Source organism: Chryseobacterium sp. CS3K3.1, assembly GCF_059515165.1.
Genome location: NZ_JCAKRV010000005.1, coordinates 1 through 57671 on the forward strand (window position 1 = coordinate 1; position 57671 = coordinate 57671).

Genomic DNA, 57671 nt, shown 5'->3' on the forward strand with positions numbered 1-57671 from the left:
CGCCTTTGCGCTTTCAAAAATTCTCAAGGAAAAATTTTTAAAAATAAAACGTACAGACCGGTCTGTTTTATTTGTTTTTTTTCATACATTGTTCCAGAAAAGAAAAACATATGAAATCTCCGAGAGAAAGAATCATAGAAACTACATTTCAATTGTTTGCCAGACAGGGTTATAACTCAACTGGAATCAATCAGATTATTTCCGAAGCTGAAGTTGCCAAGGCAAGCTTTTATCAGCATTTTAAATCCAAAGAAGATCTGTGTGTAGAATTTCTGAAGGTGAGACATGAATATTGGTTTGGTGAGCTCAATCACTTTATAGCAAAAGAAAAAAGCTTAAAATCCAAGATCATCAATGCTTTCGATTTCCTCGTGTATATGAATGAAAAGGAAAATTTCAGAGGATGTAGCTTCCTGAATATTCTATCGGAAATTCCAATGGATAATACTAAAATTCTGAGTGTTATTCAGTCTCATAAAGCCGATCTCAGAAACTTCTTTTCTGAATTGCTGAATAATGATGAGCTTTCCGATCATGTCTACATGCTTTTTGAAAGTAGCATCATAGAAAGCCAGCTTTTCAAATCCAATGAACTCATTGAAAAATCAAAAAAGATAGTCACCAATTTAATACAATAAGTTATGGAACAAAAACATCCGCTTCCGCCTTTCACTCTTGAAACGGCCCTGGAAAAAATTCAACTCGCAGAAGATGCCTGGAACAGTCAGGATCCCGAAAAGGTTTCAAAAGCATATACCATCAACAGTGAGTGGAGAAACAGAGATATCTTCGTGAATGGAAGAGAAGAAATTGTAGCTTTTCTGCAGAAAAAATGGGAAAAAGAGCTTCATTATAAGCTTAAAAAGGAATATTGGGCCCACACCGATAATCGTATTGCCGTTCGTTTTGAATATGAGTATCAGACCAAAGAGGGAAACTGGTTCAGGGCATACGGAAACGAAAACTGGGAGTTTGATGAGAACGGACTGATGGCGAAAAGATATGCAAGTATCAATGATCTGGCTATCCGGGAAGAAGACCGAAAGTTTAAATAAAATGTAAAGACTGTTATGACAACAGTCTTTTATTTTCAGTTGGATCAATCTTTTTCACATCACATGCAAAAATTCATCATTTAAAACTCATAATTCATCATTAATCTAGCTGTTTTTCCCATGCAGCAGTTTGTTAATCTTCCTTCTGGTCTGCACAGAAATTTTATAGGTTTCATCACGCAGCTTCTGTATTTTTCCTACAGGCTGAAAAAATATTTTGCTCTCAAAAGGATTGAATGATAACAGCTCATTTGTACAGTCCCGCTCATCCAGCAAAGAGCCTTTATTTATTGCAACCTCACCGATTTTGATAAAAGAAGAGTTTTTCCACTCCACATTCAGTTTGTTGACAGGCTGGTCTTTCAGGTCATAACATATCTGTATCAGGACATCTGCAGTAAAGTCATGGGTTTGCAGATAATTTTTTAAAGAATCCTTAACCTTTTGTTTTTTTCCAATGTTCTTATCCACAGATTGAGGAGACAGTTTTATTTTGATGATATGATCTCCAAGCCGGTAAGCTCCTATAGAATGATAGTCGAATGAAAGAATAAAATCATTTCTTTTACGAAGGAGTTTAATCATATTACGAACCATATCAGCTGTTAGCAGGGAAGGAGTTATTTTAATCATCTGAAGCAGCAGTGTAAACAAACTGCTCCATTTTTTGGTGTAAAATCTGTTGACCGCAGTAAACAGTTTCAAAAAAATTGAAACAGAATTCATAGGAAACAGGGGAAAATTCACCAATGGATAATTGGCAAGAAGCCCACCATTTTCATCCTTGATCTGCACTGCAAAGCCGTAGGCAGGAATATCCTTTCTTGTATTCTTAATTTTCAGCTGAGCATTGGAAAACCGTATAGTAAGATCAAATTTTTCCTTATCAAAAAAAGGCTGCAGTGATTCCGGAATATCAGATTCTATGTTGAATGTACCTTTTGCTGCCGCATACGTTTTGGCATGGGCATTTCTGGTAGCATAGTTGACATCGCTGATGGAAGAGGATTGTTCAACAAAATCTGCTATTGTTTTTTTATTGATTTCCAGAAGCTTTTTTTCCTCTTCATTCAGTTCATCAAACTTCTTATTATATTTTAGTGGATTTGGCATTTAGTTTTTAAAATCCAATTATAACGCCAAGTTTCGAAATCTGTGTTAAATAAGTATTACAATTATTTGAATTTTGTGGAAAAGCTCTTTGAAAATCAAAAATGTATGACTATATGATTAATGAATATTGAAAAATAATCTTTTTAACTTGTTGATTATTAGTGTTTATTTATTTTTAACGAGAATGAATTAAAGTCATTTTCTTTGAGAGGATTTTACTTCCGGCTTTTAAACTTCCCTCATCGTGCTCCCATTTTCCAAACCCAAAAAGCCTTATCTTTGTAAAAAATTATAATATGGGAGTAGCAGATATGTTATTTAAACGTAAAAAGGAATTAGCAGAAAAGAACCTGAAAGATGGTAAAGAATATATGGAAGAGTATGGTAAAAGAGAAAGCGTTGTGCAGTTACCAAGCGGCTTGCAGTATGAAATCATTACAGAAGGCGACGGCCCGAAACCAGGACCCAAATCTACTGTAAAATGCCACTACCACGGAACTACTATTTCCGGGAAAGTATTCGACAGTTCTGTAAAAAGAGGTACACCTGCATCATTCCCTTTGAACAGAGTGATTTCAGGATGGACGGAAGCACTTCAGTTAATGTCTGTTGGCAGCAAATGGAGATTAATCATTCCTCCACACTTAGCGTATGGCGATCAGGAGATCAGCAAAGAAATCGGGCCTAACAGTACGCTTGTTTTTGAAGTTGAACTGCTGGATATTAAATAATCCTTCTTAAAAATAGATTAAAAATTTACCTGATTTCGGGTAAATTTTTTTATTTGTATTATATTCGTATAGGAGAATTGGGAAAATGGAGAAATTTATTTTGCAATATACCTGATAACACAAAAAATCACTGAATGAAAAAACTTTTTTACCTATTGATTGTTTTCGGGCTTCTTACTTCCTGTGTTTCCAGGAAGAATCAGGCTATTCAGCAGAATATTCTCACCCTGAAAGACAGCTACTGTAAAGCGCCGTTCAAATATAACTACAGCAACAAACTTCCGTCTTATAATTCAGATTCTATACTGGCAGCCAATAAAGAATTAAAAGAGGTCTTTTCTGACCAGAGTATTCTTATCTTAAACGCACTGGATAATCTGGATGAAGTTCATCAGATTATTGATCTTAAAAAAGATTCATCCCTTGCTTCCCAGGTTAAGGTTTTACAGTTGAAGACAAAAATAAACAGCAAAATAACGATTGCTCTTACGGAACTGGATGCAGTAGCCGCAGAGTTCGACTGTGAAGGAGAAAGAGTAGCCCAGATTGGAAATTATGTGGATAACTTAAATTCATCAAGAAATAATAAGCTTATTTTATATTCAATTGTTGCAGGAGCGGCAGCTTCAATAGCAGGAGGAATTGTGCATGATCAAGGCTGGAGTAATGCCATCGATATAGGCGGAGGGGTTCTGGGAGCAGGTTTTGGTTTAGCTACCCTTAATCCTAAAGGTAAAAAAGTAGAATTTATCCACCAGAGAAATCTTTTGAGAGATATCTGGAGAGAAAAACTGGAGTCGCCCAATTTTCCCCCTTTTATCTGGTATATGTATACAGAGAAAAAGTTTTCCAATAAAGAAGAGCATTCCATTATCGGGAATATGAAACAGAGATGGCTGCATTATCAGTTTGATGATAGTAGGGAAGCAGCGGATAAATCTGTGATTTTCAGTGATGGCGGGTTTTACAGGGCTGATGATCTTCATAACCGTGCAGCCATGCTGAATCAGATGCAGTCGGCAACCCGTACCATTAATCAGAATATCAATTATCTGTTACTGGATCTGGATAAACTGATCCTTTAAGAAAAATTTAACTGTAATAAATTTTGTTACATTTAAAAAATGTGTATCTTTGCCCTGTAATTACAATGAACAATACAAGATTTGCTACGGCAGTACATATTATGACATTATTGGCGAAATGTCCTCAGGAGTGGCTTACTTCTGACTGGATGGCCGGTAGTATCAATGTGAATCCGGTGATTATCCGAAAGGAGATCAGCGTATTGAGAGAAGCAGGCCTGATTATCAGCAGACAGGGAAAAGAGGGAGGAAGCCAGCTTGCAAAGAATGCTGAAACGATCACTATTTCCGAGATCTATAAAGCAGTAAAAAATACGGAAGTATTAGGTAAAAAAAATCAGAATCCCAATCCGGCATGCAGTGTTGGAAAGGAGATCAACAATCATTTAAATACATTATTTGAAGAAACAGATCAATTGGTGGTAAACTTTTTAGGAGACAAGTCATTACAGGAATTCACTGACCAGTTTGAATAAAAATTTTTTAGCCTTAAATGTAACAAAATTTATTACAATTTAATTAAAAATAAAACATTATGAAAAAAGTAGCAGTAATCGGTGCAACAGGATTTGTAGGAGCACACGTAGTATCAGAATTAGCAGACAGAGGATATGCGGTGGAAGCATTGGTAAGAGATGCATCAAAAGTGAAAACACAGGAAAATGTAACTGCAAAAAGTGTGGATGTAAACAATGTAAACGAACTGGCTGAGGCATTGAAAGGAAGCGATGCCGTAATCAGTACATTCAATGCAGGATGGACCAACCCTAACCTTTACAACGATTTTTTAAATGGTTCCGAGAACATTGAAAAAGCTGTAGAACAGTCGGGAGTAAAAAGACTGATTGTAGTAGGTGGAGCAGGAAGCCTTTACACACCGGATAACGTACAGATTGTAGATACTCCTGATTTCCCTGAAGCTTATAAACCAGGGGCAACAGCGGCAAGAGATTATTTAAACAAGATCAAAGAGAATAATACGCTGGATTGGACATTCTTCAGTCCTGCTATCGAAATGAATCAGGCTAATGTAGGAGAAAGAACAGGAAAATACAGAACTTCACTGGAAACTCCGGTATTTGATGAAAACGGAAGAAGCCGTCTTTCTGTAGAAGATGTAGCGGTAGTGCTGGTAGATGAATTGGAACAGAATAACCACATCCGTGAACGTTTCACAGCAGCTTACTAATTGATAAAAGAACAGAAATGATACAAAAAAAATTATGGTCGGTATTGGCATTGTTGGGATTCATCAGCATATTTGCAGGGAATCTCAAAGTGAAAGTTTATAATCCGGGAACCAAAGCTATTTTTCCCATTACGTCTACCATTATTTATGGAGATAAAGATGCGATACTTGTAGATGCTCAGTTTCAGAAACAATATGCAGAACAGCTCGTTAAAGAAATTAAAGCAACGGGAAAAAATCTGAAAACCGTTTTTATTTCTCACAGTGATCCGGATTTTTATTTTGGATTGGATGTGATTAAAAAAGCTTTTCCCAATGCTAAAATTATCTCAACGGCACAGACTGCTTATCTTATATCAGCTTCAAAAGATGATAAAATGGGAGTCTGGAAACCACAATTGAAGGCAGATGCACCATCGGAAATTATAATTCCAGAAGCAGTTACTTCAATTCCTGATCTTGAAGGAAACAAAATTGAAATCAGACAAAATCCTGAAGATCCTGCACATAGCTTTCTTTGGATTCCGTCCATCAAAACCATTGTAGGCGGGATTTCAGTTTCTGTTGGCTCACATCTCTGGATGGCAGACACTCAGAATGTAAAAGCCATTGATCAATGGATAGGGCAGATTGATGCTATGAAAGGTTTGAAACCTGAAAAAGTTATCCCTTCTCATTTTGCAGAGCTTTCCACATCACCACAATCTCTTGATTTTGTGAAAAACTATCTGGAAAATTATAAACAGGCAGTTACTGAAAACAAAACTACATCTGCAATTGTAGATTTCATGGTAAAAAAATACCCTGATCTGCCAGGAAAAGAAGAATTGGAAATGGGGGTAAAGGTTTATCTTAAAGAAATGGACTGGGATCTGAAATCACCTTATCCGGCAATCGGACATAAAGTGGAAGTGGACTTTGGAGAAGTTAAATTCGTTCTTGATTTTAAAGATAATAAAACCATGACATTCACAGGAACAGCCGGAAGTTCAAAAAACAGTACAGATACTGTAGAATATACTGCCGTAGAAGTAGCAAAAAATGTTTTTATGGTCTACTGGCATGAGCCGCACCTTGGTTTCAATGTAACCCATATTCAGGATTATAATAAAAATATCGTGTATTCAAATATTGCAGGTCCGGACGGTACATTCACCCATCCGAAAGGAACGCTTAAAATCTTAAAGTAAAAAAACAGCTGCCAGTGCAGCTGTTTTTTATATCATAAGAATTAACAATGAATATCCTCAACGCTTCGTTAAATCAGCTTGCTGATTCCAACTTTGCCTCCTTAGACTCAAAAGAAAGCAAATTAAAAACTTTTCGTTAAAATAACCTCTCACAGATTTTCAGATTATGCAGATCGATGATCATGAGAATTATAATCGTGAAACTATTCGTGTTCTTCGTGTTTAAAAAAGACCTCTAAATGAATACTTTAATTTTTAAAACCAAAAAACTGCCTCACATGAGACAGTTTTCTTTTTATAGATTCATAAACAATTTCGGGTTAATCGGAGTATTGTTTTTGTGTACTTCATAATGAAGATGAGGTCCTGTAGAACGCCCTGAGTTTCCGGATTTGGCAATGACCTGGCCTACTTTTACTTTATCGTTCACCTTAGCAACAAGTTCAGATAAATGTCCGTATAGTGTGGCCAGTCCGTTTCCATGAGAAACAATCACACAGTTTCCATAGCCTCCTTTCTGTCCGGAGAAAATGACTGTTCCGGCAGCGGCAGCTCTTACATCAGAACCATAGGCAACAGCAATATCCAGTCCTTTATGGAACTGCATCTGATCAGCCTCAGCTGGTGGGTTGTTTTTTTCAACAACAGCAGTTCTTGTAGCAGTACCCGCAACAGTTTTCGTGGTTGAAGGAGCTGGAGCAGCAACCACAGGAGTTGCTTTCGGGGTCACCATTACTTTTACTTCTCTTTTATTTCCATAGCTGTCAGTAAGCTCTACAATTTTCTCAACGGGTTCGGCTTTTAGTTCTGGTTTTGCAGCTGCAACGGCAGCTGGCTTTGTCTCAGTCGCTGCACCAGATTTTACCGAAGCAAAAACAGTTTTGAACGGGATAGGATTTTTTCTTATCCCGAAATTGGACGAAATATAGCCGTCAGTAGGCATTCCTAGAGGAACCTGCATCAGTTTTTTCTGAAGATCCATCAGATACTGGCTGTATCGGTTAGCCTGCTTGGAAAGATAAATAGAATTGGAAATACTGTCCTGACTGAGCATCATCAGCTTTTCGTTGGTAATGTCTTTGGACTTCAGGAAGGAGTTGAGCTGGGCAACAGTCTGATCTACAAGAGTAAGATCAGTTTTCATTTTTAGATAATCTACACTGTCTTTTTCAGTGTTTATTTTTACAAGGTTCACTTCGTAGGTTTTGTCATCTCTTTCAGAAAAGAGCTTGGCAATGAAGACACCCTGTGCAAAAACTACTAGTAAAAGTCCTCCCAGGAGAATGTTTACGTTCTTCTTGCTGCTTAGAAATTTTTTCATATTTCTTCTCTTAGTCAATTTAAAACGGTTTTGAAGCTGCAAATTTAAATAAAAATAAGTTTTGTGAGTTATTTTTATTTAAAATTCAGTTTTTTCTGTATTTAACGGCTAATTAACTATTTAATTGTGTTGAAGTGTTAATTTTTTCAGAAAATGGCTTTTATCATAGTTTCAAAGCCCGCGTTACGTCTTTGTTTTAATATCTTTGCAGTTCACATTCCAATTATGGCTAAAAAGAAAATTATTTCAGAATCTTCGAATCCAAAAAAGAATAAAAAGGATATTTCTGTAGGAGTTGTAGGAAGCGGAAGTTTTGCAACCGCTATCGTAAAAATGCTTGTTGAAAACTGCAAAGTTGTACACTGGTGCGTAAGAAATGAATTTGTAAAAGGAGCTATCGAGCTGCGCGGGCATAACCCAACCTATCTTACGGCGGCACATTTTAATCTTAAAAGTTTAAAACTGACAACAGATATTAACGAGCTGGTATCTGCCTGTGATGTTATTGTGCTGGCAACGCCGTCTATTTACCTGTCCGATACTCTGGATAAGATGACATGTGATTATTCAGATAAAATCTTTATCTCTGCAATTAAAGGAATTATCCCAAAAGTAAATGATGTGGTGGCGCATTATCTGCGTGATGAATTTAAAATTGGTTTCAGAAACCAGGCTGTTATTGCAGGACCTTGTCATGCCGAAGAGGTAGCCATGGAAAGACTTTCTTATCTTACGATTGCAGCAGTAGAAGATGAAACTGCTGAAAAACTTGAAGGAATATTCAGTTCAGATTTTATCAAAGTGCATACAAGCAAAGATATTTTAGGAAATGAGTACAGTGCGATCCTTAAAAACATTTTTGCCATCGGAGCAGGAATTGCCAGTGGATTAGGATATGGAGACAACTTTACAGCCGTATTTGTTTCCAACGCAATCCGTGAAATGGAAACTTTCCTGGAAGCGATTTATGAAGCACCAAGAGATGTGAACGAAAGTGCCTATCTGGGTGACCTTTTGGTAACGGCGTATTCACTTTTCTCAAGAAACAGAAACCTTGGAAACCTGATCGGAAAAGGATATACCGTGAAGTCTGCCATTCAGTCCATGAACATGGTAGCAGAAGGATATTACGCAGCAGATTCCATTTATAAAACAGCGAAACAGAAAAACCTTAAACTCCCGATTATTGATACGGTATATGCTATTTTGTATGAAGGTAAAAATGCTGAAAAGCAGTTTAAAAAACTGACCGCAAAATTGAATTAAAATGGAGCTGGAATAAAAAGCCCGTTAAACATACATAGAAAAACTTAGGCAGTAAATGCTTAAGTTTTTTTATTGACTAATCCTGGCAGAGAACCGTACTGCTATTTTATATTATCAATCATTTCAATGGTACTTTATTGAAATTTTCCATGGTTTTTTGTTGTGTACTCAAGAAGTCCTCTGAGCAAAAAAATAACGGATTAAATCGTGCTGATTTTTAAAACTTTTCCCGAAATTTGAAGTAAAATTTTAAAATTATGTCACAATCGCTTACAAGCAGAACACCGAAACCTAAATACGACGTTGTACTGATAGGCGGCGGAATCATGAGCGCCACTTTAGCAACGCTGCTTCATGAATTTGATCCAAATCTTGAAATCGCTATCTTCGAAAGACTCGGAAGGTTTGCCAAAGAAAGTACAGCTGCATGGAACAACGCCGGAACAGGCCACTCCGCTTTTTGTGAGCTCAACTATACCCCTGAAAAACCGGACGGATCTATTGATATTACCAAAGCCGAAAGCATTGCAGAGCAGTTTGAAATTTCAAAACAATTCTGGTCTTATCTGATTACCAAAGGATATATCCGTGAACCTAAAGAATTTATCAATTCCTGTGCTCATATGAGTCTGGTATTCGGAGAAAAAGATGCTGAATACCTTAAAAAACGCCACGATAAAATGGCAGAGTCTGTTCTTTTTTCAGGAATGGAATTTTCTACAGATCACGAAAAACTGAAAGAATGGATTCCTCTGGTAATGAGTAAAAGAAACCAGTCTGAAGTAATGGCTGCAACGAAGATGGATATGGGAACAGATGTAAACTTCGGAACATTGACGAGAAAAATGGGAAGACATCTTCTGGAAGATTCTAATGTTGAGGTTTTCTTATACCACGAGGTGAAAGATATCAGCCCCAGAGAAAACGGTACTTGGGAAATGAAAGTGAAAGACAGAATCCATAGCCATAAACAGGAAGTAGTGGCAGATTTTGTATTTATCGGTGCAGGAGGATACGCGCTTCCGTTACTGGACAGCTCAGATATTAAAGAAAGTGAAGGATACGGAGGCTTCCCGGTTTCAGGGCAGTGGCTGGTAAGTCATAATCAGGAACTGGTAGAAAAGCACCATGCTAAAGTATATACTCAGGCTACGGTAGATGCTCCGCCAATGTCTGTTCCACACCTTGATCTTAGGATTATAGATGGGAAAAAAGCGCTTCTTTTCGGACCTTTTGCAGGATTCTCAACCAAATTTTTAAGAGAAGGAAGTTATCTTGACCTTCCTGAAAGTGTAAATACGAAGAATTTAAGATCACTTTTTGGAGCATGGTGGCATAATATTCCGCTTACAAAATATCTGATTCAGCAGGTTGCCATGACAAAGTCTCAGAGAATGCAGCATTTGAGAGAATTTATCAAAGATGCTAAAGAAGAAGACTGGGAACTGAAAGTAGCAGGACAGAGAGTTCAGATCATCAAAAAAGATGAAAAAGAAGGTGGTAAACTGGAATTCGGAACTGAGGTGGTCGTAAACAAGAGCGGAACGATTGCTTCTCTGCTGGGCGCTTCACCGGGTGCATCCACAGCCGTATATGCCATGCTGAATGTGCTGGAAAAATGCTTCCCTGAAAAACTGCATGGAGAATGGAAAGGAAAGCTGCTTGAAATGGTTCCTTCCTATGGTCAAAAACTGGCTGATAACCCTGAACTGACCCAGGAAGTAAGAAATTACACCAAAGAAAAATTAGAATTAGAATATTAACATCCATAATGAGCAATAAGTAATCCTATTATTTATTGCTCATTACTTATTACTTATAAAAAGGTGGAAGAAGTAATTGTAAAACCAGTCATTGCCAAGGAACTCCTTGAATCTCTTCAGGCGAAAACAGAAGAGGAGAGGCAGGTTATTGTACACTGTTGCTTTCCGGCATCTCCATTCTTAGGAAACCTGATCAGAATCTGGCATTCAACCTATCTTTTTGACAATCAGTCTGAGCATAGAAGCAAAATGATTCATGCGGAAAATATTTCAATTTCTCCGTACTGGACACCGGTTCCCTTTATGAAAGACTTTTGGTTTACCCTGATCTTTTCCGGGCTGCCAAAAGACTGCAAAAGTTTTGATCTGAAAGAAGTTATTCCTGAGGAAGGAGGATTCTTTGTAGAATCAATCAAGAGAAATTCTTCCGACGTATATCGCGTGAAAATATCAGAATCTTATTAATATGAAAGGAAGGGAAGAAAAGCTGGAACAGATTATTCACTGGGCTGAAAATAATCCTGATATCCGTACTGTTCTCCTGACCAGCTCATTGGTAAATCCTTATGCACCCGTAGACGATTTCAGTGATTTTGATTAGCCTCTTTTCCATGATTGAAGAAGACGATTATAAAGAACTCCTTAATTGGAGTTCTTTTCATTTCTACGGTTTTCCGTAAACTGATTACTTATAGAATATTTATTTTTATTACGTAATTATCCTTAAGCGGTCGGTATCCTGTACTTATTCGATTTTTCTTAATAATTTTTTTTTTCACTTTTTTTTCAGTCCATTTTAGTTGTACATAAAATCAAATTACATTATATTTATTGCAAATGGGTAAAGTGTACATATGTTAATTGGTTATGCAAGAGTAAGCAAGTTTGAACAAAATCTCGATTTACAAACTGATGCTTTAAAAAGTTTAAGAATTGATAAAATTTATGTTGACAAAGTTAGCGGCATAAAGTCAGAGAAGCCACAGCTTAACGAATTATTAAATTATCTACGTAAAGATGACACTTTAGTCGTATGGAGATTAGATCGAATTGGAAGAACTACTGTTGGTCTGATTCAATTTGTAACAGAACTAAATGAAAGAGGAATCCAATTTAAATCTATTACTGAAAATATTGACACATCATCAACTAGTGGAAAATTGATCTTTCAAATATTCTGTGTGTTGGCAGAGCATGAAAGAAACGTATTGATCGAAAGAACTAATGCCGGGTTAAAGTCTGCAAGAGCGAGAGGCAGAAAAGGTGGGAGACCAAAAGGATTAACTGAAAAGTATAAGAAAATTGCTCCCGTAGTTAAAGCTTCTTACCAAGCGAAGGAACTACCAGTAGAAGAAATAATGAAAGCTTTCAATATTGGCAGTAAAACAACATTTTATAAAATAATTAAATCTTAGATAATGGGAAACAAAAATTTAGAAAATACAGAAGAAAATAATATTCAGCTTTGTAAAGATTGTAAAGATCTTATTGGGGAGCAAAGGCATACTCCGCCTCATAAAAATCTAGTGCAGACAGATTTTAAAGAAGTAAAATCACAGTTTGGAAATGTTGATGAATATTATTACAAATGTAACTCTTGTTCTAAAACATGGCTTCGCGAAACAGGTAGTTATGGCGAGGGTTGGATATAAAATTATACATAACAGCAATATGAAAAATATAAGATTCAATTTGACCAAAATTCTTAACAATGTAAATAGCAAAATCAACAGTTACGAAAAAGTTGAATTATTACTTGATCATGATTCTATTTGTTTTAGAACTGGTGGAATAGTTTACTTCTGTGACCATAAAAAATTTTTAGATGTATTAGAAGTTAATGAATTTAGTTATGATAATTCTGATGCTGAAGATTTAGATATCGATTTATTAGGTAAGCATATCGTTAACCAATTAACGGCTGCTATAGGTAGAAAATTTTATCCCGAAATTAAGACCCTTTCCTCAGATTTAAATCAAAATTAACCTCATATATAGATGGAAAAAGAAAATTTATTTGAACTTATCAGAAGAGAGGAAGTGATAATTTGGGCAGGTGCGGGAATGTCTCTTAATTCAGGATATCCTTCAGGAAGAGAACTTTGTAATTTATTATATGAAAACTTAACAGTTTCAGAAAAAAAATTGTTTGAAAATAATTATAATCTATTAGATATTTCAGAGCAAATATTTAGAGTAAGAGGGCACAATAAAAACTATATCATTAAAACATTAAAAGATGTATTTGATAAAGAGCCGGAAAATATCAAAACTCACAAAATAATTTCGGAAATACCTCATTTTAAAACTATTATAACAACCAATTATGATAGACTATTTGAAATTGCTTATAAATCCACAGCGGATCTTATATTATCAAGTTCTAATTTGGGATACATTAGCAAAAATAAAACTCAAATATTCAAAATCCACGGTGATTTGAACGATCCTGACAGTATAATTATTACACAGTCTGATTATAATAACTTTTTTAAATCAAATAGTGAATATAGTACATATTGGTCTGTTTTAAAAGAACGACTTTCAACAAATTCAGTTCTCTTTTTAGGGTATAACTTAGAAGATCCAAATGTGTCAGTTATATTTGAAAGAATAACAGATAATTTGAAATCTAATCGAAAAGAATGCTTTTTAGTGGCTCCTAATTTACCTATTCATAAAATAAATGATCTCACACTAAAAGGCATTAAATACATTGATTCTACCGCAGAAAAATTACTAGAAGAATTAGTTAAAGTTTTAAAAGATAATATAGTAAAGGATTTAGAAAATAATAAAGTTTCTGCAAATTCATTTAAGCAATTTGTACAAAATTTTAATATTCTCCCAAAGTTAGATTCTTCAAGAGATAATTTCAAAGTGGAAGGTTTCAAAAGTCTAAATGGAACGCCTGCAGAAGGTATGCTAAGTTTAACATTATCAAATGAGAATGATTTTTTGATTGAGTTTAGAGATTTTATGCAAGGAAAAAGTTTTGGCGAATTTGAAATTTCTGAAAATATTATAAAAAATGCTGAAATATCATTCGAAGGTATTAGGTTATCTAATTATACGGAGGGAGTGAAATTTAATTTTAAATCTCATGCCATATATGATGATACTGTAAATATTCGATTTGCGAATGGAGAAGAATTTTTTGAATTTCCAGTAAAACTTTACGGAAACGAATCTTTGATAGAGGTACATTCTAAGTTGAAATCATGTAAAATGATTTTTAAAATTAATTTTAAAAATTTTCCTAGTTGTGACTTTAATTTTAAATATACTCGAGAAGAAATCTGTTTAAATACTCGTAATGCACTTGAAATGTATAATTTTCTGAGAAATTTCGCAGAGGGTTATGAATTCACTATATTTTTGAAAAGCGGACAAAAAATTTCAAAATCTTTACAAAAGTTCCCAGAGCTTATAGATCACTCTTTATTTTATATTCAGTATTTTCAAAAATTACAGATAATTGAGAAGAAGTATAACGTTCAATTTTCAAATTTTAGTTTTAGCCAAATTAATCAAGATTCTCTTAAACTTGTTGATGAGTTAATTGATCTTATTCAACATGGATTCATACTTTATGATTACAATGATGGATTACAGATGGAACTAATACCTAATTGTTCTCAAGAAACAATTGAAGCGTTAAAAGAAATTGGAGGAGAAGGCTCTCCAATTGTTGGTGCTGAAAATAATTTTTCCACTGAAATTTTACATGGACAAAAAATTAATTTAGGATATAAAAAAGTTGAGATTTTAGATCCAATAATCATAAATATTAATGATATCATTAATAGGACTACAAATATTGCATTAGCTGAAAGTAAATCTAAAACTATGCGTATGACATATGAAGACTCCCCCTTTACAAGCGAATTGTAAAAACCTTTTAGTTGTATTACTAACATCAGAAAACGATTTAAAAAAATGAGCAATATTCGAGATAAAATTTTGCGTGTAAAATACATTGAAGATAGAAGATCCTAATTATCAAAAAATGATTAAAATGATATTTTTAAAAATAGATAAAATGTTAATTTATGTTTGAAACAAATTCCATAGGGATTTTACTTTTCTTATTCTTTATAGTACTATTTATTATTAGTTTTATTTATCAAATTAGTGGGGAGATCTTCAATCGATTCTTCACTAATGAGGATAATGATTATAAGACCAATCTGTCACAGAAAGTTATTTTTTTAGTGTTGATAGCTATTATCTTTTTAACTTGTTCTATAATAGCAGTGCCATTATTTACTAGACCTGGATTTATGGCTTTTTTTGATCCCAAGGAAACTGGCTATATAGGTGATACAATAGGAGGAATAACAAATCCATTTATTAATTCAGCAGCTGTAATTGTTACTGGATTAGCTTTTTATATGCAGTATAAAGCTAATAAATTGCAAGTTTCGATTTTTAAAAAACAAATTGACGAAGCAAGAGACCAATTCGATAAAAGTTTGAAAGAGGACAGACTAAAAGATATAAGAAATGAAAAGTTAGATTCTTATCACAAGTTAGAGTTACTCTCTGTCAATCTAAATTCTATTTTAGAAGATCTTAATGAAAAAGGTGAAAAAATCTTTAAGTATGGACAAGATCTGAATAACGAACCATTTAAGTCTCATATCCTCAGAAGAACACCTTCACGAGATTATTTAAGAATTTTAGAAATTGATAGGCTGGCTGTTTATAAAGGTTTTCGTTTTTTTAACGTTAATGATCAAAGCAAAAATTTTAGCAGACTTTATAATATTTTGGATTTTTTACCTGAATTTTTTCAAGATTTCTATTCTAAAGTTCAAAACTATATCAAAGAGTCTTTTGAAGAAAAAATGAATATAAGAAATAAGATACTTCAGTTTTTAGATTTTAATGCTAAAATTATAATTGATTATGAAGATAACCAATCTCACCCTGTAGCAATCATAGCTAATGAAGCTATTAGGGTTAATTATGAAATAATAGAATCTAGTTATGATGAATTTGGTAATCCTGTTTCCGAAACTGATTGGCAAGAAATCGATGAGAAATTACTAAAGAATTTTATTGAAGAAGCATTGAAATTACGAGGTAGCATATATTTTGATCCCGCTATAATTCCAATTATTGAATTTGCTAGTAACATAAGAAAAGATATTATTTTGTTAAAACAGAGAGCTAAAGAATTTTCTTTTGAAGTTAACAGTCAATATAATAATCTATTGGTTGATGGTGAACAAGAAAGTGTTGGAAAATTACTAGCAGACTTACAGACTGAAATTAATGATAGGCTTTCAATAGCTAAACGTGAAATAGAGATGTTTTATGACGTTTAATTAAATCATCAACTTTGTATTTGGAACAAGCGTTTGTTATATAGCTGGTGATGGTAAAAAACATTGTGATTGTCTGACAGATTGGTGTCATTAATTTAACATTACAAATATATTAATATAGTTATAGTTTTAATTGAAAAAAAATAAGATAAATACCTCTTTTGTGTTATTTTATTGTGATTTTATTAAATTTATATTTATTGAAACAACAAATACTAATAATTATGGGAAGAATCTTTTATGGTAGCCACTCTAACAAAGATGTAGCTATGAAAATCGCCGACGCTGCGGCAAACGCTTATACCGCTGGAGTATGTTATACTCCTTCTTTTAGAATTCCTAATTCTTGTACATTTAATCAAACAAATGGAATATGGACCTGCCAAGCTCATGCTCACCATCATTGGGGTAGTTGTGATTCCGGAACATTCACTTCATCGCATCAGCAAGCAAATGGAACACCTTGGGGACCTATAACAGTTCCCATTCCCATTCCAGATACCTTAGATAAAACTAAAGATAATATTCAAACAGATAAAGAAGAGTATATCGATGCTCTTCCAGAAGAATATTTTCCTGAGATTGATAGTCAATTGTAAATATTTAATAAACTAAAAGAGCCATTTTAAATGGCTCTTTTAGTTTATTAAATATAGTTTTGTTCAATATTTTAGCTATTAATTACATTGAAATATTCATATATTTAAAATAATCTCAAAAAGCGATAGATTCTATGAAAATACCACACGAATTGAAATTTATTTTATTTTTTTTACTACTATCAACATCTATTTTTTCACAAAAGTTTAGCTTTATTTATGAGGCTAAATATAGAACAAGTAAGGAAAAACCTGAAAATATTAATACTGAAAATATGATTTTGGATTTGGAGAATAATACTTCTATTTTTAGAGATGCCATGTCCAGAAATGCTGATTCCCTGATGCTCATTAATAAAAGTGGAGGCTATATAATGGGGGTTGAAAATCAATTTTATATTAAAAAAGATATCATTAATAAAAAAATAGAGAAAATTATTACTTACTTAAAGGCAAATTATGTTCTACCGATTGATGAACAGCTAAATTGGAAAATCATACCGGAACAAAAAACTATTGGAAAATATAAATCGCAAAAAGCAGAAGTTAGTTATGGTGGTAGAAACTGGATTGCTTGGTTTACGACGGAATTGCCTTTTAATGATGGTCCCTATATTTTCAATGGATTACCTGGTTTAATCATTTCCATTGAAGATACAGAACATGATTACTCATTCAATTTAATACAGGTAAAAAAAGGCAGCAATTGGTTTGATGTAAGGACAAAAACCATTAAAATCGACTGGACACAATATGAGCAGCTAGGAAAATCATATTATAATGACCCCTGGAATACCAAAACCGTCAAAAAAGTTATATTTACAGATCCTCAGGGAAATGAAAAAGATATGAATGAAATGATCAGAGAAGCGCAAAAATCCATTCTTGAAGAAAATAATCCTTTAGAGTTGAATCACAAAATCAATTATAAATAATATGTGAGTACATTAATGAAAAGCATACTATGATAAAGGAGTTGAAAAAATATTAATTTACGATTAAATGACAAGCATTCTCTACACTTCAAAAAATGAAATAAATTATTCTTTTTTATATAGTTTTCAACAAGTATATTCAGAAGACCACGATGGTAATATATTAATTTTTGAAATTTGGGAGAAAGGGAAAGAAGAGCATGACAAGTTTAGTTTTATCCTCCGAGAAATGGAAAATGGCAATGATTTGAAAGTCGTTGATTTGTTTCCAGATTCAAAAAAATATTATTTAGGAAAAGGAATTTCAAGAGCGATGATTTTACATTGTAAAAATTTATTTATGAAACGTATTATTTCTGAAGGAGGAAATAATAACTGGGAAGAAGCTCGGATCAAAGTTTGGGAACGTATGAAATCTAACGGAGAAGTTGCTTATTGCGAATCAAAAGATTTTTACTTTACATTATAATAAAATGAACTATTAAAATAATCTCATAAACAATAGCTTTACTTATAATTTTAAATTCATGAAAAAATATATCATACTCTTTTTACTGCTTCCTCTATGGTTTTTTTCTCAGAAAAAGATGTTAAAGGAAGAGAAAGAGGCCGAGAAGTTTCAGAAAGAACTCAATGCAGAATATCTTAACCCAAAAGAAACTCCATTAAGAGGTGATAATTTTAAAAATTTTAAAGGACATCCTTTCTTCCCTTTCGACGCTAAATACAGAGTTACTGCGCAATTTGTAAAATCAGAAGATACAAAACCCTTTGATCTTCCTACGTCTTCAGGGAAAACAAAAACGTATCAGGAATATGGAAAAGCAACCTTTACATTGGATGGTAAGCCGTATACTGTAACGTTATACCAAAGCCTGGATCTGATCAAACAGGAAAAATACAAAGACTATCTTTTCCTTCCGTTCCGTGATGCAACCAATGAAAAAGAAACCTACGGAGGAGGGAAATATATGGATCTTAAAATCCCGAAAGGAAATACCATTGTGCTGGATTTTAATCAATCTTACCATCCGTTTTGTGCTTATAATGCTTACGATTACAACTGCCCGATTGTTCCGGAGGAAAATAAACTTCCCGTGGAAATCCGTGCAGGGGTAATGTATGAAGATATTTACCATCACTAATATTATGATACATTTAGAATTCTTTAAACCAGAAGATCTTTCCGGGGTCAGCTATGCTTTGGATGAAAATCAGATGAGATTTACAGCGACTGCTCAACAAGCTTTGCAAAGCATCAGTGAGCGGGATGATAATGATGCATTTCCCGTGACTATATTTTACAACGATCAGCCTGCAGGCTTTTTTGTCCTTGATTTCGGGAAAGATAAACTGGAAATTACTGATAATGAAAACTCAACGTTGTTACGATCCTTATCTGTGAATCCCGGGATGCAGGGCAAAGGAATTGGAAAAGCGGCGATGCTTGAAGTAAGTGATTTTGTCAGAAACCACTTCAAAACCTGCGATGAAATTGTATTGGCCGTCAATCAGAAAAACGGTTCTGCTTACCATATTTACCTTAAGGCAGGATACATTTACGACGGTAAGACCAGAATCGGAAGAAGCGGACCTCAATATCTGATGTACAAAAAACTTTAATAAAATTTTAAAATCATAATTTTTTATCTGCTGATATCTTTCCATAACTTTGAGTAACATCAAATTACAAAACATGGAAATATCACTTCAGAATCAGGTGGCTGTAGTCACAGGAGCTTCCAGTGGAATCGGTTCAGGAATTGCAAAATCATTGGCTGCAGCAGGAGCAACAATCATTGTCAATCATTCTTCAGAAAGATCTACGGATGAAGCCAAAGCTGTTTTAAAAGAAATAACGGATGCCGGAGGGAAAGGAATGACCTACCAATGTGATGTTTCCAAAGAAGATCAGGTCATCAGAATGTTTCAGGATGTCATTGCTGAGTACCAGACTGTAGATATTCTGATCAATAATGCAGGGATTCAGAAAGACGCGAAATTTACTGAAATGACTCTTGACCAATGGAATGTTGTCATAGGAGTTAATCTGACGGGACAATTTCTATGCGCCAGAGAAGCCATTAAAGAATTTTTGCGAAGGGGAATAGATCCTTCACGGTCTGTTGCCTGTGGAAAAATCATTCATATCAGTTCAGTCCATGAAATTATTCCGTGGGCGGGTCATGCTAATTACGCTTCCAGTAAAGGGGCCGTCAGAATGCTGATGCAAACGCTTGCTCAGGAATATGGTGCGGACAAAATCCGTGTCAATTCCATTTGTCCGGGAGCGATTCAGACGCCGATTAACCGGAATGCATGGGATACGCCGGAAGCTCTTAATTCTCTTCTCAGCCTTATTCCTTATAACAGGATCGGACAGCCGCAGGATATCGGCAACCTAGCAGCATTTCTTGCCAGTGATCTTGCAGATTATATTACCGGAACAAGCATTTTCGTAGATGGCGGGATGACGACGTTTGAGAGCTTTTCTACGGGAGGATAGGGGAGTTCAAAGTTTAATGTTCAAGGTTTAAAGTTTAATGATTTGAGGTTGTTCTTAGAGTTTGAAACGGAATCAAAATATTACTCATTGCTTATTACTCATAATTATCGCTTATGTCGGAAAAACAGAGAATTTCAGATGTTTCATGGAAAAAATGGGGCCCTTATGTAAGCAACCGCGAATGGGGGCTCGTTCGGGAAGACTACAGTGAAGACGGAGATGCCTGGAATTACACAGGCCACGATACTGCAGAAGCCAAAACATACCGTTGGGGTGAAGAAGGGATATGCGGAATCTGTGACGATCTTCAGAAACTTGTATTCTCTGTAGGTTTCTGGAATAAAAAGGACAAAATGGTGAAAGAGCGGTTCTTTGGACTCACCAACGGACAAGGGAATCATGGTGAAGATGTAAAGGAATATTTCTATTATCTTGATTCTACTCCTACCCATTCTTACATGAAGATGCTGTATAAGTATCCTCAGAATGCATTTCCTTATGAAGACCTGGTAAAAACCAATGCGCAGAGAGGAAAAGAGGATCCGGAATATGAGCTGATTGACACAGGAATTTTTGATCAGAATGACTATTTTGATATTTTTATAGAATATGCAAAGGAAAGTCAGAATAATATTCTCGTAAGATTAACAATTATCAATAAATCTGAAAAAGAAGCATCTCTGGTCATCTTGCCAACAGTTTGGTTCAGAAATACCTGGAACTGGGGATATGATGATTATAAACCCCAATTGTCTGCGGAAGATGCAGACCATATTAAAGTCAATCATCAGGATATTGAGATTAAAAATGTGTACGCAAAACAGTCCTTAAAGACCTTGTTTTGTAATAATGAAACCAATAATGAAAAGCTTTATCAATGTTCTAATGATTCAAAATACTGTAAAGACGGGATCAATAATTTTGTGATGACGGGAAATTCCCAGTCTGTAAATCCACAAAATGCAGGAACCAAAGCTTCTTTCTTTATTGATGAGGACTTTCAGGATGGAGAAGCGAAGATATTTGAATTCAGACTTTCAGATAAGGATATTCGAGAGCCTTTTAAAGATTTTGATATCCTTTTTGAACAAAGACAGAAAGAGGCAGATGAGTTTTATGCAGAAATCCAGAAAGGAATTGCTTCGGAAGATGAAAAACTGGTTCAAAGGCAGGCTTTTGCCGGAATGTTGTGGAATAAAATGTTTTACCATTACAATGTGGAAAAATGGCTGAAAGGTGACCCTTCTGAAATGCCGCCGCCAAAGTCCCGGGAAACAATAAGAAATTACGACTGGAAGCACCTCAACAACGAACATATTATTTCCATGCCGGATAAATGGGAATATCCGTGGTATGCAACGTGGGATCTTGCATTTCACACTATCAGCTTTTCACTGATAGATCCGGATTTTGCCAAACATCAGTTAAAGCTTTTCCTGTTTGAATGGTATATGCATCCCAACGGACAGCTTCCTGCCTACGAATGGAACCTGAGTGATGTGAATCCTCCTGTACATGCCTGGGCGGTTTTCAGGGTCTTTAAAATTGATGAATATTTAAAAGACAAACCAGACCTGGAATTTCTCGAAAGTGCTTTCCAAAAACTGCTCATGAATTTTACCTGGTGGGTTAACAAAAAAGACCTTAACGGTAATAATATCTTTGAAGGTGGATTCCTGGGACTTGATAATATCGGTGTTTTTGACAGGAATTCTGTTTTACCCAACGGAGAACAGCTGGAACAGTCGGATGGAACAAGCTGGATGGCTATGTTTGCCCTCAATATGATGAGAATTGCCCTGGAACTGGCCCTCTACAATAAGGTGTATGAAGAAATGGCTATGAAATTCTTTGAACATTTCCTGTCGATTGCCCATTCATTGGATAATATGGGTGATGAGAATTTCAGTCTTTGGGATGAGCAGGATGAATTTTTCTATGATGCAATTACTTCCAGTGACGGAACTCATATGTATCTGAAGCTAAGGACGATTGTTGGATTAATTCCAATGTTTGCTGTTGAGGTTATTGATGATGAAATGATTGAAAACCTTCCCAATTTCAAAAAAAGAATGAAATGGGTACTGGATAATAAACCTGAACTCGCTTCTCTGGTTTCAAGATGGGAAGTGAAGGGACAGGATTCAAAACATCTTTTATCTCTGCTTCGGGGACATCGTCTGAAAAGGCTGTTAAACCGGATGTTGAATCCGGATGAATTTCTAAGTGATTACGGAGTAAGAGCCTTATCCAAAGAGTATGAAAGAAATTCTTATACTTTAACTCTTAATGAAACGGACTTTACTGTTAAATATACCCCTGCAGAAAGTGACAGCGGTTTGTTTGGCGGAAACAGCAACTGGCGCGGCCCCGTGTGGTTTCCTATCAATTTTCTTATTATTGACAGTCTTCAGCGTTTTTTCTTCTATTACAGTCCGGATTTTTTGGTAGAATATCCTACGGGCAGCGGTAATTATTCAGACCTTGATCAGATTGCAGATGCCTTAAATAAGAGACTCGCGAAAATATTTTTAAAGGATGAAAATGGTAAACGCCCGGTTCATGGGCAGTATGAAAGATTTCAGACCGATCCGGATTTTAAAGATTATATCCTTTTCTATGAATATTTCCATGGAGACAACGGCCGTGGAGTAGGGGCTTCCCATCAGACAGGCTGGACGGGACTTATTGCTAAGATTCTTCAGCCCAGATTTTCCAAAAAAGAAATGGCAGAATCCGAAACTGAAATGCCGGATAATGCAGAAAAACAATAAGCTTGTTTATTCAAATATCTGCTGAATAATTTCAAGTGAGGCCGGAGTTTTGAAGTCCGTGATATGATAATGATAGTACACCAAAAGACTGTCAAGAAAATCTTTTCTTAATGAAGAATGGATTTTTGTGGCATAAAAATCTTCTGCACAAAGAGCTTCTTTCCATACCATTGAAATTTCTTCATTGAAAAGCTGATGGCTTATTCCTGAAGAAAAAGTTCCGGTTTCCGGATCTAAAAAATTTCCTTCGCTCAATAATGGAGCTACACCCTGAATTTTTAAAAAAGCCAGCAAAAATAGAAGATGTGCCTGATAATTTCTATTGGTCAGCTCACTGATAAGATGATCAATACCGGAATAGACCGGAATATTTTTATTCTCATGCTTAAGAATATGACTCAGAAAATCCGAAATAAAGAAAATGACAGTATTGATCTTTATATCTGTATAAATGTCATTATTTTTTACCAGTTCAAATTTTGAAACAGTCGGGATTCCGTTACCCCGTGCTGGATTTACGGAAAAATTGAGCTGGTTCAGCGGCTGAAGCAGGGCTTTCTTTTTGTTCTTTTTGGAATAAATTCCTTTCAGAAAATAGCTCTGAAAACCCTCTTCTTCTGTAAAACAATGCAATACCGCATCATTTTCCCCGTATTTGATAAATGAAAGTAAAAAACCGTTTTGTGAATTCATTAATTAACCACTCCTATTTTGGCGGTAGCTTTATCGGATCCGTCTTCATTCGTCATCAGGACAAAATAAATCCCTGAAGCTACTCTTGTTCCTTTCTGATTATTGAGATCCCATTCATAATAACCTCCTCTTGCAACGGCAGAATGCACTACATTTCCTGCAGCATCCACGATTCTTATATTGGTTTTTTCTGCAAGACCTTTTATTGTTACTTTTCCTTTGAAGTTAGAATATACAACAGGATTAGGATAGACCATAACGTCGCCAAAATTAGAAGTCACGTCTGCTACATCTCCCTGGTAAGTCACAATACCATTATATGTTACAAAATATACTTTACCTGTTTTTTTATCAACTTTTATATCGGTAACACTATTGGTAGGTAGCGGTGAATTTTCCTTTGTAAAATGTTTTATGGTTCTCTGACCGTCTGAAGAGAGGTAGTAAACACCACCACCGTCAACAGATACCCATTTATGATCACCTGCATCTACTGCAATCTGAAGAATTGCTGATTCTCTGAAAAGCTCTTCACCCAAACCATTCTGCTCTATCACTATAGGTTCCACTTTAGGCTGGGCACTTTTTATTTCTGATGCTGCGTTTGACATGATCCTCAGACCTCCGTCCGTACCAATCCATGCATCACCAGCCTTATCAAATGCTACGGATAAAATTCCTCCTGAACTGTTAAATCCATTAGATGTTCCCAGGATATAATCTGAATCATCGGAAAGGTTAAGGGCATTTTTATAATCATACACCCAGAAGTTATTGGATCTCGGTAGCGGAGTCCACAACATATTTTCGTGGAAAACCGGTTTTTGAATACCATCACTGGCCAGAACTAATTTTTTGATAACAAAATCATCAGCCGCTTTATCATAAATTCCCATAGATGGGTTTCCATCATTAAAACCAAATGATACAAAAAGATTGCTCTGAGCGTCTGTAGCAAAACCTACTGGGCGTCTGTAATAAGGTTGTGCTCCCAGATTATAATATTTTACCAGTTCAAAATCTTTGCTGGTAGCATTGTACTTCATTTTGTAAACTCCATTATCCAACATTGTATAATTGGTAAAGAGTACTTCATTATTGTTATAAGGACTTATAATAGCATCCAGTACATTGATAAAGGTTGGGCGGTTTGGATTGTTTTTATTGAAAAAAGAAGGATAAATCCATTCCGTACCATTAAAATAATAAAATCCAGGTTCTTGTGGCTGAATAAACGGATGATTATAATTATTAGCTCTGGCACCAGAGGAAACCAGGAGCTGACCGTTATCAAAAAGATTGATATTATAAGCAAAATTGAAATAAGGACCGGAAGGTTTAAAAGTATTGCTACCTTCATCCTTAATTCCCGATAATACCGTTCCTCCTAAAATCTTTCCGCCAGCTGTTAATGCAGTATTGCATTCTTCACCAAGACTTACCGCATTTTGTGATACTCCATTGATTCCATAGGTGTATACTCTGTTATCTGTAACCACAATACTATTTGAAGTAATAACAACATCCCTGATTTTTTCAAAAGTAGTAGGAAGTTGTGTCGGGGTACCGTTATTATAAATATAAGCTGCCGTAGCCGTTGAGAAAACCAGTTCTGATTCTGAATCTATATGTTTGAAAGCTCCGGGAGCTTCCGTTGTCCAGGTAGAAAATACAGGAAATGTAGTATTCATTTGATGGCTTTTCAAACCTGTATCTGTTACAGAATATACTTTATTCCCGAATATGGTGGCTTCATTACTTGCCTGATAAACTCCGCCGGTCAGGAAAAATGCAGAATCACCAAATTCTTTATTCTGAAGGTTAAAGATGGAAACTCCATATCCAACAGAAATGACAGCCTGATCTCCGGTTATGGAAATGTGGTTGATCTTTTTGTCTCCATTATATCCTGTAGCAATGGGAATATCAACAATATATTTGATTTCCTGAGGTGTAATAACATCCATAGATCCGTTTTCATAACCGATAAGTCCGGTTTTAGTCTGTGGATTATAGTCGAAAGCTGTAATTCCGATATTATGAAGCCCGTTGGCTTTGGATAACTTCGTAATTTCTCCTGTTGCTATTGTATAATAGAATATTCCGTTTTGGGTGGCTGCAATGATTTTTCCATTGTCTTCTTTCATGGCTAAGACATTATTATAGGAAAACAGGTCTGCCCACTTTTTGGATGAAATAACCTGTGCTTTTGTCAGCTGCAGGGATGCTAAAATACCAAGAGAAATTATAGAGAGTTTTTTCATATTATGCGGTTATGCTGCTATCTATCACCTGATTGTTCCAGGAAATATGCTGTACGTTTTTGTTTGTATCAAAATAAAAATCGATCCTACCTAAAAGAAGACCAGCCCATCCCACCTGATTGACAAGGACATTTTTGCCCTGTCTGTTGGTAAAGGTCTGAGGTTCCGGTAAGAATGTATGAGTATGGCCTCCTAAGATAATATCAATATTTTCTGTATTGGCCGCTAAAATTTTATCACTTATTTTATCCGGTTCGTCTCTGTAGTCGTAGCCGATGTGCGAAAGACAAATCACCAGATCACATTTCTGATCTTTTTTCAGGAAATTGGAATAATGCTGTGCAACATCAACCGGGTTGGAATAAACGGTTTCCCCGTACTGTTTTTTACCTACAAGGCCATCCAGCTGGATTCCTACCCCGAAAATCCCTACTTTAATTCCATTTTTGTTGAATATCTGGTAGGGAGAAGTTTTCCCTTCAAGAACCGTATTTTTAAAATCATAATTGGAACAGATAAATGGAAACTTCGCATTAGGAAGCACCTTTAAAAATCCATCAAGTCCATTGTCGAAATCATGATTTCCCATGGTAGAGGCGTCATATTTCATCATAGACATTAATTTGAACTCCAGCTCACCTCCGAAGAAATTAAAATAAGGAGTTCCCTGGAAAATATCTCCGGAATCAAGAAGAAGAACATTGCTTTCCTGGCTTCTGATCTGTTGGATTAAGCTTGCCCTTCTTGCAAAACCTCCCTGATTGGGATTTTTGGTATAGCTCGCGTCAAAAGGCTCTATTCTGCTATGTTGATCATTGGTATGAAGAATAGTCAGTTTATTTGCAGATTTTAAATTAAGAATTTTTAATTCCTCTGCCATCATCATATTGGGAGCTAAAGCCATTGCTAAAGATCCGCCTCCTATTGCTTTTAAAAAACTTTTTCTATCCATTATTACTTCCCGATAAAATTTAAACGAACATCCGAATTAACCACCACTTCAGGTGATTTTTTAAAATAATCGATAAACATATCTCTCATTTTAATCCCTGTTGCAATGGATTCTCCTTTAGCAAAGAATTTCATATTGTCTCCGCCCAGCGCAAGATAATCTGAAGTGGCAATATAATAATCTTTAGCCGGATCTACTGTGTTGCCGTTGATTAAGGATTTGGTTACCTGTCCGTTTTTTGTTTCAATATATAAATGTGAAACAGGATTGTTGACCTGCGTTTTTGCATAATACTCAAAAAGACCCTGTAAATCTGCTCCCTTCATTTTCACAATCACCACTTCATTTTCGAAAGGCATTACTTCAAATACATTTTTAAGTAAAATATCTCCCTTTCCGATAGTGGTACGGATCCCTCCGATATTGATCAGTGCAGCGTCTACATTTTGCTTAAGATGAGTTTTGATCCACTCATTACCTCCTTCAAACGTATAGTCAGCTAAAAGATTACCCAGATTGCTGTTATCGCCCTGTTTGGTAAGATCCACATTGGTATGTGAAATCTTCTGGTTCATTTCTTGATCCAGTTTCTGCTTATAAGGTTCGATCAATTTTACAAACTCCTCATCATTCTTTAGCTCATTATTAATAGAAATATTTTTCTGGGTCTTTACATTCACAAGCTGCGGCGCAGAAGCCGTTTTGCATGCAGTAAGTGACACCAGGGCAATTCCTAATAACAAGAATTTATTTTTCATAATCTCTTTTAGTATATGCAAATATAACTATATGTATAATAAAACATTATTATTTATTACAAATTCTTACCGTAAATGATTAAATTTGGCAAAAATAATTCTAACAGATGAGCATTTTAAAAGGAGTAGGTGTTGCATTGGTAACGCCCTTTAATGAAGATTTATCCGTAGACTTCGACAGTTTAACAAAACTGGTGGAGTACAATATCGAAAACGGAACCAATTATTTGGTAGTATTGGGAACAACGGCAGAAGCCGCAACGCTTTCTGCAGAGGAGAAGAAACAGGTAATTGAGCACATCATTAAGGTGAATAATAAACGTCTTCCTTTGGTTTTGGGAATTGGCGGTAACAATACTCTTGAAGTCAAGAAACAGATTGAAGAAGCAGATCTTTCTGCATTTGAAGCAGTACTTTCAGTGTCTCCATATTATAATAAACCGAACCAGGAAGGTCTTTATCAGCATTATAAGGCATTAGCTTCCACAGGAAAAAATATTATTATTTATAATGTTCCGTCAAGAACAGGGCAAAATGTAGAAGCTGATACTACACTTCGTCTTGCCAAGGAATTCCCGAATTTGTTTTTGATTAAAGAAGCTTCTCCTAACATTCTTCAGTATTTTGATATCCTGAGAAAGAAACCTGAAGGATTTTCTTTAGTTTCCGGAGATGATGAATATACATTGCCGGTAACATTAGCAGGCGGAGATGGCGTAATTTCCGTAATCGGGCAGGCATATCCCAAAGAATTCTCTACTATGGTACAGCTGGCTTTCGAAGGTAAGGTAAAAGAAGCTTATGAAATTCACAACAAACTGGTAGATATTACCCGCCTGATTTTTGCTGAAGGTAACCCTTGTGGTATTAAGGTAATATTGGCTGAAAAAGGAATCATTAAAAATTATCTTAGACTTCCTTTGGTAAAAGCTTCAGAAGGTCTTCATGCAAAAATTAAAGCTGAAATGACCAAAATTTAAATAATGAATATCGTTATGGGAAACGAAAGATGATTTTCCGGTAACATTTTAACATTATAATAAACATATTAAGGTGAAAGTGATCTACTTTCACCTTTTTTATTTCCATCTTTGATGTATAAAAATATGGAGTAAAAATTTTTGTCAACTTTGCATTTGAAAGTGAGAATAAAAACAAAATTTAGAATATGAAATTAATAGAAGCGAAAGAAAAGGATATTCCTTTAATCCAGGAATTGGCAAGAAGATCGTGGGAGAGTACATATGCGGGAATTATTTCAGATGACCAGATCAACTATATGCTGGGAGAGATGTATTCTCAGGATGAAATTTCAAAACATCTCGATAACCCCAATTATCATTACTATTTAATTTTTGACGACAATAATGGTTCTTTCGAAGGCTTTATTGGTTATGAACATAGCTATGAACCCGATACTACAAAACTGCACAGAATTTATCTGGTCCCGGAAAGTAAAGGTAAGGGCTTCGGAAAAGGAGCCATTGATTTCCTGAAAAAGAAACTTTCTGAAAGCAATGACACAAGAATTATCCTGAATGTCAACAAAGAAAACAATGCCAGAAAATTCTACGAATCCCAGGATTTCAAAGTATATAATGAGATGGTTTTAGATATTGGAAACGGTTTTGTAATGGATGATTATCAAATGGAATATCTAATTCACAGATAAATGACTTAAAATTTTGTAACTTTATCCTGTAATTCTATAACAGGTGATTTCTTTTTTTGATTCATCTTTGCTTCAGAACCAAATCACTTATACAATACATTCATATGCTTGGTTTTGAGCTGAAAAGCTTTTTATCAGTATATTTTTTTCATCCTTAGTGTTTAAATTCCTGTATTCTAAAATACAGGAGTTTTTTCGTATTTATAGTAAAATATTAAAAATATACACCTATTTCACATTTACTTGAAATAAATTATTATATTTACTCCATAAATGGCTTATATATACTAGGATGAAAATGTATGTTAAATTTGATTTCAATGCTCTTTGTAAAAAGGTATTGGACGAGAAACTTAAAGAACACGGGCTGAAGTACAGGTTACTGAACTTCGGTGAGGTGGAATTCTATGAGCCCCTTACGCAAGAACAGCACAATCTTTTTAAGAAAAATCTTGAAGATTATGGGATCGAGATCATAGAAAGCCAAAAAAACGCGCTGGTACAGAAAATCAAAGATGCTATTGTAGAGCTCGTCTTTTCTGATGAAATTATACCCGTAAAAGCATCTATCTATATTTCTGAAAAACTTAATCACAGCTATGGATACCTTTCCAATCTGTTTTCAGAAGTTGCTTTTACCTCTATTGAGAATTTTATTATTCTGCAGAAGATAGAGCATGCGAAGGCTCTTATCATAAGAAACAAACAAAGCCTTACAGAAATTGCCCATAAGCTGAACTATTCCAGTGTGGCGCATTTAAGTACCCAATTTAAAAATACAACAGGAATTACTCCATCCCAGTTTCAAAAAATTATTGGCAGGCGAAGAAGAGTACAAAGCACGGTAATAAACCCTAAAATGCAGTATGAATAAAGAATTTCTGAACGTAATAGTAGCAGATAACGATGAAAACACCTTGATTTTTTTTAAAAAAATTCTGAAAGAGTTGAAAATCTCTATAAAAGTTCAATGTTTCAGTAACGGGAACAACCTGATGGAATACCTGAATAATGATGATGCCGTAGTTCCGGAACTTGTTTTTATAAATTATATGATTCCCGGAAAAGAGAGCATGGAATGCCTGGAAGATATCAGTTCGAATTCAAAATTCAACAATATGGTGACGGCTATTTTTTCTGATCCGATTCCGGAACATGAAATAGAAGAAATTTTTGTGAAAGGTGCTCATATTTTTATGAAAAAACCGGATTGTTTTGAGAAGCTCAGAAAGGTACTTACGGAAGTTATTACCATCAACTGGCAGTATCATACTTCGGGTTTGAATAAAGATAATTTAATCCTGAAAGTATGATGAATAAAGGATTTATTAATTTAATGTTAATAATTTTAAAATCGTATTTATTGCATACTATTCACAAATAGGTGAAAATTTTATAACTAATCATTAAAATAATATAAAAGGCATCTGAATTAATATACGGACATTTGTAAAAGTAAACTGAGACACAAATTTGATTATATAGTAGAAGATACAGGTGAATGAAAAGTAATTGTTTCTAAAGAACAAAATTATATAAATCACGATGTTAGTTAAACAAAATGGATTATACTAATTTTCCAATTATAAAGCACAGAAGATCTTTAAACAAAACGGTACAATCATGAAAACTCAATAAGTAGTTGGAGATATTTTTATTCGTTTCATTCCCTCATCTCCACCGAAACACAGTTAGTTTTTATAATAAGCAAGTTGGAAAAAATAATTCATTTTGTTTTTTATAATTTATTTTAATAGTAATGGTTTTAGCTCATTATTATATTGTTATATAAATATTTTCACACCACATCACAAAATATTAAACCTGAACTATTAAAATAAATTTTTTTTTGGACACACCAAAAGTAATTTCTTCTAAATAACAGTTTTATAAGGGGGCCGCAGGAAATTTTTTCTGCGGTTTTTTTATGATATTTTACTCCACTTATTTTTTCCTTTGTAGTATCTGATATAATAATTTTTGATGATCAGATTGTCAGGTCTTGAAAGCATAGGATCTGCTTCAAGTATTCTTTCTACCGTATTTTTTGTTGTTTTGATGATTGCAGAGTCATTGATAAGATCCAGTCTTTTAAAATCTACCACACCACTTTGCTGGGTACCCAGTATATCTCCTGGCCCGCGAAGCTGCATATCCACTTCAGAAATTTTAAAACCATCATTGGTTTCAGTCATTGTTTTGATACGTGTTCTGCTTTCTTTTGATAATTTATCGGAAGTCATCAGGATACAGTAACTCTGTTCTGCTCCTCTTCCCACACGCCCTCTGAGCTGGTGAAGCTGTGACAGTCCGAATCTTTCAGAACTCTCAATCACCATCACAGAAGCATTCGGAACGTTTACTCCGACTTCAATTACCGTTGTTGCAACCATTATCTCAGCTTTTCCCGATGCAAAATAAGCCATCGCAGCATCTTTTTCATCCGGTTTCATTTTCCCGTGAAGCATAGTGACATTATACTCTGAATAATAATCCATCACATGCTCCAAACCTTCCATCAGGTTTTTATAATCCAGGGTTTCAGATTCTTCAATCAAAGGATATACAAAATAAATCTGCCTGCCCTTTTTAATTTCATCTTTACAGAAGTTATAGACATACAATCTGTCTTTTTCCCGGCGGTGAGCGGTAATAATAGGCTTTCTTCCCACCGGCATTTCATCAATCACCGAAACATCCAGATCAGAATAAAAACTCATAGCGAGAGTTCGCGGGATAGGGGTGGCTGTCATCACCAGAATATGAGGCGGAATCTTATTTTTGGCCCAGAGTTTAGCCCTTTGAGCCACTCCGAACCTATGCTGCTCATCAATGATTGCCAATCCGAGATTTTTAAATTTAACTTTATCTTCCAAAACAGCATGGGTTCCCACTAAAATAGAAAGTGTACCATTTTCCAGTTCTTCATGGATAATTCTTCGTTCTGCTGCTTTGGTAGAACCTGTGAGGAGGCGGATATTGATCCCTGTTTTTTCCAACAGCTCTTTGATACCATTGTAATGCTGCTGGGCAAGAATCTCCGTTGGAGCCATAAGGCAGCTCTGAAATCCATTGTCCATGGCGATTAGCATGGTAAGAAGAGCAACCATTGTTTTTCCTGATCCTACATCTCCCTGTAAAAGCCTGTTCATCTGAATCGGCCTTTTCATATCCATACGAATTTCCTTTAAAACTCTTTTTTGTGCATTGGTAAGCTCAAAAGGAAGATGGTTTTCATAAAAATCATTGAAGTGATCTCCAATAATCAGGAAAGGATTACCGTGGGATTGTGTTTTATGATGAAGCTTCTTTAAGCCGTATCCTAACTGAAAGAAAAATGATTCTTCAAATTTCAGCCGGTAATCCGCTTTATCGAAATGTTCCTGATCTTTGGGAAAGTGAACATTCAGAAAAGCATGCTGCCTGGACATGAATTTAAAGGTTTTCATCAGGTATTCCGGAAAATTTTCTTCAATAAGACTCGGAATTTCTTTGCAGATATTTCTTAACGCATTCTGGAAAAATCGTTGATTTAATCCTCTTTTGGTTAGTTTTTCAGAACTTGGATAAATAGGTTTAAGGCGGGTGTCGCCTTCTTTTTTCTCTTCCGCTTCAATTTCCGGATGCGGCATAGAAAACTGACGGTTGAAAACATTGATCTTTCCAAAAATATAAACTTCCCTGTTGATGGGAAGCTGTTCTTTCAGCCACTTGGAATACTGAAACCAAACCAGATCCATACTGCCGGTTTCATCATTGAATTTTGCAGATAATCTTTTGGTTTTCCCGGTCTGAATTTCCTGTACCTGAGTAATTTTTCCCTTCAATTGTATTTCCTGACTGGTCTCTTCTCTAAGCTGAGAAACAGTATAGATTTTACTTTTGTCCAGATAGCGGATAGGGTAGAAATTCAACATATCTTCTACAGTAGATAAGCCCAACACACTTTTGATGAGTTTAGCTCTTTCCGGACCTATTCCTTTTACATATTCTATGGAGGTTTCGAGATTCATTGTCAGGTTTCAGGATACTGTTTTTCGAACTTTTTGATTCTTATTTCGGATCATAAAAATAAAGGTCCGAATTTCGGTAAAATAAAAAAGACTTCCAAAAATTGGAAGCCTCTATAGTGAATTTTTTAGCATTAAAACAGAAAATCGGTGTTTCAAAGTTCTCAATTAATCTTTGATTTTAGATTTGAATTTTTTCTGGTAATCTTCCCATTGCTCTCTGGTCTTAATTTTTTTAAACAAATCTTTGGAAATCAGTTCCAGGTAAGGTTCCAGTTCCTTGGCAGACAATTCTCCCTGAAGAATGGTGATGGGATCGCCATGCTCATCCAGAAATACTGTACTTGGAACGGCTCCTACATTCATATATTGGGTAAACTCATGCAGAGAATTTTTTCCCTTTCTATGTTCAGTATTGGGATTGGAAAATGTTCTTCCGAAAATTTCAATACTCTTTTTTTCTTCCGCATTAAACTTTACAGGATAATAATTCTCATTTAAAACCTGAGCCAGTACAGGGTGGCCGTATGTTTTTTTATCCATGATTTTACATGGACCACACCAGTCTGCATAGAAATCAATCAATATTTTTTTTGGACTTTCTTTTTGAGCTTTTAAAGCTTCTTCGATGGTCATCCATTTTACCTGTGCAAAAGTAAAATTTAATAAAAGTAAGAGAACTATGCTTAAAATTTTCTTCATATTGTGATATTTATGTAAAAATAAGCATAATTACTTATTTTTTATTTTACATCCTGCATTAATTTTTTCACGTACGGAGATATCAAAATTAATACCACTCCGGCAATTACCGCGTATAATCCCAATTGTTTATATCCATCAGTATAAGTGATCAAAGCATCATAGTTGGTGGAACCTTCTTTTACTTTAGCCATTCCTGCTCCTATTTGTCCGGCAACGTATTGGCCATAGGCTGAAGCAAGGAACCACATTCCCATCATCATTCCTTGAAGGTTTTTTGTGGAAAGTTTAGTCATAATTGAAAGGCCAATTGGGGATAAGCAAAGTTCTCCAAATGTAATAACAAGAAGTGCAATAGTAAAAACGTTTAGCGAAGTAATTCCTTGAAGATTAGCAAATAATTTGGTTGCAAAAAGTACATAATAACCTAATCCTAAAAATAAAAAACCAAGTCCAAATTTAATTATAGTATTAGGCTCAATTTTTTTCTTTCCAAGCCATAACCATAATAAACCAAATATTGGAGCAAGAAATATAATGAAAAATGCCCCTCCGGAATTATTTACACCATTTGGATCTAATCCGAATAGATCTTTATTAAGATTATTAGCTGCAAAAATACTTAATGATCCACCGCTTTGCTCGTAAATTCCCCAGAATAAGATTGAGAAAAGTATAAAAATTAATGCTGCCAAAAGTTTTTTTCGTTCAGATGGTGTTACCTTTGTCATTTCATAGAAAAGGTATACTAAAGTAAGAGGGCCAATAATATACATAAAGTAATCAGTATATTCTGTTTTATGAACCATTATCTGAATAACTGGAATAAGTGCAAAAGTCCCAATATAGACAGCATATTCTTTCCATTTATTAATCTTTACTTCTGGATTGTCTGACATTGGGTGTCCTGGTTGTAATCCTATTGTTCCAAGTTTACGTTGTGTAAATACAAAGTTAATTAAACTAATTACCATTACAAACGCAGCAAGACTGAAAGCAATGTTCCATCTTAAATTTTCAGGGATGTAATGTGAAAGCATTTCTCCTTTACCAATCGCAATACATACATAGCCTCCAATAAGTGCTCCTAGATTAATTCCCGCATAAAATAATGAAAAACCAGCGTCTCTTCTTTCGTCATTTGGTTTATATAGATAGCCCACCATGGTTGAGATATTTGGCTTAAAAAAGCCTGTTCCTACGACAGTGAAAGATATCCCAAGAAAAAAATATTCATGAGGATTAATTGATAAAATAATGCTTCCGGCAATCATTAAGATGCCTCCCCAAAAAAGAGACTTTCTAAAACCGAGAATTTTATCTGCAAATATTCCTCCTAAAAAAGTAAATGCATAAACGAAAGCCTGAATTGCTGCATATTGTAGGTTCGCAATTTCATTTTTTTCTGCAATTTTTAAATTTGAATTTTCAAATAGGACGTTTACAATAAAAAAAGTAAGCATTCCGCGCATTCCGTAGAAACAGAAACGTTCCCACATTTCAGAGAAAAACAGGCTCCAGATTTGTCTGGGATACTTTCCTTTGAAATTTTGTATTTCATCTAAAGTTAAGCTCATAATGATATATGATTAAGTTCTAATTAAGGGTTTTTATCTTTCTGATCCAGTTCAAAACGGATTTTGTCCTGGTCAATAATTTGTTTTAATTCTTCTTCTTTTGGGAGGTACAGCAGGTATTTGCTGGCAAATAAATTGTTTTTATCATTCAAAACGGAATATTTTACAATGGTCTCATCCTTTTCTGAACATAATAAAATTCCGATGGTTGGATTATCACCTTCACCGCGTTTCAGATCATCATACATTCTTACATACATATCAATCTGTCCGATATCCTGATGAGAAAGTTCTCCTGTTTTTAAATCAATAATGACAAAGCATTTTAAGATGTAATTATAGAAGACAAGGTCGATATAAAAATCCGATGTATCTGTTGAAATATGTTGTTGTCTGGCTACAAAAGCGAATCCTTTCCCAAATTCAAGCAAAAACTTTTGAATATGGTCAATAATGGCTGTTTCAATTTCTTTTTCAGAAAATTGTTCATCAGCTTTTAATCCAAGGAATTCAAAAATATAAGGATCTTTTAAAACACTGTGAATAGTTTCCGGAGAAGATTTTTTATGTTCCAAAACCCTTTCGTAAGCAAGCGAATTGATTTGTCTTTTAAGATCTCTGTAATTCCAGTTATTTTGAACGGATTCATTGAGATAGTAATTCATTTTATCAGCATTGTCAAGCCTTATCAGTAATCTGTAATGGGTCCAGCTCAATTCGTGACGCAATGCGTCACATATTGGAAATGCATGATAAAAAGAGCGCATGTTTCTTAAGTTACTTTCATCAAATCCTTTTCCAAATTCTAAGGTAAGTTTCTGAGAAAGTTTTTTCAGCGTATATTTTCCGTATTCTGCGCGTTCTTTTCCTTGTTGTTCATCTTCAACAATCAATTTTCCAATCTGCCAGTAAGTGAGCAGTAGAGTAGAATTCGCTATACGAAACACTTTTTCGCGCGACTGCCTAATGATTTCCTTTACGGATTGGAATAAAGAATCTTCGGAAATTTCCATCATACGAAAATAAAAAAAACCTCTGACTTGGCAGAGGTTTTATGATATTTTGTTGATACATTAGTTTACACCATGCATCATTTTCTTTAAGATAGGTGAAATTAATCCTAAAATTACAGAAGCAATCCCACAAAGTACTACGAATACCATGAAGAATTCGAATAGATTGTGAATTTCAAATCCTACAAAAGTAGGGTTGTGTAGTGGTAACTGAGCTTTATCAAAAGCGGCAACCTGATCAGCTGTCAGGGTTACTTTTTTATCCAAAACATCCTGTAAATTAACACCCATTTCTTGAGCTTTTTTGAATTTATCACCTGTTGCAGGGATAAGTGCTCCTAATGAACCTGCCAATGCATAACCGGCAGCGTTAGAAATGAAGAAAACACCATATAGTAATGAAGCAAATCTTTTCGGAGCCAGCTTACCAACCAATGATAAACCAATCGGAGAAAGACAAAGCTCACCACATGTCTGGATGAAGTATAGTAGCATTAACCATTTGATGGCTAATAAACCTGAGTTTCCAAGATCTTTTACATTGTGTGCAATGATGAAATAAGAAAGAGCAATCAAAGCTAATCCCATTGCCTGTTTGAACGGAGATACCGGTTCTTTGCCTTTAGCTCTTAATTTATCCCAGATTAAACTGAAAGGAACTGCAAGAATAACAACGAAGATTCCGTTGAAGATCTGAACCATTGAAGGCGGCATATTCCATCCTAAAATGTTTCTGTCTGTTTGGTTATCTGCAATAAATGTTAATGAAGATCCTGCCTGTTCGAACGCAGCCCAGAAGAAAATAATAAAGAATGATACGATATAAATTACCCAGATTCTCTGTCTTTCCACCTTATTTTCAGCAGAAGACATAATTAAGAAGGCAAGAGAAATACCAGCTGAATAGATGAATGGATAAATGATTCCTTTAATCAATTGCCCCATTTCTACAGAATTGAATCCAAACTCACCTACAAGAAGATATCTGAAAAGGAAGAATAAAACTACAAATATTCCACCAGTGATTCCTAAAGCCTGGCCAGAGAATTTAGCAGTCTGCGTCTCTCCTTCTTCAAAGTCAGCACTTGTATTGTTTTTTGGTAATCCTCCGATAGGTCTTCCTTCCGGAGTTACTACATATTTGTTTTTAAGGATAAAGAATGTTACCGTTCCGATAACCATTGCGATAGAAGCTGCTAGGAATCCCCATTTGAAAGCGAAAATATCTCTTACTCCTGTTGCTGCATCTTTTACGTCTCCTACGTATGGACAGATGAACTGACCAAGGAAAGCTCCGATGTTGATCCCCATGTAGAAAATCGTGAAGGCAGAATCCAGTTTAGATTTTTCCTGCTTTGGATAAAGGCTTCCCACCATTGAAGAAATATTCGGTTTGAAGAATCCGTTACCGAAAATGATCACGAATAATGCCAGCCACATGATAAGTTTGGCACTACCAATATCCGCTGAAAAAGTTGAGGCACTGATGAATAATAAGAACTGGCCGATAGCCATTAACGATCCACCAATGATGATTGCATATCTGTTTCCGATATATTTATCAGCAATAAATCCTCCCAAAAGAGGGGTTAAATAACATAAAGCTAGAAATCCACCATAGATGATCGCTGCATCAGCTTCTTTTATCAATAAGGAATTTACCATGAAGAGCGTCAAAAGAGCTCTCATTCCATAAAAGTTGAAACGCTCCCACATTTCTGTTCCGAAAAGAACCCATAATCCTTTAGGATGCCTGGAATTCTTATTCTCTACAAATTCATCCGGTTTCGGACTCAATGCTTCAATATTATCCATTTCTATTGTTAATTTTTGTTAAGACTGACAAATATAGTTTATTTTGGGTTTTTGGCAAGGTTTTAATTTTATTTTTAAATAAAAAAGCTGCGGGACTATTCCGCAGCTTAGTTATCTTTATCATATTGAGCATTTTAATGCCCTTTTTCTGTCATAATCTTATTCAGTCTTTTTAACATAGAAAGACCTAAAAGTGTAGCAAATATTAACAAAGCGAAGTTAACAAGGAAATAATTCGTTTTGTTTTCATAATTGTACCATGTACTTGCAAGAATTCCTGAAAGCTTATTTCCAACTGAGTTAGCCAGGAAAAATCCACCCATCATCAATGCTGTAATCCTTGCAGGCGAAAGTTTAGATACAAAAGAAAGTCCCATTGGAGAAAGGCATAGCTCCCCGATAGTAATGACTCCGTAGCTGGCAACCAGCCATAGAGGAGATACTTTTACAGCGCCATTGTCTCCGGCCATTACGGCTAAAACCATGACAAGGCAGGAAAGTCCTGAAATAAATAAACCTAAAACAATCTTGGTAGGCGTTAATGGTTCTTTTCCTTTTCTTCTCAACAATGCCCAGAATCCTACAATAACAGGAGTTAACGCAATAACCCAGAACGGATTGATAGACTGAAACAGTTCTGTATTGTATAGATAAACTTTGTTTTCAGGGTTTTTCTCAAGAGCAGCACGCTGCTCTGGGGATATGTTTTTAAAGTATACATCTTTTCCCATTTCCTTTTTAGTCTCCCCATTATCATCTTTCTGAGAACGGAACTGGTTATCATAAACAGGAGTTTCTTTGTCTTCATAACTCTTACCATCCACCATATAGATACCTTCCAGAGGCTTTTCAAGAGAAGCCGGAACACTTCTGTCCGTGTAATAATTAGCCCATCTTGTCAATGCTGTACCGTTTTGTTTGAAGACCGCCCAGAAGAACATACTGATCAGGAATACAGAAAGTAATGCTCCGATAGAGGCTTTTTCATCAGGTTTAGCCTTAAAATAAAGGGATGCATAGAAATAAATAACGGGTACACAGGCGAAAATAAAGGCATCCGTACTGTCACTTCCGAAAATATTTCCAGGAATAAACCAACCTATTGCTCCGGCAACGATAGCAGGAACAAATACTTTGATCAGAATTTCTGAAAGCTTGGTATCTCCTTCCTGTACAGGTTTCATCTGTGCAGCATGAATGTAATGCTTTCTTCCGATGGTAAAAATAACCATTCCGATAAGCATTCCTACACCCGCAGTGATGAAAGCTTCACCCCAACCGAATTTATTACGCATGAAAGCAGCAATAATGTTACAGATAAATGCCCCGATATTGATTCCCATATAGAAAATATTATATCCGGAGTCTTTATTAGCTTTATAAGGTTCTTCTGAATAAAGATTTCCTAATAATGTGGAAATAGTAGGCTTAAAGAAACCGTTTCCGATAATAATTAATGCCAGAGAGGTATAAAACAGGGGTAGATCTTTAAAAACTCCCATTCCTATATATCCTGCAGCCATTAAAAAACCTCCAAGATAAATAGATTTAATATATCCTAACACTCTGTCTGCCAGGAATCCTCCAATAAAGGGTGTCAGATAAGTTAAAGCAATATAAGTTCCGAAAATGTCATCAGCAGTTTTATCCGGAAGTCCAAGTCCGCCTTTCATGCCTGTAGGCTCAATAACATAGAGAACAAAGATTCCAAGAATCAGGTAATACCCGAAACGCTCCCACATTTCTGTAAAAAAGAGATAGGGCAGCCCTTTAGGATGTTTAGTCTTCATATAATCAATTTTCAAATTTCCCAAAAATAGCTTTTTAATTTTAATTGATAAAATAAATAATACCCACGTAAATGATTAATGAAATAAATATAAAATTTTAAGTGTAAAGGGAGATTTATATTGCTGGATTTAACTTGTACACAGACTGTAAATAATGTAAATAGAGGTTGTACACATAATATACAAAATTATTTCTCTATAAAGTGATATTTGTTTTCTAGTTTCGAACTGTCAATAGTGACACGTAATTAAAAAAACATTTATTATGAAAAAATTAAAAAAAATTTCGAGAGAAGAATTAAAAAGTGTCCAAGGAGGTTTCAAAGATTTTTGTCAGCCGGGAGCTAATGATGTATGTGCACAATATGGATTAGAGTGTGGCTTTTGGTATACGGTACAGAATGGCGAGGTGGTTGAATCTCATAATGCTTGTATGTAATGATGTTAACTTGAATGACAGGTCATTAAAGAGGCTGTCTCAAAAGTACCCCCTTTCTCGGACTCCTGCCTGACAACTTTTGTCATTTAGGAAATTCTCAGAGCGTTAATTTACCTTTTGAGACAGCCTCTTTTTCTTTATTTTTTAATACTGAATACGGTTTATATCCTCATGAAATCATCACTTTTTATCTTATTACTCATATCGAATATTTTAGCTGGACAGAATATTACTTTTATATATGAGCTCACCTTCAGAACTCAAAAAAAAGATGTAAAACAAGAATATTACTATCTGGATGTTTTGGGTAAGCAATCTGTTTTCAGATCAGGAAAAGCACGTGAAGCAGACTCATTAATGCAAAAAAATGGGTATTGGAATAGTCGTAAGCCTATTTTTGAAGATATATATTCATTCAAAAACTTAATCAATAATAAAGTTTACAAAAGTGTCACACACCCTGCTATGTATGATTTATATTATATTAATATTAATGATCAGTTAAACTGGAAAGTTCTATCTGATACAATGAAAGTTGATGCTGTGGAATGCCAGAAAGCCACAACACAGTATGGTGGGCGAAATTGGATTGCCTGGTTTGATCCTAAAAGTCCAATACAAGAGGGACCCTATATATTTTATGGGCTTCCGGGATTAATTATTAAACTTTCAGATGAACAAAAGGATTTTGATTTTAATCTTATTAAAATTAAAAAGTCTGGTAAAAATAATATGTTCTATTTAAGAAAGGGAAAAGAAATAAGCTGGGATGCATATAAGAAATTACAAATAGATTATTATAATGATCCATTGGCGGAAATAAAAATCAGAAATATTAAAACAAAAATTGGCGACGCTAATGGAAATCCTGTTCATATAAGTTTTAAAGAAATTACAGAAAGTATTCAGAATCAGATAAAAGGAGGGAGTAATCCTATAGAATTGGATAGAGCGGTAAAATATCCTTAACCAATTAACGATGACTTATCCTTTTAATTAATATCTTTATCAATGACACGGAATACCCGGTTCAGTATGAAAGAGCAGATCTGGAGTTCTTTATCCCGGAATTATTATCCGAAAATTAAATTGTTATGAAAAGCTTATTATTTATATTGCTGGGAACATGCATGATGTTTGCTCAGAACAACAGGTTCATCTATGAGGTGAAATACAAGAAAGATTCAACCTCAAAAGATATCACCAGGGAAAATTATTATCTGGATATAACAAAAGAGGATATAGCCTATTATAACAGACTGAATTATATTAATGATTCAATATTTAATGCTACCGGGCACTATGGGTTTAAAGGTAATAGACTGACTTCATTTTTAATAAAAAAGAAGGATGATAATATATACCAAAACTATGAATATATCGGAGATGTGAATTTTTATAAACTATCTGAGGAAACGAAGCAACACTGGAATATTACAGACAGTATAAAGGTTTCCAGTAATTTCCAGCTTCAAAAAGCTACTACACAGTTCGGAGGAAGAAACTGGATCGCATGGTTTACTAAAGATATCCCAATGCCCTACGGACCTTATAAGTTTAACGGATTACCGGGATTGATTATGGAATTGTATGATACAAAAAAGAATTATTATTTTAATGTAATTAAGAGTGAAAAGATTCCGGATGATTATCAACGTAATTCATTAAATAATTATATCTCCAGAGCGATTCCCGTTACACAGAAGGATTTAAATAAACTAAGGTTGGACCTCTATTCCAATCCCTTTAAATACGCTTTTAATGGAAGTCTTACAATCCCTGAAGGAAAAAAGTTACTGCTGGATGATGGAACAGTTCTCTCCAAAGAACAGCTGAAACCCGCAGAAGCCAACGAAAGAAAAAAATTAAAAGCCTTTAATAACCCTATAGAATTGGATAAAGCGGTGAAATATCCTAATTAAAAAAATACCTTTCAGAATTTCTGAAAGGTATTTTTTATGAGTTATAAATTGAATATTATAGATTATTCAGGATGAAATCCGTCATTTTCTGGTATAACTGAGGTCTTGTCTGTCCACCGTAAATTCCGTGGTTTTTATCAGGATAAGCCATGAAATCAAACTGTTTTTTGTTTTGAATCAAAGCTTCTGAAAACTCCATAGAATTCTGGAAATGAACATTATCATCAGCCGTTCCGTGGATTAATAAGAATTTGCCTTTTAATAGGTTAGCGTATTCCGTAGGAGAATTTTTATCATATCCATCAGGGTTTTCCTGAGGTGTTCTCATAAATCTTTCTGTGTATACAGAGTCATAATATCTCCAGTTGGTTACAGGTGCTACAGCAATTCCTACTTTGAAGACATCAGCTCCTTTCGTCATGGCTAAACTGGTCATATAACCACCAAAGCTCCATCCGAACATTCCGATTCTGCTTTTATCAATATAAGATTGGTTTCCGAACCACTTAGCTGCTGTGATCTGATCTTCAATCTCATATTTTCCTAAATTCATATAAGTTACTTTCTTATATTTTGCTCCTTTATAACCCGTTCCACGGCCGTCTACACAAGCAACAATATATCCTTTTTGTACAAGGTGATTGAACCAAATCGCATTTCCGTTATCCCATGAGTTGGCTACCTGCTGAGATCCCGGGCCTGAATACTGGAACATAAACAGAGGATATTTCTTATTTGGATCGAAATTTTTAGGCTTCATAATCCAGGCATTCATCTGGTCACCTACTGCATTTGGAATGGTAATGAATTCTTTTTCAACAAAATTATCAGCTTTTAGTTTCTGCAACTGGTCATTGTTGTTCTGAAGCTCTTTTACTGCTTTCCCGTTACCGTCTTTTAAAACATAGGTATGAGGTTTAGCTGCTGTAGAAGATGTTTCAATGAAATAATTATAGTTTTTGCTGAAGTTTGCAGAGTTGTTTCCTTCTGCATTGGAGATCAGCTGGGTTTTTCCGTTTTCAATATTGACTTTGGAAATAACTTTATTGATACTTCCTTTTTCGGTAGTCTGAACATAAATTTCTTTGGACTTTGGATTAAACCCATAGTAATCGGTTACCTCCCAGTTTCCTTTAGTAATTTGTTTTTTTAGTTTTCCGTCTTTGTCATACCAGTAAAGGTGTCGGTTTCCATCTCTCTCAGAAGCCCAAAGGAATGAATCATCCTCAAGGAATTCAAGAGTAGGGCTGTCTGTATCCACCCATTTTTCATCAGTTTCTGTAAACAACTTCTGAACTGCTCCGGTTTTTGTGTTCACTTTTAAAATATCAGAAGCATTTTGTATCCTTTCAGAAGTGATCAGAACCATTTCGTCCGGCTTTGCGGTCTGAAATACATTCGGGATGTAATAGTTTTTGAAAGAACCCAGGTTCAGCTGCATTGTTTTCCCGTTATCAAGACGGTATAGCTGTGCTGAAACTACAGAGTTTTTCTCACCTGCTTTTGGATATTTATAACGCATTTCTGTAGGATAAAGCGTTTTTCCGTAGATAGGAATATAGATTTCCGGAACCTGGCTTTCATCAGACTTTACAAATACGATGGCATCAGAATTTTTTGTCCATTCATATTGTTTTGCATGCCCGAATTCTTCCTCATATACCCAGTCTGCCAAACCGTTCAGGATTGAATTCTTTTTACCATCCGTTGTAATCTGTGTGATTTTTCCTGAATTGAGATCCTGATAGAAAAGATTATTGTCAGAAATAAAAGCCACTTTCGTAGCGTCCGGTGAAAATGAAGGCTCCTGAACAGGTTTTCCTTCATTCAGGCTGATTACTTTCCCGGATTTTAAATCTTTAACATCAAATTTCCCCAGAAAAGAATGTCTGTAAATAGGCTGGCTTCCTGTCTGTAAAAGAATTTTAGATTCATCATCAGAAAAGATATAACTTTCAAATTTTCCATCTACAAGATTCCCTTCTTTTTGTGAAGTTTTGTAAGAATATTTGGCAATGCCTGACGGTTCAATGACCAGGTAATTTTCTCCGTTTTTCATGGAAGTGATCCCTGCGATCCCCTTTCCACGGTAATATCCTGAATATATTTTATCTAAAGTGATTTCCTGTGCTGACACATTTTGGAATACCGCCGCAACAGTAAGAGTTAAGAGTAATTTTTTCATTTCTAATAGTAATGGATTTCAAAGATAATAATTTTATTAAATGTATAAAAAAGCTTTTCAAATAAGCTTTTTGGCAAAAAAATTGAATATCATACCTTATAATCAAATCAAATAATAATTATGGAAACGAATGCATACAACCAGAAACTGAACCGTTATGTATTAAACGATCAGATTGTTTATACAGGTTTTTCCAGTTTTAAAGACGCTGAAGAATGTGCTCATAAAAAAGGAGGAACATTGGTGGAAGTAGTTTTTAGAGACGGAAATGATAATCCCGAAATTACTGATGAGGCGGGGTTGATAGAGAAAAAAATTCATTACTATGTGTATGCAGGCGATGAGTATAAATTTATCCATTCCTCAGATCCGGGATTTAGAAAATATGCAGATGAGCTGCAGAAAATAAAAGCAAAACTGCAACAATCTCCACCGGATGAAAGATATTTAGCCAATTTTGAGATTGAAAATGCGGAAGACCCGATTATTGTGATCAAAAATGATCATTTTGAATCGGTAACATCGAGAGAGCGTTCAAAATATTTGAAACATGCCTGTGTTTATGAATTAGGGGTATCCCTGCCAAAATCTTAAAAAAAAATCTGATCATGAGCAAGACTAAATATTCAGAAAAAGCTCAGGACAAAGTAGGAAAAGTAATGCACGAATTCAAGGAAGGGAAATTAAAGTCTTCTTCCGGAAAGAAAGTGACAAGCAGAAAACAAGCCGTAGCCATCGGTATTTCTGAAGCACGGGAAAAAGGTATGAAAGTACCATCAAAAAAGAAAAAATAAGTAATTCATCATCCGGAAAGATCAACTTTCCGGATTTTTTTTATCTGATTCGGAATTTCGAGATGAAGTGAGATAAATGGAGTATATGAAAATCAAGTGATTTGCTTTTCTAAGCCGTGATTTTTTTATGTCTTGATTTTGTTGTTTGTAAAATGCTGTAAATGTGTGATTTGTATATTTGGTGTATTTGTGATGTAGCTTACTTTGCAAGAATTTGTGCTTTTTTGTTGCAAATTCGCATCACATTCATAACTTATTAGATCTTATTTCAAACAAAACACAAATGATGAAAAAGAATTCGTAATGTTTCGTGGATGTTTAAAGTTTTTCTTTTTTCAATATTAATCAATAACAGCCTTGGGGATCTTTCCTTTAATGTTGCAATGCAACTCACATTCTTACAAGGCTGATTTTAAAAACCAATTGATATGGTCAGAGTTTCAACTTTAAAATCAGTTTATATTCTCCTATTGATTTTATCATTTACTGTAATTGCAGGACAATCCCCCAAAAAATCCAAACTCAATGTAATTTTTATTGTCGTTGATGACCTGAGACCGGAACTGGGAGTTTATGGTAATTCAATCATTAAAACACCTAATATTGATAAGCTGGCACAAAGAGGTACAACATTCACCAATGCCTATTGTCAGGTGGCTGTTTGTGCTCCTTCAAGAGCAAGTGCCTTAACAGGTTTAAGGCCGGATTCCACAAAAGTGTGGGTGCTGGGAGAAGAATTTCGTAAAATACATCCTGATGTCGTCACAATTCCACAGCAGTTCGAAAAATTCAATTATCATACAGTATCTATCGGAAAGATTTTTCATAATCATATGCCTGATTCCATCTCTTTCCGGGAACCGGATCTCCGTCCTGAAGGATATGCCGTTAAAAATATGATAGACAGGGATCCCGAATCTTTTTATTTCAGTGGTGAACTTAAAACTGAGCTTGCTGCCAAAAGATTGGAAAGATTGGCCAAAGATCCTAAAAGATATGGTAACGGCTGGGCATATGGACGTTCTGTAGAAGCCGCAAACTGCCCTGATGATTCATTGTATGACGGAGCTCAGACATCGCTTGCCATTGAGACGATCAACCGTATTAAAAATAAAAAGAAACCTTTCTTCCTGGCATTGGGGTACTTCAGACCGCATTTACCCTTTGTAGCTCCCAAAAAATACTGGGATCTTTATAATCCTATGGAAATACCAATAGCGGATAACAGCTTTATTCCGTTCAACGCACCAAGTATGGCCATGTATAACCAAAGAGAGATGACTGCTTGCTATGACCTGGAATACGTAAAACATCCTGCCTACTTCAGAATGCCGGAAAAAGAAGCCAGAATGCTCAAACATGGGTATTATGCTTCTGTAAGTTATGTTGATGCCTGTATCGGAAGACTTGTAGATGAGCTTGAAAAACAAAAATTAATAGATAATACCATTATTGTATTATGGGGCGACCATGGCTGGAAACTGGGGGAGCATAACGCCTGGGGAAAGCAGACTAATTATTTAAATGATACCCGTGTTCCTCTTATTGTATATGCACCTGGAATGAAAAATCCGGGAAGTAAGAGCAATGAATTGGTAGAGTTGGTAGATCTTTATCCTACCCTGTGTGATCTCGCAGGAATAGAAACTCCTTCTTATCTGCAAGGAACGAGCTTTAAAAAACTTCTCAATGAAAATAGCGTGGAATGGAAAGGAGCCGTATTCAGCCAGTTTCTGCGTCCGGAAGGAGAAGGAATAGATCTTAATAAAAAAAATTATATGGGATATTCAATGGTGACTAAAAATTATCACCTGATAGAGTGGTACTACTGGGATAAAGTAACCCAAAAGCCGGGAGAACTTGTAGCACGGGAACTTTATAATCTTACCTCAGATCCGAAAGAAAATTTCAATATTGCAGTGTATCCCGAAAATAAAGACATCCTTGACAAGCTTTCTGAACAGCGTAAAAAAGGATGGAAGGAAGTGAGAAATAAGCTGATGACAACTAAGTCTTATCAATAAAAAGAAAATGTATATCTCATGAAGAATTTCAATTTTTTAAAAATACTATTCATTATATCGATTTGTAACTGCATAGCGGTAAGAGGTGAAAATTTCAATAAAGCCAATCCTAAACCAAAAAGGACCACTATCAGGCAAACAAGACCCAATATCCTGTTTATTCCTATTGATGATTTAAGACCTGAAATGGGCTGCTATGGAAACACAGTTATAAAAACGCCTAATATGGACAAGCTTGCAGCAAGAGGAGTCGTTTTTAATAGAGCATACTGCCAGCAGGCTGTATGTAACCCTTCGAGGGCAAGCCTTCTGACTGGTTTGAGACCGGATTCTGTTCGTGTATGGGATCTTCAGACAGATTTCAGGAAAAACCTGCCGGATGTGATCACTCTTCCGCAGGTATTCAAAAATAACGGGTATTATACCGTAGGAATCGGAAAAACCTTTCATAACACTTTACCTGATGGTAAATCCTGGAATGAAGAACTTCATGTAAACGGATATCCCTTCGATCCTGATGCTGTGTATCAACTGGAGAAAAACAAGCTGATTCAGAAAGAAAAGGAACTTGCCCTTCAGAAAATAGGAAAAGGAAAACCGGATGCTTATGGATTTATCTATACAAAGGCCAATTCTGTTGAAATGGCCGACGTTGATGATGATGCCTATTATGACGGAGCGCAAACAACCATGGCCATTCAAAAGCTGAAAGAATTAAAAGGAAAAGATAAACCTTTCTTTTTTTCAGTAGGTTATTACCGTCCGCATTTGCCATTTAACGCTCCTAAAAAATACTGGGATTTGTATAACAGAAACGACATACCGCTTGCGAAAAATCAATTCATGCCTGAAAATGCTCCGGAATTTGCCGTACATGGTGACAGTGAACTGAGAGCTTATACAGACAGATCAGACCTGCCTTTACCATCGGAAAAGCCCTATGATGTGGAAAAGCAAAGAGAACTTCTCCATGCATATTATGCGTCTGTCTCTTATACAGACGCCCAGATAGGAAGGTTGTTAAAAGCTCTTGATGAATCAGGACTGAGTGAAAATACGATTATTGTATTGTGGGGAGACCATGGCTGGAAACTGGGAGAGCATAACAGCTGGTGCAAACAGAGCAACTACGAGATTGATACCAGAGTACCGCTTATTATCAGCGGGGCAGGAGTAAAAGCAAAAGGGAAATCCAGCAATGCTTTAACGGAGTTTGTGGATATTTACCCTACTTTATGTGATATGAGCGGAATAAAAATTCCCGATTATCTCCAGGGAACCAGTATAAAACCTTTGCTTTCGGATCCTGAACGTAAGTGGAAAACAGCAGCCTACAGCCAGTTTTTATTAGGAAGATTCGGAGTAAAAACGAGAGGTGTGCAAAATGTAGAAAGAATGGGATATGCTATCCGTACCGACCGGTACCGGTATGTAGAATGGTTCGAATGGAATAAAGAGACTGAAAAGCCCGGAGATTATCTGGCCAGAGAACTTTACGACCATAAAAATGATCCTGATGAAAATGTAAATATTGCTGAAGAAGTGTCATCCAAGAAATTAGTCGGTCAACTTTCCTTACAGTTGAAAAAAGGATGGAGATACAGTAAACCGAAATCATAAAACTGTAAATATTCAGACAAAAATGATGTTTACCCTCATAAAGATGATGATTTGTACAGGAATATTAAGTTTTGTAAGTTCCTGTCATAAAAATAAAATTGTGGAACCTGTGGGAAATAAGCCAGGACACACTTGCATGAATGTACCAAAACGATGGAATACTTTGGATTCTTCTCATGTCAGTTTTAATGGAAAAATTTCTCTGGAAGGAATGGTATTAATTCCTGGAGGAGAATTTGATATGGGAGGTGATAACAGCCAGGCTGATCCAGACGAATACCCTAAACACAGAGTAAAGGTTTCTCCGTTTTATATGGATATAACGGAAGTAACGAATGCCCAGTTCTGTAAATTTGTAAATGCTACAGGCTATATTACAACAGCAGAACGGAAACCAGATTGGAACGAATTAAAAAAGAATCTGCCCAAGGGTACTCCAAAACCTCCGGATAGTTTGTTGGTAGCTGCTTCATTGGTGTTTAAACCGACAACCAAGCCTGTGAATCTGAATGATTTCAGCCAATGGTGGAAATGGGTAAAAGGTGCGAGCTGGAAACATCCGCAGGGGCCGGCAAGCAATATTGAAGGAAAAGACAATTATCCGGTAGTGCATATAAGCTGGGATGATGCGCAGGCCTATTGTAAATGGTCAGGTAAACGTTTGCCCACAGAAGCAGAATGGGAATTTGCAGCACGGGGTGGATTAAAAAATAATATCTATCCATGGGGCAATGAACCCATCAATAAAGGGATCCCTAAAGCAAACAGCTGGGAAGGAAAGTTTCCGTACTTTAATGAAAAGAAAGACGGCTATGGTACCCTTGCCCCTGTAGAATCATTTAAAGCCAATGGATATGGATTGTATGATATGGCTGGAAATGTTTGGGAATGGTGCAGCGATTTATACAATTATGATTACTATCAAAAACTGGAAGGCAGACTGGTTTTAAATCCTCAGGGCGCTGACAGATCTTATGATCCTCAGGAACCTTATAGTGTTAAACGCAGTCTTCGTGGAGGGAGTTTTTTATGCAATGATAGCTACTGCAGTGGATACAGGGTTGCCCGGCGTATGAAAAGCAGTCCTGATACAAGTCTTGAACATACCGGATTCAGGTGTGTTCAAGACATTGCTCATTAATTCTATTTTTGATTATTATAGAGGATTCTGTAGTATTCATCCGCCATTCTGTCACTGTTGAAATGATCTTTCACATCATCCATTGCATTGTGCTGGATTTTTCTCCATTCATCAGGACGGTCGTAATAGGTGGGAAGAATTTCATTTTCAAGAATTTCATACAACTTATTTAAATCATAATTATCCTGTTCGTAAATACTCATATTCAGATAATCTGCTTTGGGCACTACGAAGGAGTTTTCTCCATGTTTGGCAAATTCCGGGATCCAGCCGTCATCTGTAGATAAATTGACAGATCCGTTCATGGCAGCCGTCATACCGGAAGTTCCTGAAGCTTCCCTTGGAACCCTTGGGTTATTAAGCCATACATCAGAACCCTGTTTTAAAGACTTGCTTAAAGAAAGTTCATAACCCGTAAGAACAGCCATATTTTTATGATTTTTACTTTCTTCTACCAGCGTGTTGAACGTAGAAATAGCAGAGTAGTCCATTGGGTAAGGTTTTCCTGCCCAGATAATCTGTACCGGATATTTTGGGTTGTTCAGAAGTCTGTAGAATCTTTCTTTGTCATGGAGAAGAAGTTCTGCCCTCTTGTAGCCGGCAAATCTTCTGGCCCAGACCATGGTAAAGACATTAGGATTAAATAAATTTCCTGTCTGATCTGCAACAATGCTGAACAGTTTTTTCTTCAGATATTTCTTACGGAAATCAAAAACGGTTGCGTCGTTTTCATCTTTTGCATTGTATAAAGGCTTATCAGACCAGTATTTAAATTCCTGAGCATTGGTGATAGACGTGATTTCACAGATTCCCGGATATTTATTCCACATGGCTCTGGAAACAACCCCATGAAGCTGGGAAACCCCATTGGCCATTCTTGCCATTCTCAATGCACATAGAGAATGATTGAAACGGTCATCATCAGATCCTTCAATCTTTTTCACTTCTTCCATGCTGTATCCTGAAAAATAGGACATGTCGTAACATAATCTGAAGCTGTGCTTTTCATTACCTGCTTCTTCAGGAGTGTGAGTGGTGAAAACCAGTTTTTCTTTAACTTTATTCAGATCTCCGTTATATTTTCTCAGGAGATAAAAAGCTGCCGGAAGCCCATGGGCTTCGTTAAGATGGTAAACTTCTCTCTCAATGTTCATTTCATCCAGTAGCTTGGCTCCTCCTTTCCCCAATAAAATATATTGAGCAAGTTTTGTAGATTCATTCGCATCATACAATTTGTGACAGATTGTTTTGGAAACATGATCATTTTCCGGAACATCTGTAGAAAGGAAAAACATGGGTGCCGTATTGAAGATTTCGGGATCAAGGTACCATACTTTTACCCAAACCGGAGCACTGTGGATTTCGATTTGAAATTTTATTCCTGTATCCTCAAGAAAACTGTACATCTTTCTCGTCCATACAGGTTGTAAAGTCTGATCGTGGTTTCTTGCCTGGTCATAATAACCAAATTTCCATAGGATACCGATTCCAATAAGATCCTGCTTAAAGTTATAGGCACTTCTCATATGAGATCCTGCCAGAAAGCCAAGTCCTCCAGAATATATTTTAAGTACCTGCTCAAGAGCAAATTCCATTGAGAAATAAACGGCTTTTTTTGAATATTGAGGATTAATCGTGTAAGGTATTCTGAAATTCCTGAAATCCATAAATGTGGGTTTGTGTTTAAAAAGGCAAAGGTATTAATTATGAAAATAAACTTTACATTAATTAATCGATAAATTAATTAAAAACTAAGTGTTGAATTATTTTTTTGCTTATCTTTAAGAGTGTAAATTTTTGATTATCAAAAACTTTTAATGATGAAAGCCAATGGCTGCATGTGTTCTTTAATTAAATAAAAAAATCACACATGAAAAAGACATTTTCTGATGAAGATCTGATCAAGAATCTGAGTTTATATTACCTGAACAGGCATTTGAAAAAAAAGCCCATAGAGAAGTATCACCGTACCATAGACGAATCTCCGCTGCACGACCGTGAAAAATACAGAAAGAAATCCGAGATTCTTCTTCTCAACTCTTTTATGCATCATTTTCCCGAAGTGAAATTTGAAAACCTTACCTGCGAGAGTCCGGACTTTATCGCCAAACTGAACGACAAAAAAATCGGAATAGAACTGACCGAAGTAATCAACCATCTGGAAATGAAAAAAGTGGAAAGCACTTTAAACAAGATGTTCCGTCAGGCAGAAATAGTATTAGAACAGGAAGACACTACGAAATATCGTGGTGTTTATTTTTTGGAATTCCACCCGGCAACCAAATTTGATAATCTGGAAGTACAACAGGAAAACGTTATCAGTATTTATAAAAGCATTAAAAAAAATAAGCCTGTAGGCTGTGTAAAAAGTCTGAGGAAATCTTTTCACCGCAGAAATGTCTTTATCACCCATGAGTACAGCATGAATTTATTTGATGAACTGTGCTCCGAAAAGATTCTGGAACTTATTGAAAAGAAGAACGAAAAATTCCCTTATTATGACACCTCAGTAGATGAATGCTGGCTGGTGATTGTTTCCGATATGAATTCTATTGCCTCAAGATATACCTTCATTCAGGATAAGGAACATCTGAAAGAAGTAAAAAGCCCTTTCCATAAAATATTTCACCTGGAAAATCTTTGTGGAAATATTACAAGTATAAAATAAATAGGATGTATATTTGATTATTTGCTGTATAATTTGATATAATGTGGATTATTTTAAATTATTCTATGTTTTAATTTGTAATAGTTTAAAATTGTTTAGATTTTATTGTTTTTAATTAAAATAAGGTTATATTTGATGTGTATTGATTATCAATGCAATGTGTAACTGATATAACCATAAAAACATTAAATCTATGAGGAAACTTTTACTTTTCATACTTCTATGTCTCTCTCATACTTTCTATGCCCAGGCTGACTGTGCTACTGCACTTTCCGTTTGCGGAAACTCAAATATCACATATAGCCCTACCGGATATGGTAATATTAAGGAATTGGTCAACTCCGGAAGCTGTATAGATTTTACGGGAGAACACAACTCAATCTGGTATAAAATTACAATCGCTACAGGAGGTACACTTACCTTCGACCTTGTCCCGAATAATCCTGATGCCGATTATGACTGGGCGATTTTTGGTCCTAATGTAAACTGTGGAAATTTAGGATCACCAATCCGTTGTAATGCTGCAACAGTTATCGGACCCGGGCCTGCTACAGGATTGAATATGACAAGCACGCTTCTAAGCGCTGCAGGAGGTTCCCTGACTCCTTATTGCAGATATCTTGATGTTTTACCGGGACAGACTTATTATTTGTTTATCGACAACTGGGTAAGCAGTACCAGCTCTACAACCGCTCCGTTTTCTTTGACATGGGGAGGAACTGCCACACTGGCTTCACCATTTACAGATCCGGCTATTCAGACCCAGCCATTTATTCCTCCGGGCATTCCTGCAGCGAATCCTGCAGACCCACGGGAAGTGGTAATATGCTCTGTTACAGCTTTATTTGATTTTTCTACATTATCCTCCGGAATTCTTAATGGAAATCAAAACTTTGGAGTAAGTTATCATCTGAGTCAGAATGATGCCTTAACGGGGAATAACCCTATTACAGCTCCTATTACAGTCAATACAACAACGGTCTATTATTACAGTATCAATTATACCGATCCGGCTAATGCATCTAATCCGCTCAACAAATGTAAGCAGGTTGGAACATTTAAATTTAAAAATGGTTCCATCACAGCTACAAACGCAACGTTGACCCAGTGTAACAATAATAATGCAGGGACAGCTTTATTTGATTTAACCACGGCAAATGTTATTGCAAACCCTAATGTTACTAAGAAATATTATCCTACAATGGCGGATCTCAATGCCGGAACCAACGAGATTACCAACCCAATGGCATTTGTGTCTGCAGAAGGGATTATTTACGTAAAAGTAATATCGGAATTTGGCTGTACTGCAGTGGCACAGATTACGTTGAAATTTTATCCCGTTGTAGTCGTGAATGAAACAACTTTGAGATCGTGCTTCATCGAATCCAGCCCAGCCACCGCTTCTTTCAATCTTGTCAATGCTTCAGTAACCGGGCAGACCAATCCGACAAAAAAATATTATCCTTCATTGACAGATGCTGTTAATCAGACCAATGAAATCCTGAATCCTAATAATTACATTGCACCCAATGGTTTTGTGTACATAAGGGTTTCTAATGCTCAGGGTTGTTATAATGTGGCTAAAGTTACTTTGATCGTTATTCCGCCTGTCTATTCTGATAAACTTAAAGATGTGACTATTTGTGCAGAAGACCAGACTACGCTGGATGCAGGACCCGGATTTAAAAGTTATGAGTGGAGTACAGGAGCTACTACACAAACCATTAAGGCAGGAATAGGAGTATATTGGGTAAAACTTAAAACAGGAGAATGTGTGACAACACAAACGGTAAAAGTGCTTCCTTCCGAGCAGCCGGTTGTTTCCGGGATTGATATTTCGAACAACACAATCACAGTATCCGTAATAGGTGGAACTCCTGCTTATAAATATTCAATTGATAATATCATCTGGCAGGATTCCAATGTTTTCAGTAACCTTTCCAGAGGAGATCATAAAGTATATGTAAAAGATGCTTATGACTGTGATCCGATAGAAATTGGAATTGTTGTCCCTAATTTGATCAACGTGATAACTCCTAATGCAGATGGAATCAATGATATGATTGATTATTCAGCCCTGGCCGGGAAACAAAATCTGATCATGAATGTTTTTGACCGTTATGGAAATAAAATCTTCCAGGCAGACCGATCCAACGGCTACAAATGGGATGGAACCCAAGGTGGAAGAAGAGTACCTACAGGTACATACTGGTATTCTATCACATGGAATGAAAATGATAAAAAGAATACGGCCATTAAATATACAGGCTGGGTTCTGGTGAAAAACAGAGAATAATAATAAAACAGATAGAAAAAACCACTTCAATTGAGGTGGTTTTTAGTTTTAAAAGTTATTAAATTAGGAAATAAAATAGAAAGAATGAAAGACCTGTTTGTAAAACGCTTTGAGTATTATAAATCGCTTGGTGATAAAACCTTTGAACAGTTAACAGATGAGCAGATGTTCTGGCAGTATAATGAAGAAAGTAATTCTATTGCTGTGATTGTGAAACATCTTGCAGGAAATATGCTTTCACGATGGACTAATTTCCTTACCGAAGATGGTGAGAAATCCTGGCGTAACCGTGACGAAGAATTTGTCAATACTTTTACTACTAAACAACAGGTTCTTGATTTTTGGGAACAGGGTTGGGAATGCTTTTTTGATGCTCTTGATAAAATAAACGAGGAAAATCTCTACTCAACAACATATATCAGGGGAGAAGCACATCCGGTTATTGATGCAGTTCTTCGTCAATTGGCTCATTATCCTTACCATATTGGTCAGATTGTTTATATCGCTAAAATGATAAAGAATGAAAATTGGAATACACTTTCTATTGCCAGAAACCGGTCTCAGGAATTTAATACAGAAATGAAAACCAAATTTTCAGGTCAGGATTCGGCACCCAATTCGTCGCCCGTCTGCTTTCAAAACAGCTCCGAAGTAAGAGATGAATATAAACAATAGATTGAATCAATCTTGAGTTCTTATTAAAATTACTATCTTTGCACCCATAAAATTCAGGAGTAACAAATGTCTACTTTTCACAGAACTGCCGCGTTTCATACACTGGGCTGCAAATTAAATTTTGCAGAAACATCTACTATTGCCCGTCAATTAACAGATGCAGGTTATGAGAAGGTAAGTTTTGATGAAAAAGCCAATGTCTATGTTATCAATACCTGTTCGGTGACAGAAAATGCTGACCGTGAATGTAAACTTCACGTGAAAAGAGCAATGAAAGCCAATCCGGAAGGACTGGTGGTAATTGTTGGATGTTATGCACAGTTAAAACCTGAAGAAATTTCACAGATTGAAGGAGTTGACCTGGTTTTAGGAGCAAAAGAAAAATTCAATATTCTGAGCTACCTTGACGATTTGGAGAAATCTGAAAGTGAAGGTGTAGTTCACTCATGTGAAATTGAAGAAACCGATTTCTTTATCGGAAGTTATTCTATAGGAGACAGAACCAGAGCTTTTCTGAAAGTACAGGATGGCTGTGATTACAAATGTACTTACTGTACCATTCCATTAGCCAGAGGAATTTCACGTTCTGATACGATCGAAAATGTTCTCAGAAACGCCACGGAAATCGCGGCAAAAGACATCAAAGAAATTGTTCTTACAGGAGTAAATATTGGTGATTACGGTAAAGGGGAATTTGGAAATAAAAAACACGAACATACCTTTCTTGATCTTATTTCAGAGCTGGATAAAGTAGAAGGAATAGAAAGAATACGTATATCTTCCATCGAACCTAATCTTTTGAAAGATGAAAGTATTGAACTTGTTTCTAAAAGCAAAAGCTTTGTTCCGCATTTTCACATCCCGTTACAATCCGGAAGCGATGATCTCTTGAAAAAGATGAAACGTCGTTACCTGACCAAACTGTATAACGACAGAGTAAACAAGATCCGCGAGGTAATGCCTGATGCAGCTATCGGAGTAGATGTTATTGTAGGATTCCCGGGAGAAACAGAAGAAAGATTTATGGAAACCTATAATTTCCTTAATGAACTTCCTATCACTTACCTTCACGTATTTACCTATTCTGAAAGAGAAAATACGGAAGCTGCTGCTATGGACGGAGTAGTTCCCGTAGCGGAAAGAAAAAAACGTAATAAAATGCTGAGAATTCTTTCTGAAAAGAAGAAAATGGCATTTTATCAGACCCAATTGGGAAAAACGCTGCCTGTTCTTTGGGAGCACGAAAATAAAGACGGGAAAATGTTCGGCTTCACAGAAAACTATGTGAGAGTCCAGAAAGACTATGATCCTGCATCCGTAAATCAAATTGAATTTCTAAATTTAGAAAAAATCCTGTCAGATGGCACGGTTTCTGTGCAATCTTCTTACCAAAATTTTTTAGCAAAAGCGTAGGCTCTTTGCTAAAATTCTACTAAATTTATTTTTAAACTTTTAAATACTACATTCATGAGAGATAAGTTTTTATCTTGGGGAATTGTATTAGTAGCTGCTACATGGATTATAGCAATACTGATCAGAGCGCATTATTGGATACCTACGCTGTTATCCGCAATTTATGCATTGGGTGTTTACAATGCTTACCAATCGAAACATGCTATTTTGAGGAACTTTCCTGTATTGGGATACTTCAGGTATTTTTTCGAAAGTATTTCACCCGAAATGCAGCAATACTTTATTGAAAGGGAAACAGATGGGAAGCCATTTCCAAGAAACCAGCGTTCTGCAGTATACAGACGTGCAAAAAATTTAAGCGATACGGTAGCTTTTGGTACGCAGCTGG

The 57671-nt window shown here is 35.6% G+C and carries 53 protein-coding genes and 1 pseudogene (1 of these 54 running past the window's edge); 40 read left to right on the top strand and 14 right to left on the bottom strand.

What is annotated here, in order from left to right:
- Positions 1 to 110: 110 nt before the first annotated feature.
- Together AC5YGI_RS06330 and AC5YGI_RS06335 are read left to right on the top strand one after the other, a co-directional pair.
- Entirely contained in the window at positions 111 to 638 is a 528-nt protein-coding gene (locus AC5YGI_RS06330; RefSeq protein ID WP_496167823.1) for a TetR/AcrR family transcriptional regulator, read from the top strand.
- Between the two features lie 3 nt (positions 639 to 641).
- Complete coding sequence (locus tag AC5YGI_RS06335; protein ID WP_454511466.1) at positions 642 to 1055, top strand: nuclear transport factor 2 family protein; 414 nt, start codon at positions 642 to 644, stop codon at positions 1053 to 1055.
- A 105-nt stretch (positions 1056 to 1160) separates the two neighbouring features.
- On the opposite strand, the gene AC5YGI_RS06340 is transcribed toward AC5YGI_RS06335, so the two are convergent.
- Positions 1161 to 2168 (bottom strand): catalase family protein, encoded by a 1008-nt coding sequence (locus AC5YGI_RS06340; RefSeq protein ID WP_496167824.1) that lies wholly within the window; start codon positions 2166 to 2168, stop codon positions 1161 to 1163.
- Between the two features lie 275 nt (positions 2169 to 2443).
- On the opposite strand from AC5YGI_RS06340, the gene bamJ reads away from it, so the two are divergent.
- From bamJ to AC5YGI_RS06365, 5 genes are all read left to right on the top strand, one after another.
- On the top strand, positions 2444 to 2899 hold the full coding sequence (bamJ, locus tag AC5YGI_RS06345; RefSeq protein ID WP_496167908.1) for a BamJ family beta-barrel-assembly machinery protein: 456 nt from the start codon (positions 2444 to 2446) through the stop codon (positions 2897 to 2899).
- A 134-nt stretch (positions 2900 to 3033) separates the two neighbouring features.
- Positions 3034 to 3984, top strand: coding sequence for a hypothetical protein (locus tag AC5YGI_RS06350; RefSeq protein ID WP_330745329.1), 951 nt, complete (start codon positions 3034 to 3036; stop codon positions 3982 to 3984).
- Between the two features lie 65 nt (positions 3985 to 4049).
- Positions 4050 to 4460, top strand: coding sequence for an Rrf2 family transcriptional regulator (locus tag AC5YGI_RS06355; protein ID WP_227942312.1), 411 nt, complete (start codon positions 4050 to 4052; stop codon positions 4458 to 4460).
- Between the two features lie 59 nt (positions 4461 to 4519).
- Positions 4520 to 5173 (top strand): NAD(P)-dependent oxidoreductase, encoded by a 654-nt coding sequence (locus AC5YGI_RS06360; RefSeq protein WP_227942311.1) that lies wholly within the window; start codon positions 4520 to 4522, stop codon positions 5171 to 5173.
- A gap of 17 nt (positions 5174 to 5190) precedes the next feature.
- Positions 5191 to 6363, top strand: coding sequence for a MoaF-related domain-containing protein (locus AC5YGI_RS06365; protein ID WP_330745330.1), 1173 nt, complete (start codon positions 5191 to 5193; stop codon positions 6361 to 6363).
- 295 nt (positions 6364 to 6658) lie between these two features.
- Here AC5YGI_RS06365 and AC5YGI_RS06370 read toward each other — a convergent pair whose 3' ends face one another.
- Positions 6659 to 7684 carry a M23 family metallopeptidase gene (locus tag AC5YGI_RS06370; protein ID WP_496167825.1) on the bottom strand — a complete coding sequence of 342 codons (1026 nt, stop codon included), beginning with the start codon at positions 7682 to 7684 and terminating at the stop codon, positions 6659 to 6661.
- Positions 7685 to 7909: 225 nt separating this feature from the next.
- On the opposite strand from AC5YGI_RS06370, the gene AC5YGI_RS06375 reads away from it, so the two are divergent.
- The 16 genes and pseudogenes from AC5YGI_RS06375 to AC5YGI_RS06450 all read left to right on the top strand — a co-directional run bounded on the left by AC5YGI_RS06375 (position 7910) and on the right by AC5YGI_RS06450 (position 22860).
- A complete protein-coding gene (locus AC5YGI_RS06375; RefSeq protein ID WP_110009564.1) occupies positions 7910 to 8950 on the top strand; it encodes an NAD(P)H-dependent glycerol-3-phosphate dehydrogenase in 1041 nt (346 codons plus the stop codon).
- 257 nt (positions 8951 to 9207) lie between these two features.
- Entirely contained in the window at positions 9208 to 10713 is a 1506-nt protein-coding gene (gene mqo / locus AC5YGI_RS06380; protein WP_429816507.1) for a malate dehydrogenase (quinone), read from the top strand.
- 63 nt (positions 10714 to 10776) lie between these two features.
- Entirely contained in the window at positions 10777 to 11178 is a 402-nt protein-coding gene (locus tag AC5YGI_RS06385; protein ID WP_114820683.1) for a hypothetical protein, read from the top strand.
- 1 nt (position 11179) lies between these two features.
- Positions 11180 to 11311 (top strand): annotated as a pseudogene (locus AC5YGI_RS06390) (aminoglycoside 6-adenylyltransferase); the annotation flags it as partial.
- Between the two features lie 256 nt (positions 11312 to 11567).
- On the top strand, positions 11568 to 12128 hold the full coding sequence (locus tag AC5YGI_RS06395; RefSeq protein WP_330745333.1) for a recombinase family protein: 561 nt from the start codon (positions 11568 to 11570) through the stop codon (positions 12126 to 12128).
- A 3-nt stretch (positions 12129 to 12131) separates the two neighbouring features.
- Positions 12132 to 12365 carry a hypothetical protein gene (locus tag AC5YGI_RS06400; RefSeq protein ID WP_330745334.1) on the top strand — a complete coding sequence of 78 codons (234 nt, stop codon included), beginning with the start codon at positions 12132 to 12134 and terminating at the stop codon, positions 12363 to 12365.
- 19 nt (positions 12366 to 12384) lie between these two features.
- Positions 12385 to 12699: a hypothetical protein gene (locus AC5YGI_RS06405; protein ID WP_330745335.1), complete on the top strand. Its 315-nt coding sequence runs from the start codon at positions 12385 to 12387 to the stop codon at positions 12697 to 12699.
- Positions 12700 to 12711: 12 nt separating this feature from the next.
- Complete coding sequence (locus AC5YGI_RS06410; RefSeq protein WP_330745336.1) at positions 12712 to 14607, top strand: SIR2 family protein; 1896 nt, start codon at positions 12712 to 12714, stop codon at positions 14605 to 14607.
- 158 nt (positions 14608 to 14765) lie between these two features.
- On the top strand, positions 14766 to 16046 hold the full coding sequence (locus AC5YGI_RS06415; RefSeq protein WP_330745337.1) for a hypothetical protein: 1281 nt from the start codon (positions 14766 to 14768) through the stop codon (positions 16044 to 16046).
- Between the two features lie 224 nt (positions 16047 to 16270).
- On the top strand, positions 16271 to 16645 hold the full coding sequence (locus tag AC5YGI_RS06420; protein WP_496167827.1) for a hypothetical protein: 375 nt from the start codon (positions 16271 to 16273) through the stop codon (positions 16643 to 16645).
- Between the two features lie 134 nt (positions 16646 to 16779).
- The gene (locus tag AC5YGI_RS06425; RefSeq protein ID WP_496167828.1) at positions 16780 to 17580 is read left to right on the top strand and encodes a GLPGLI family protein; all 801 of its coding nucleotides are present in this window, start codon (positions 16780 to 16782) and stop codon (positions 17578 to 17580) included.
- Positions 17581 to 17647: 67 nt separating this feature from the next.
- On the top strand, positions 17648 to 18049 hold the full coding sequence (locus AC5YGI_RS06430; protein WP_496167829.1) for a hypothetical protein: 402 nt from the start codon (positions 17648 to 17650) through the stop codon (positions 18047 to 18049).
- Between the two features lie 58 nt (positions 18050 to 18107).
- A complete protein-coding gene (locus tag AC5YGI_RS06435; protein WP_496167830.1) occupies positions 18108 to 18725 on the top strand; it encodes a DUF1684 domain-containing protein in 618 nt (205 codons plus the stop codon).
- A 4-nt stretch (positions 18726 to 18729) separates the two neighbouring features.
- A complete protein-coding gene (locus AC5YGI_RS06440; RefSeq protein ID WP_496167831.1) occupies positions 18730 to 19203 on the top strand; it encodes a GNAT family N-acetyltransferase in 474 nt (157 codons plus the stop codon).
- Positions 19204 to 19276: 73 nt separating this feature from the next.
- Complete coding sequence (locus AC5YGI_RS06445) at positions 19277 to 20086, top strand: glucose 1-dehydrogenase (protein WP_496167832.1); 810 nt, start codon at positions 19277 to 19279, stop codon at positions 20084 to 20086.
- Between the two features lie 113 nt (positions 20087 to 20199).
- Positions 20200 to 22860, top strand: coding sequence for an MGH1-like glycoside hydrolase domain-containing protein (locus tag AC5YGI_RS06450; protein ID WP_496167833.1), 2661 nt, complete (start codon positions 20200 to 20202; stop codon positions 22858 to 22860).
- 6 nt (positions 22861 to 22866) lie between these two features.
- On the opposite strand, the gene recO is transcribed toward AC5YGI_RS06450, so the two are convergent.
- The 4 genes from recO to AC5YGI_RS06470 are packed head-to-tail and all read right to left on the bottom strand — an operon-like array spanning position 22867 to position 27527.
- Complete coding sequence (gene recO, locus AC5YGI_RS06455; RefSeq protein WP_496167834.1) at positions 22867 to 23553, bottom strand: DNA repair protein RecO; 687 nt, start codon at positions 23551 to 23553, stop codon at positions 22867 to 22869.
- Entirely contained in the window at positions 23553 to 25817 is a 2265-nt protein-coding gene (gene porZ / locus AC5YGI_RS06460; protein WP_496167835.1) for a type IX secretion system anionic LPS delivery protein PorZ, read from the bottom strand. The genes recO and porZ overlap by 1 nt, the downstream gene beginning before the upstream one ends.
- Before the next feature lies 1 nt (position 25818).
- Entirely contained in the window at positions 25819 to 26769 is a 951-nt protein-coding gene (locus AC5YGI_RS06465) for a bifunctional metallophosphatase/5'-nucleotidase (RefSeq protein WP_496167836.1), read from the bottom strand.
- Positions 26770 to 26771: 2 nt separating this feature from the next.
- Positions 26772 to 27527 (bottom strand): 5'-nucleotidase C-terminal domain-containing protein, encoded by a 756-nt coding sequence (locus AC5YGI_RS06470; protein WP_496167837.1) that lies wholly within the window; start codon positions 27525 to 27527, stop codon positions 26772 to 26774.
- Positions 27528 to 27634: 107 nt separating this feature from the next.
- Between AC5YGI_RS06470 and dapA the strand changes: the two genes are divergently transcribed.
- The 4 genes from dapA to AC5YGI_RS06490 all read left to right on the top strand — a co-directional run bounded on the left by dapA (position 27635) and on the right by AC5YGI_RS06490 (position 30512).
- On the top strand, positions 27635 to 28507 hold the full coding sequence (dapA, locus tag AC5YGI_RS06475) for a 4-hydroxy-tetrahydrodipicolinate synthase (protein WP_227942296.1): 873 nt from the start codon (positions 27635 to 27637) through the stop codon (positions 28505 to 28507).
- Between the two features lie 188 nt (positions 28508 to 28695).
- Positions 28696 to 29199: a GNAT family N-acetyltransferase gene (locus AC5YGI_RS06480; RefSeq protein WP_454511452.1), complete on the top strand. Its 504-nt coding sequence runs from the start codon at positions 28696 to 28698 to the stop codon at positions 29197 to 29199.
- A 292-nt stretch (positions 29200 to 29491) separates the two neighbouring features.
- Positions 29492 to 30073: a helix-turn-helix domain-containing protein gene (locus AC5YGI_RS06485; RefSeq protein WP_110009546.1), complete on the top strand. Its 582-nt coding sequence runs from the start codon at positions 29492 to 29494 to the stop codon at positions 30071 to 30073.
- Positions 30066 to 30512, top strand: coding sequence for a response regulator (locus AC5YGI_RS06490; RefSeq protein ID WP_496167838.1), 447 nt, complete (start codon positions 30066 to 30068; stop codon positions 30510 to 30512). The genes AC5YGI_RS06485 and AC5YGI_RS06490 overlap by 8 nt, the downstream gene beginning before the upstream one ends.
- Before the next feature lie 612 nt (positions 30513 to 31124).
- Here AC5YGI_RS06490 and recG read toward each other — a convergent pair.
- From recG to AC5YGI_RS06520, 6 genes are all read right to left on the bottom strand, one after another.
- Positions 31125 to 33212: an ATP-dependent DNA helicase RecG gene (gene recG / locus AC5YGI_RS06495; protein WP_496167840.1), complete on the bottom strand. Its 2088-nt coding sequence runs from the start codon at positions 33210 to 33212 to the stop codon at positions 31125 to 31127.
- 165 nt (positions 33213 to 33377) lie between these two features.
- Complete coding sequence (locus AC5YGI_RS06500; RefSeq protein ID WP_330745347.1) at positions 33378 to 33911, bottom strand: thioredoxin family protein; 534 nt, start codon at positions 33909 to 33911, stop codon at positions 33378 to 33380.
- Positions 33912 to 33952: 41 nt separating this feature from the next.
- Positions 33953 to 35488 carry a peptide MFS transporter gene (locus AC5YGI_RS06505; RefSeq protein WP_496167841.1) on the bottom strand — a complete coding sequence of 512 codons (1536 nt, stop codon included), beginning with the start codon at positions 35486 to 35488 and terminating at the stop codon, positions 33953 to 33955.
- Positions 35489 to 35511: 23 nt separating this feature from the next.
- Positions 35512 to 36504 (bottom strand): PDDEXK nuclease domain-containing protein, encoded by a 993-nt coding sequence (locus AC5YGI_RS06510; protein WP_330745349.1) that lies wholly within the window; start codon positions 36502 to 36504, stop codon positions 35512 to 35514.
- Between the two features lie 57 nt (positions 36505 to 36561).
- Positions 36562 to 38316, bottom strand: a complete 1755-nt coding sequence (locus AC5YGI_RS06515) for a peptide MFS transporter (protein WP_227942289.1) — start codon at positions 38314 to 38316, stop codon at positions 36562 to 36564.
- Between the two features lie 134 nt (positions 38317 to 38450).
- On the bottom strand, positions 38451 to 40106 hold the full coding sequence (locus AC5YGI_RS06520) for a peptide MFS transporter (RefSeq protein WP_110009539.1): 1656 nt from the start codon (positions 40104 to 40106) through the stop codon (positions 38451 to 38453).
- A 265-nt stretch (positions 40107 to 40371) separates the two neighbouring features.
- Here AC5YGI_RS06520 and AC5YGI_RS06525 point away from each other — a divergent pair, with 265 nt between their 5' ends.
- The 3 genes from AC5YGI_RS06525 to AC5YGI_RS06535 all read left to right on the top strand — a co-directional run bounded on the left by AC5YGI_RS06525 (position 40372) and on the right by AC5YGI_RS06535 (position 42467).
- Positions 40372 to 40545 (top strand): bacteriocin-like protein, encoded by a 174-nt coding sequence (locus tag AC5YGI_RS06525; protein WP_330745350.1) that lies wholly within the window; start codon positions 40372 to 40374, stop codon positions 40543 to 40545.
- Positions 40546 to 40716: 171 nt separating this feature from the next.
- Entirely contained in the window at positions 40717 to 41514 is a 798-nt protein-coding gene (locus AC5YGI_RS06530) for a GLPGLI family protein (protein WP_330745351.1), read from the top strand.
- Positions 41515 to 41639: 125 nt separating this feature from the next.
- Entirely contained in the window at positions 41640 to 42467 is an 828-nt protein-coding gene (locus AC5YGI_RS06535; RefSeq protein WP_496167842.1) for a GLPGLI family protein, read from the top strand.
- A gap of 55 nt (positions 42468 to 42522) precedes the next feature.
- Here the strand turns inward: AC5YGI_RS06535 and AC5YGI_RS06540 are convergent, their stop codons facing one another.
- Positions 42523 to 44652: a S9 family peptidase gene (locus tag AC5YGI_RS06540; protein ID WP_446106680.1), complete on the bottom strand. Its 2130-nt coding sequence runs from the start codon at positions 44650 to 44652 to the stop codon at positions 42523 to 42525.
- A gap of 120 nt (positions 44653 to 44772) precedes the next feature.
- Between AC5YGI_RS06540 and AC5YGI_RS06545 the strand changes: the two genes are divergently transcribed.
- The 5 genes from AC5YGI_RS06545 to AC5YGI_RS06565 all read left to right on the top strand — a co-directional run bounded on the left by AC5YGI_RS06545 (position 44773) and on the right by AC5YGI_RS06565 (position 50231).
- Positions 44773 to 45246, top strand: a complete 474-nt coding sequence (locus AC5YGI_RS06545) for a hypothetical protein (protein ID WP_062675487.1) — start codon at positions 44773 to 44775, stop codon at positions 45244 to 45246.
- Between the two features lie 14 nt (positions 45247 to 45260).
- Positions 45261 to 45446 carry a DUF6496 domain-containing protein gene (locus tag AC5YGI_RS06550; RefSeq protein WP_330745354.1) on the top strand — a complete coding sequence of 62 codons (186 nt, stop codon included), beginning with the start codon at positions 45261 to 45263 and terminating at the stop codon, positions 45444 to 45446.
- Positions 45447 to 45874: 428 nt separating this feature from the next.
- On the top strand, positions 45875 to 47470 hold the full coding sequence (locus tag AC5YGI_RS06555) for a sulfatase (protein ID WP_496167843.1): 1596 nt from the start codon (positions 45875 to 45877) through the stop codon (positions 47468 to 47470).
- Positions 47471 to 47488: 18 nt separating this feature from the next.
- Positions 47489 to 49090, top strand: a complete 1602-nt coding sequence (locus AC5YGI_RS06560; protein WP_496167845.1) for a sulfatase — start codon at positions 47489 to 47491, stop codon at positions 49088 to 49090.
- Positions 49091 to 49112: 22 nt separating this feature from the next.
- A complete protein-coding gene (locus AC5YGI_RS06565) occupies positions 49113 to 50231 on the top strand; it encodes a formylglycine-generating enzyme family protein (protein ID WP_496167846.1) in 1119 nt (372 codons plus the stop codon).
- 2 nt (positions 50232 to 50233) lie between these two features.
- Here the strand turns inward: AC5YGI_RS06565 and glgP are convergent, their stop codons facing one another.
- The gene (glgP, locus tag AC5YGI_RS06570; RefSeq protein ID WP_496167847.1) at positions 50234 to 51898 is read right to left on the bottom strand and encodes an alpha-glucan family phosphorylase; all 1665 of its coding nucleotides are present in this window, start codon (positions 51896 to 51898) and stop codon (positions 50234 to 50236) included.
- A 203-nt stretch (positions 51899 to 52101) separates the two neighbouring features.
- Between glgP and AC5YGI_RS06575 the strand changes: the two genes are divergently transcribed.
- The 5 genes from AC5YGI_RS06575 to AC5YGI_RS06595 form a co-directional block, all read left to right on the top strand.
- Positions 52102 to 52899 carry a hypothetical protein gene (locus AC5YGI_RS06575; RefSeq protein WP_330745360.1) on the top strand — a complete coding sequence of 266 codons (798 nt, stop codon included), beginning with the start codon at positions 52102 to 52104 and terminating at the stop codon, positions 52897 to 52899.
- A 193-nt stretch (positions 52900 to 53092) separates the two neighbouring features.
- Positions 53093 to 55195, top strand: coding sequence for an FIDD domain-containing protein (locus tag AC5YGI_RS06580; RefSeq protein ID WP_496167848.1), 2103 nt, complete (start codon positions 53093 to 53095; stop codon positions 55193 to 55195).
- An 84-nt stretch (positions 55196 to 55279) separates the two neighbouring features.
- On the top strand, positions 55280 to 55870 hold the full coding sequence (locus tag AC5YGI_RS06585; protein ID WP_496167849.1) for a DUF1572 family protein: 591 nt from the start codon (positions 55280 to 55282) through the stop codon (positions 55868 to 55870).
- Positions 55871 to 55936: 66 nt separating this feature from the next.
- Entirely contained in the window at positions 55937 to 57283 is a 1347-nt protein-coding gene (gene mtaB / locus AC5YGI_RS06590) for a tRNA (N(6)-L-threonylcarbamoyladenosine(37)-C(2))-methylthiotransferase MtaB (RefSeq protein WP_496167850.1), read from the top strand.
- A gap of 54 nt (positions 57284 to 57337) precedes the next feature.
- On the top strand, positions 57338 to 57671 hold the beginning of the coding sequence (locus AC5YGI_RS06595; protein WP_330745363.1) for an FMN-binding glutamate synthase family protein. Its footprint extends 1184 nt past the window's final position; the window shows 334 of its 1518 coding nt (coding positions 1–334); it begins with the start codon at positions 57338 to 57340; its stop codon lies beyond the right edge, outside the window.

Bases quoted from the DNA above. Each gene is read 5' to 3' on its own strand.
- AC5YGI_RS06365 (WP_330745330.1), top strand. From the start codon at position 5,191: ATGATACAAAAAAAATTATGGTCGGTATTGGCATTGTTGGGATTCATC.
- AC5YGI_RS06540 (WP_446106680.1), bottom strand. From the start codon at position 44,652: ATGAAAAAATTACTCTTAACTCTTACTGTTGCGGCGGTATTCCAAAAT.
- recG (WP_496167840.1), bottom strand. From the start codon at position 33,212: ATGAATCTCGAAACCTCCATAGAATATGTAAAAGGAATAGGTCCGGAA.
- AC5YGI_RS06480 (WP_454511452.1), top strand. From the start codon at position 28,696: ATGAAATTAATAGAAGCGAAAGAAAAGGATATTCCTTTAATCCAGGAA.
- dapA (WP_227942296.1), top strand. From the start codon at position 27,635: ATGAGCATTTTAAAAGGAGTAGGTGTTGCATTGGTAACGCCCTTTAAT.
- AC5YGI_RS06420 (WP_496167827.1), top strand. From the start codon at position 16,271: ATGGGAAGAATCTTTTATGGTAGCCACTCTAACAAAGATGTAGCTATG.
- porZ (WP_496167835.1), bottom strand. From the start codon at position 25,817: ATGAAAAAACTCTCTATAATTTCTCTTGGTATTTTAGCATCCCTGCAG.
- AC5YGI_RS06565 (WP_496167846.1), top strand. From the start codon at position 49,113: ATGATGTTTACCCTCATAAAGATGATGATTTGTACAGGAATATTAAGT.
- AC5YGI_RS06530 (WP_330745351.1), top strand. From the start codon at position 40,717: ATGAAATCATCACTTTTTATCTTATTACTCATATCGAATATTTTAGCT.
- AC5YGI_RS06485 (WP_110009546.1), top strand. From the start codon at position 29,492: ATGAAAATGTATGTTAAATTTGATTTCAATGCTCTTTGTAAAAAGGTA.
- AC5YGI_RS06515 (WP_227942289.1), bottom strand. From the start codon at position 38,316: ATGGATAATATTGAAGCATTGAGTCCGAAACCGGATGAATTTGTAGAG.
- AC5YGI_RS06335 (WP_454511466.1), top strand. From the start codon at position 642: ATGGAACAAAAACATCCGCTTCCGCCTTTCACTCTTGAAACGGCCCTG.
- AC5YGI_RS06330 (WP_496167823.1), top strand. From the start codon at position 111: ATGAAATCTCCGAGAGAAAGAATCATAGAAACTACATTTCAATTGTTT.
- AC5YGI_RS06465 (WP_496167836.1), bottom strand. From the start codon at position 26,769: ATGGATAGAAAAAGTTTTTTAAAAGCAATAGGAGGCGGATCTTTAGCA.
- AC5YGI_RS06575 (WP_330745360.1), top strand. From the start codon at position 52,102: ATGAAAAAGACATTTTCTGATGAAGATCTGATCAAGAATCTGAGTTTA.
- AC5YGI_RS06545 (WP_062675487.1), top strand. From the start codon at position 44,773: ATGGAAACGAATGCATACAACCAGAAACTGAACCGTTATGTATTAAAC.
- AC5YGI_RS06500 (WP_330745347.1), bottom strand. From the start codon at position 33,911: ATGAAGAAAATTTTAAGCATAGTTCTCTTACTTTTATTAAATTTTACT.
- AC5YGI_RS06435 (WP_496167830.1), top strand. From the start codon at position 18,108: ATGAAAAAATATATCATACTCTTTTTACTGCTTCCTCTATGGTTTTTT.
- AC5YGI_RS06400 (WP_330745334.1), top strand. From the start codon at position 12,132: ATGGGAAACAAAAATTTAGAAAATACAGAAGAAAATAATATTCAGCTT.
- AC5YGI_RS06520 (WP_110009539.1), bottom strand. From the start codon at position 40,106: ATGAAGACTAAACATCCTAAAGGGCTGCCCTATCTCTTTTTTACAGAA.
- AC5YGI_RS06510 (WP_330745349.1), bottom strand. From the start codon at position 36,504: ATGATGGAAATTTCCGAAGATTCTTTATTCCAATCCGTAAAGGAAATC.
- AC5YGI_RS06430 (WP_496167829.1), top strand. From the start codon at position 17,648: ATGACAAGCATTCTCTACACTTCAAAAAATGAAATAAATTATTCTTTT.
- AC5YGI_RS06525 (WP_330745350.1), top strand. From the start codon at position 40,372: ATGAAAAAATTAAAAAAAATTTCGAGAGAAGAATTAAAAAGTGTCCAA.
- AC5YGI_RS06505 (WP_496167841.1), bottom strand. From the start codon at position 35,488: ATGAGCTTAACTTTAGATGAAATACAAAATTTCAAAGGAAAGTATCCC.
- AC5YGI_RS06560 (WP_496167845.1), top strand. From the start codon at position 47,489: ATGAAGAATTTCAATTTTTTAAAAATACTATTCATTATATCGATTTGT.
- AC5YGI_RS06375 (WP_110009564.1), top strand. From the start codon at position 7,910: ATGGCTAAAAAGAAAATTATTTCAGAATCTTCGAATCCAAAAAAGAAT.
- AC5YGI_RS06410 (WP_330745336.1), top strand. From the start codon at position 12,712: ATGGAAAAAGAAAATTTATTTGAACTTATCAGAAGAGAGGAAGTGATA.
- AC5YGI_RS06360 (WP_227942311.1), top strand. From the start codon at position 4,520: ATGAAAAAAGTAGCAGTAATCGGTGCAACAGGATTTGTAGGAGCACAC.
- AC5YGI_RS06355 (WP_227942312.1), top strand. From the start codon at position 4,050: ATGAACAATACAAGATTTGCTACGGCAGTACATATTATGACATTATTG.
- mqo (WP_429816507.1), top strand. From the start codon at position 9,208: ATGTCACAATCGCTTACAAGCAGAACACCGAAACCTAAATACGACGTT.
- AC5YGI_RS06370 (WP_496167825.1), bottom strand. From the start codon at position 7,684: ATGAAAAAATTTCTAAGCAGCAAGAAGAACGTAAACATTCTCCTGGGA.
- AC5YGI_RS06555 (WP_496167843.1), top strand. From the start codon at position 45,875: ATGGTCAGAGTTTCAACTTTAAAATCAGTTTATATTCTCCTATTGATT.
- AC5YGI_RS06535 (WP_496167842.1), top strand. From the start codon at position 41,640: ATGAAAAGCTTATTATTTATATTGCTGGGAACATGCATGATGTTTGCT.
- recO (WP_496167834.1), bottom strand. From the start codon at position 23,553: ATGAATTCACAAAACGGTTTTTTACTTTCATTTATCAAATACGGGGAA.
- AC5YGI_RS06440 (WP_496167831.1), top strand. From the start codon at position 18,730: ATGATACATTTAGAATTCTTTAAACCAGAAGATCTTTCCGGGGTCAGC.
- AC5YGI_RS06445 (WP_496167832.1), top strand. From the start codon at position 19,277: ATGGAAATATCACTTCAGAATCAGGTGGCTGTAGTCACAGGAGCTTCC.
- AC5YGI_RS06490 (WP_496167838.1), top strand. From the start codon at position 30,066: ATGAATAAAGAATTTCTGAACGTAATAGTAGCAGATAACGATGAAAAC.
- AC5YGI_RS06415 (WP_330745337.1), top strand. From the start codon at position 14,766: ATGTTTGAAACAAATTCCATAGGGATTTTACTTTTCTTATTCTTTATA.
- AC5YGI_RS06450 (WP_496167833.1), top strand. From the start codon at position 20,200: ATGTCGGAAAAACAGAGAATTTCAGATGTTTCATGGAAAAAATGGGGC.
- AC5YGI_RS06585 (WP_496167849.1), top strand. From the start codon at position 55,280: ATGAAAGACCTGTTTGTAAAACGCTTTGAGTATTATAAATCGCTTGGT.
- glgP (WP_496167847.1), bottom strand. From the start codon at position 51,898: ATGGATTTCAGGAATTTCAGAATACCTTACACGATTAATCCTCAATAT.
- AC5YGI_RS06470 (WP_496167837.1), bottom strand. From the start codon at position 27,527: ATGAAAAATAAATTCTTGTTATTAGGAATTGCCCTGGTGTCACTTACT.
- AC5YGI_RS06350 (WP_330745329.1), top strand. From the start codon at position 3,034: ATGAAAAAACTTTTTTACCTATTGATTGTTTTCGGGCTTCTTACTTCC.
- AC5YGI_RS06395 (WP_330745333.1), top strand. From the start codon at position 11,568: ATGTTAATTGGTTATGCAAGAGTAAGCAAGTTTGAACAAAATCTCGAT.
- mtaB (WP_496167850.1), top strand. From the start codon at position 55,937: ATGTCTACTTTTCACAGAACTGCCGCGTTTCATACACTGGGCTGCAAA.
- AC5YGI_RS06425 (WP_496167828.1), top strand. From the start codon at position 16,780: ATGAAAATACCACACGAATTGAAATTTATTTTATTTTTTTTACTACTA.
- AC5YGI_RS06550 (WP_330745354.1), top strand. From the start codon at position 45,261: ATGAGCAAGACTAAATATTCAGAAAAAGCTCAGGACAAAGTAGGAAAA.
- AC5YGI_RS06580 (WP_496167848.1), top strand. From the start codon at position 53,093: ATGAGGAAACTTTTACTTTTCATACTTCTATGTCTCTCTCATACTTTC.
- AC5YGI_RS06405 (WP_330745335.1), top strand. From the start codon at position 12,385: ATGAAAAATATAAGATTCAATTTGACCAAAATTCTTAACAATGTAAAT.
- AC5YGI_RS06340 (WP_496167824.1), bottom strand. From the start codon at position 2,168: ATGCCAAATCCACTAAAATATAATAAGAAGTTTGATGAACTGAATGAA.